Origin of the sequence: Mycobacterium sp. 1245111.1, from assembly GCF_001673405.1 — a bacterium.
Lineage (GTDB): Bacteria > Actinomycetota > Actinomycetes > Mycobacteriales > Mycobacteriaceae > Mycobacterium.
In genome coordinates this window covers 57429-104863 of the sequence record NZ_LZLV01000099.1, presented here as the reverse complement: position 1 = coordinate 104863, position 47435 = coordinate 57429, and the positions used below count along the sequence as shown (strand labels likewise).

At 64.8% G+C, this 47435-nt stretch carries 44 protein-coding genes and 1 tRNA gene (1 of these 45 only partly in view); 31 read left to right on the top strand and 14 right to left on the bottom strand.

The window, feature by feature from the left end:
- Positions 1–80: 80 nt before the first annotated feature.
- Both A5658_RS14830 and A5658_RS14825 read right to left on the bottom strand, forming a co-directional pair.
- Entirely contained in the window at positions 81–719 is a 639-nt protein-coding gene (locus A5658_RS14830; protein ID WP_067336235.1) for a bifunctional 2-polyprenyl-6-hydroxyphenol methylase/3-demethylubiquinol 3-O-methyltransferase UbiG, read from the bottom strand.
- A 10-nt stretch (positions 720–729) separates the two neighbouring features.
- The gene (locus A5658_RS14825) at positions 730–1734 is read right to left on the bottom strand and encodes an Lrp/AsnC family transcriptional regulator (protein ID WP_067336287.1); all 1005 of its coding nucleotides are present in this window, start codon (positions 1732–1734) and stop codon (positions 730–732) included.
- Positions 1735–1864: 130 nt separating this feature from the next.
- Between A5658_RS14825 and A5658_RS28135 the strand changes: the two genes are divergently transcribed.
- From A5658_RS28135 to xerD, 13 genes are all read left to right on the top strand, one after another.
- Positions 1865–2140, top strand: coding sequence for a hypothetical protein (locus A5658_RS28135; protein ID WP_156751474.1), 276 nt, complete (start codon positions 1865–1867; stop codon positions 2138–2140).
- A gap of 36 nt (positions 2141–2176) precedes the next feature.
- Complete coding sequence (locus A5658_RS14820; RefSeq protein ID WP_067336232.1) at positions 2177–3034, top strand: LLM class flavin-dependent oxidoreductase; 858 nt, start codon at positions 2177–2179, stop codon at positions 3032–3034.
- Positions 3035–3097: 63 nt separating this feature from the next.
- Positions 3098–3883: a hypothetical protein gene (locus tag A5658_RS14815; protein WP_082993182.1), complete on the top strand. Its 786-nt coding sequence runs from the start codon at positions 3098–3100 to the stop codon at positions 3881–3883.
- Position 3884: 1 nt separating this feature from the next.
- Positions 3885–4874, top strand: a complete 990-nt coding sequence (locus A5658_RS14810; RefSeq protein WP_067336229.1) for an HAD-IIA family hydrolase — start codon at positions 3885–3887, stop codon at positions 4872–4874.
- A gap of 21 nt (positions 4875–4895) precedes the next feature.
- Positions 4896–5072 (top strand): hypothetical protein, encoded by a 177-nt coding sequence (locus tag A5658_RS28465; protein ID WP_197503130.1) that lies wholly within the window; start codon positions 4896–4898, stop codon positions 5070–5072.
- Between the two features lie 6 nt (positions 5073–5078).
- Positions 5079–5888, top strand: a complete 810-nt coding sequence (locus A5658_RS14805) for a TlyA family RNA methyltransferase (protein WP_067336226.1) — start codon at positions 5079–5081, stop codon at positions 5886–5888.
- Positions 5885–6808 carry an NAD kinase gene (locus A5658_RS14800; protein ID WP_067336223.1) on the top strand — a complete coding sequence of 308 codons (924 nt, stop codon included), beginning with the start codon at positions 5885–5887 and terminating at the stop codon, positions 6806–6808. The genes A5658_RS14805 and A5658_RS14800 overlap by 4 nt, the downstream gene beginning before the upstream one ends.
- Before the next feature lie 3 nt (positions 6809–6811).
- Positions 6812–8584: a DNA repair protein RecN gene (gene recN, locus A5658_RS14795; RefSeq protein ID WP_067336220.1), complete on the top strand. Its 1773-nt coding sequence runs from the start codon at positions 6812–6814 to the stop codon at positions 8582–8584.
- A gap of 105 nt (positions 8585–8689) precedes the next feature.
- Complete coding sequence (gene steA / locus A5658_RS14790) at positions 8690–9883, top strand: putative cytokinetic ring protein SteA (protein WP_067336217.1); 1194 nt, start codon at positions 8690–8692, stop codon at positions 9881–9883.
- A 12-nt stretch (positions 9884–9895) separates the two neighbouring features.
- Complete coding sequence (locus A5658_RS14785; RefSeq protein ID WP_067336215.1) at positions 9896–10846, top strand: copper transporter; 951 nt, start codon at positions 9896–9898, stop codon at positions 10844–10846.
- A 231-nt stretch (positions 10847–11077) separates the two neighbouring features.
- Positions 11078–12838, top strand: coding sequence for a CTP synthase (locus A5658_RS14780; RefSeq protein ID WP_067336213.1), 1761 nt, complete (start codon positions 11078–11080; stop codon positions 12836–12838).
- Positions 12831–13457, top strand: a complete 627-nt coding sequence (locus A5658_RS14775) for an NUDIX hydrolase (protein WP_067336212.1) — start codon at positions 12831–12833, stop codon at positions 13455–13457. Before A5658_RS14780 ends, A5658_RS14775 begins: the two co-directional genes overlap by 8 nt.
- Entirely contained in the window at positions 13454–14401 is a 948-nt protein-coding gene (gene xerD, locus A5658_RS14770; protein ID WP_067336211.1) for a site-specific tyrosine recombinase XerD, read from the top strand. Before A5658_RS14775 ends, xerD begins: the two co-directional genes overlap by 4 nt.
- Here xerD and A5658_RS14765 read toward each other — a convergent pair.
- Positions 14398–15153 carry an O-methyltransferase gene (locus A5658_RS14765; RefSeq protein ID WP_067336209.1) on the bottom strand — a complete coding sequence of 252 codons (756 nt, stop codon included), beginning with the start codon at positions 15151–15153 and terminating at the stop codon, positions 14398–14400. The two genes, xerD and A5658_RS14765, sit on opposite strands and share 4 nt — an antisense overlap.
- Positions 15154–15312: 159 nt before the next feature.
- On the opposite strand from A5658_RS14765, the gene A5658_RS14760 reads away from it, so the two are divergent.
- The 7 genes from A5658_RS14760 to A5658_RS14730 are packed head-to-tail and all read left to right on the top strand — an operon-like array spanning position 15313 to position 21371.
- Positions 15313–16176: a ParA family protein gene (locus tag A5658_RS14760; protein WP_067336204.1), complete on the top strand. Its 864-nt coding sequence runs from the start codon at positions 15313–15315 to the stop codon at positions 16174–16176.
- Positions 16173–16982, top strand: a complete 810-nt coding sequence (locus A5658_RS14755) for a segregation/condensation protein A (RefSeq protein WP_067336199.1) — start codon at positions 16173–16175, stop codon at positions 16980–16982. Before A5658_RS14760 ends, A5658_RS14755 begins: the two co-directional genes overlap by 4 nt.
- Complete coding sequence (gene scpB / locus A5658_RS14750; protein ID WP_067336197.1) at positions 16979–17716, top strand: SMC-Scp complex subunit ScpB; 738 nt, start codon at positions 16979–16981, stop codon at positions 17714–17716. Before A5658_RS14755 ends, scpB begins: the two co-directional genes overlap by 4 nt.
- Complete coding sequence (locus A5658_RS14745) at positions 17716–18468, top strand: pseudouridine synthase (RefSeq protein ID WP_067336195.1); 753 nt, start codon at positions 17716–17718, stop codon at positions 18466–18468. The genes scpB and A5658_RS14745 overlap by 1 nt, the downstream gene beginning before the upstream one ends.
- Positions 18465–19145: a (d)CMP kinase gene (cmk, locus tag A5658_RS14740; RefSeq protein ID WP_067336192.1), complete on the top strand. Its 681-nt coding sequence runs from the start codon at positions 18465–18467 to the stop codon at positions 19143–19145. The genes A5658_RS14745 and cmk overlap by 4 nt, the downstream gene beginning before the upstream one ends.
- Positions 19142–20545 (top strand): ribosome biogenesis GTPase Der, encoded by a 1404-nt coding sequence (gene der, locus A5658_RS14735; protein ID WP_067336189.1) that lies wholly within the window; start codon positions 19142–19144, stop codon positions 20543–20545. The genes cmk and der overlap by 4 nt, the downstream gene beginning before the upstream one ends.
- A 43-nt stretch (positions 20546–20588) precedes the next feature.
- Positions 20589–21371, top strand: a complete 783-nt coding sequence (locus A5658_RS14730) for a sulfite exporter TauE/SafE family protein (RefSeq protein WP_067336187.1) — start codon at positions 20589–20591, stop codon at positions 21369–21371.
- 4 nt (positions 21372–21375) lie between these two features.
- Here A5658_RS14730 and A5658_RS14725 read toward each other — a convergent pair whose 3' ends face one another.
- A complete protein-coding gene (locus tag A5658_RS14725; protein ID WP_067336185.1) occupies positions 21376–22059 on the bottom strand; it encodes a DUF3060 domain-containing protein in 684 nt (227 codons plus the stop codon).
- A gap of 64 nt (positions 22060–22123) precedes the next feature.
- On the opposite strand from A5658_RS14725, the gene A5658_RS14720 reads away from it, so the two are divergent.
- Positions 22124–23140 carry an NADP-dependent oxidoreductase gene (locus A5658_RS14720; protein WP_067336182.1) on the top strand — a complete coding sequence of 339 codons (1017 nt, stop codon included), beginning with the start codon at positions 22124–22126 and terminating at the stop codon, positions 23138–23140.
- Here the strand turns inward: A5658_RS14720 and A5658_RS14715 are convergent.
- Positions 23137–23547 carry a VOC family protein gene (locus A5658_RS14715; protein ID WP_067336277.1) on the bottom strand — a complete coding sequence of 137 codons (411 nt, stop codon included), beginning with the start codon at positions 23545–23547 and terminating at the stop codon, positions 23137–23139. The two genes, A5658_RS14720 and A5658_RS14715, sit on opposite strands and share 4 nt — an antisense overlap.
- A gap of 5 nt (positions 23548–23552) precedes the next feature.
- Complete coding sequence (locus A5658_RS14710) at positions 23553–24026, bottom strand: helix-turn-helix transcriptional regulator (RefSeq protein WP_067336172.1); 474 nt, start codon at positions 24024–24026, stop codon at positions 23553–23555.
- Positions 24027–24088: 62 nt separating this feature from the next.
- Here A5658_RS14710 and A5658_RS14705 point away from each other — a divergent pair.
- Positions 24089–24162 (top strand) — tRNA-Pro (locus A5658_RS14705).
- Here the strand turns inward: A5658_RS14705 and A5658_RS14700 are convergent.
- The 3 genes from A5658_RS14700 to A5658_RS14690 form a co-directional block, all read right to left on the bottom strand.
- Positions 24154–24660: a DUF4352 domain-containing protein gene (locus A5658_RS14700; protein ID WP_067336170.1), complete on the bottom strand. Its 507-nt coding sequence runs from the start codon at positions 24658–24660 to the stop codon at positions 24154–24156. The two genes, A5658_RS14705 and A5658_RS14700, sit on opposite strands and share 9 nt — an antisense overlap.
- 179 nt (positions 24661–24839) lie before the next feature.
- Complete coding sequence (locus A5658_RS14695) at positions 24840–25340, bottom strand: hypothetical protein (protein ID WP_156751473.1); 501 nt, start codon at positions 25338–25340, stop codon at positions 24840–24842.
- A gap of 282 nt (positions 25341–25622) precedes the next feature.
- Positions 25623–26915, bottom strand: coding sequence for a cation:proton antiporter (locus A5658_RS14690; RefSeq protein WP_067336164.1), 1293 nt, complete (start codon positions 26913–26915; stop codon positions 25623–25625).
- Between the two features lie 120 nt (positions 26916–27035).
- Here A5658_RS14690 and A5658_RS14685 point away from each other — a divergent pair, with 120 nt between their 5' ends.
- The 4 genes from A5658_RS14685 to A5658_RS14670 are packed head-to-tail and all read left to right on the top strand — an operon-like array spanning position 27036 to position 36082.
- Positions 27036–28796: a tryptophan 7-halogenase gene (locus tag A5658_RS14685; RefSeq protein WP_156751472.1), complete on the top strand. Its 1761-nt coding sequence runs from the start codon at positions 27036–27038 to the stop codon at positions 28794–28796.
- Positions 28797–28836: 40 nt separating this feature from the next.
- Entirely contained in the window at positions 28837–34395 is a 5559-nt protein-coding gene (locus A5658_RS14680; RefSeq protein ID WP_231997331.1) for a type I polyketide synthase, read from the top strand.
- Positions 34392–35228 carry an ABC transporter ATP-binding protein gene (locus tag A5658_RS14675; protein WP_082993179.1) on the top strand — a complete coding sequence of 279 codons (837 nt, stop codon included), beginning with the start codon at positions 34392–34394 and terminating at the stop codon, positions 35226–35228. Before A5658_RS14680 ends, A5658_RS14675 begins: the two co-directional genes overlap by 4 nt.
- Positions 35228–36082 (top strand): ABC transporter permease, encoded by an 855-nt coding sequence (locus tag A5658_RS14670; RefSeq protein ID WP_082993178.1) that lies wholly within the window; start codon positions 35228–35230, stop codon positions 36080–36082. Before A5658_RS14675 ends, A5658_RS14670 begins: the two co-directional genes overlap by 1 nt.
- Positions 36083–36315: 233 nt before the next feature.
- Here A5658_RS14670 and A5658_RS29385 read toward each other — a convergent pair whose 3' ends face one another.
- Positions 36316–36516, bottom strand: coding sequence for a hypothetical protein (locus tag A5658_RS29385; protein ID WP_369830526.1), 201 nt, complete (start codon positions 36514–36516; stop codon positions 36316–36318).
- Between A5658_RS29385 and A5658_RS14665 the strand changes: the two genes are divergently transcribed.
- Genes A5658_RS14665 through A5658_RS14655 form a run of 3 tightly spaced genes read left to right on the top strand, consistent with a single transcriptional unit; the run spans position 36476 to position 41631 of the window.
- Positions 36476–40456, top strand: a complete 3981-nt coding sequence (locus A5658_RS14665; protein ID WP_369830525.1) for a SpoIIE family protein phosphatase — start codon at positions 36476–36478, stop codon at positions 40454–40456. The genes A5658_RS29385 and A5658_RS14665 overlap by 41 nt on opposite strands.
- Positions 40456–40788: an STAS domain-containing protein gene (locus A5658_RS14660; RefSeq protein ID WP_067336160.1), complete on the top strand. Its 333-nt coding sequence runs from the start codon at positions 40456–40458 to the stop codon at positions 40786–40788. Before A5658_RS14665 ends, A5658_RS14660 begins: the two co-directional genes overlap by 1 nt.
- Positions 40789–40818: 30 nt before the next feature.
- Positions 40819–41631 carry an adenylate/guanylate cyclase domain-containing protein gene (locus A5658_RS14655; RefSeq protein ID WP_067336158.1) on the top strand — a complete coding sequence of 271 codons (813 nt, stop codon included), beginning with the start codon at positions 40819–40821 and terminating at the stop codon, positions 41629–41631.
- A gap of 3 nt (positions 41632–41634) precedes the next feature.
- Here the strand turns inward: A5658_RS14655 and A5658_RS14650 are convergent, their stop codons facing one another.
- The 4 genes from A5658_RS14650 to A5658_RS14635 form a co-directional block, all read right to left on the bottom strand.
- Positions 41635–41877 carry a hypothetical protein gene (locus A5658_RS14650; protein WP_156751471.1) on the bottom strand — a complete coding sequence of 81 codons (243 nt, stop codon included), beginning with the start codon at positions 41875–41877 and terminating at the stop codon, positions 41635–41637.
- 41 nt (positions 41878–41918) lie between these two features.
- Positions 41919–44777: an RND family transporter gene (locus A5658_RS14645; RefSeq protein WP_067336153.1), complete on the bottom strand. Its 2859-nt coding sequence runs from the start codon at positions 44775–44777 to the stop codon at positions 41919–41921.
- Positions 44774–45196 carry an MmpS family transport accessory protein gene (locus A5658_RS14640; RefSeq protein WP_067336268.1) on the bottom strand — a complete coding sequence of 141 codons (423 nt, stop codon included), beginning with the start codon at positions 45194–45196 and terminating at the stop codon, positions 44774–44776. Before A5658_RS14640 ends, A5658_RS14645 begins: the two co-directional genes overlap by 4 nt.
- 195 nt (positions 45197–45391) lie before the next feature.
- Positions 45392–45841: a hypothetical protein gene (locus tag A5658_RS14635; RefSeq protein WP_231997330.1), complete on the bottom strand. Its 450-nt coding sequence runs from the start codon at positions 45839–45841 to the stop codon at positions 45392–45394.
- An 84-nt stretch (positions 45842–45925) separates the two neighbouring features.
- Here A5658_RS14635 and A5658_RS14630 point away from each other — a divergent pair, with 84 nt between their 5' ends.
- Both A5658_RS14630 and A5658_RS14625 read left to right on the top strand, forming a co-directional pair.
- On the top strand, positions 45926–46468 hold the full coding sequence (locus tag A5658_RS14630) for a GNAT family N-acetyltransferase (RefSeq protein ID WP_067336151.1): 543 nt from the start codon (positions 45926–45928) through the stop codon (positions 46466–46468).
- A 31-nt stretch (positions 46469–46499) separates the two neighbouring features.
- On the top strand, positions 46500–47435 hold the 5' portion of the coding sequence (locus tag A5658_RS14625; protein ID WP_067336149.1) for an MFS transporter. 543 nt of this gene lie beyond the right edge of the window; the window shows 936 of its 1479 coding nt (coding positions 1–936); the start codon lies at positions 46500–46502; the stop codon falls past the right edge of the window.

Below are 47435 nucleotides of genomic sequence, written 5' to 3'. Positions count from 1 at the left end.
GTGGAAAAGTAGGACACCGCCGAACACACACAACACACCCGTGCCCCCCAAAACCCTTGGGGGGCACGGGCATTTCTGTCTCACGACCGCAATGCCGGCTTCTCCCAGCGGAGCAAATAACGCCAAAAGATGAGCCGGCGCACGTGTGCGCCAGCAAGGATCGCGGCGGACCGTCCGGCGACTTCACGAGTCGTCAGCTCGGGAGCTAACACGGTAGGCATCGTCGAGTGCGTCGAGTCCTTCGCGAACCAATCGCCGCGACCGACAGAGCGCGCCAACAGAAATGCGGCACCCAGCAGTCGATGACCAAGTGCCGCAACGACTTCGGTTGGGAGTTCGGCGCGCAGATCCTTTCGCGGCAATGCAATGACGGCCAGGACTCCTCCCGGGCGCAGCAACGCGGCAAGCCGCGGTAGCGCAGTGGAGAGATCTACATGGTGCAGTGCCGATATCGAGAAGATCGCGTCGTAGCTGTTCTCAATCAGCGGGTGCGTCATGACGTCGCCCAACATGCATGTCACATTGTGGGGGGTGCGTTGGGCGGCGACCTCGATCATCGCCGACGATCGGTCTATGGCATCGACGTGGTCGATGCGCCCAGCGAGTCGGGCCGCGAATGATCCAGCGCCGCAGCCGACATCGAGCACCCGACGGCTGTGCGGCGGCAGCTGGCGGAGAAGCAGGCGGTGGTAGTACGCGTTGTGGTCCCAGTCGAGCACGGTCGCGACGTTACCGGCCGACCGGTACAGCGGGATGAATCAACCTGCCGTGAGCGACCAGTGAGGCGGCCTGCTTGAGTCGCTGGGTTCGGATGCTCAGGTCATAGCCCTGGATGTGCTCGATGCTGGCAAGCCGCTCGGCCACATATCGGTATAGGTCGTCGACGTCGCGACAAATCACGATCGCCAGGAGGTTGTTGCAACCGCTGATCGCCGATACCGAGGCAATCTCTTTGTGCGCAGCCATCTCCTCGGCGACTGCAGCGAGATGGCGCGGCGCGATCGTGAGCCACAGCATCGCGTTGGCATTGAAACCCAGGCGGTCCGACAGCAAATCGACGTCGAAGGCCAGCGTGGCCGAGGCCTCCAGAGCGGCCATCCGACGTTTCACTCGTGCCGGCGACCAACCGGTATGTTCGGCGAGCCGTGCGTGCGGCGCGCGCCCGTCCGCGGCAAGGGCCTCGAATAGTGGGTGATCGTCCTCGCTGGGCAACGACCCGCCTCCCGACTGATTCAGCATGCCGGGATCGCGCAGGATCGTCGCTGCCTGCCGGGCATTCAGAGTGTGCCCGTACGCGGTCCAATGCGCGCTGGCCGGAGAACCGAGCACCCGCAAAATCAGGTCGACTTCCAGGTCAAGCACCGCGGATGTTCGCGGAAGCCGTTGCAGGATACTGTCTTTCGTATCGCCGAGCGGAGCTCGCACGATGCAGACCAGCTCCGTCCAACCTGACAACACGTTGGCGTGGGTGACCTCTGGGCGTCGGACCAGGGCATCGGCCAGTCGTGGCAGATCGTCCGGCTTCGCACGGACCCGCACCACCCACTGGCATTCGCCGTAGACCTGTGGGTTGACCAGTCCGACTACCCGCACCACACCGCTGCGATGCAGTTTGCGATAACGTCGGGCGACCGCCTGCTCGGGGACGCCGACCACATCGGCGATCCGACGGAAGGACACCCGCGGCGACAACTGCAACGCGTGAAGAATTTTGCCGTCTATCTCGTCGAGCATGATGAAAACCATACGTCTTAGCACCGTCTGCTGTCGTTTAACGAACGGTTTTAGCTACCGAGTGGTCTGAATACCTCACCGAACTCCATCCTTGGGACAGCACAGCGACGACTACTCCGGGGCGGATCGAATGCGATTGACAGACAACACCATTCTGGTGACCAACGGTGGCAGTGGAATAGGCCGCTGTCTAGCTGTGGCCCTACATCATGCGGGCAATCGACCCGAGATGCATGGGCCGGGCGACGCCTTCACGATGACCGTTGACGACTTCGTTACCGAGGTGCTCTGGCTGATATCGGCCGAGCCGGAGGCTGACGAAGTGGTGGTCAGCGCGGCCCAGGGACTACCCGACGCGCAGCGCAACGGCGTCTACTCCGAGCAGTTCGCCGCCGTCAACTTCTGACCCACATCCGTAATAGCAACGCAGACAGGACTTCTCATGAAAATCGGAATTGGACTACCCAACAACGTGGTCGGCGTGCCGGGGCCGTTGGTCGTCGAGTGGGCCCTCCGGGCCGAGCAGCGCGGCTTCGAATCCGTGACCACCATCGACCGGCTCGTCTATCCCAGCCTCGACTCGGTCGTCGCATTGGCACTAGCCGCTGGCGCCACCAACGACCTTGTCCTGGTGACGAATATCTTGCTGGCACCGCTGTATCCGCCGGCGATCCTGGCCAAGCAACTCGCCAGCCTGGCCCTGGGCGCGGGCGACCGTCTGTCGATCGGGATCGCGGTGGGCGCGCGTGACGATGACTACACCGCGGTCGGTGTCGACTTCGACCGACGCGGCAGGTTGCTTGACCAGCAGGTGAGCAGCATGCGTGAAGCTTGGAGTGGCAAGCCGCTGGTCGGCGATAGCCCGATATCACCTCAGCCGGTGGACATTCCACTGCTGTTCGGTGGAAGGTCGAAGGCCACCCTGCGGCGCGCGACGACGGTCGGCGACGGTTGGGTCGCCGGGGCGTTGCGTGACTACAAGGGCCAGGAGGAATTCCTCGACCGGGTCCGCCACGGATGGCGCGAGACCGGCCGCTTAGGCGAACCGACGAACCACGCATCGGTGAACTTTGCGATCGGCGGCAACGACGTCACTGACGCCGGCCGCAAACATCTCGCGCACTACTACGGTTTCAAGCCTGACTACGCCAGGCTCAACGTGACCGACATGATCACCACATCGCAGGACGCGCGCGACACCGTGCGCGCCTACCGTGACCTCGGCTTCGACCGCCTGCTCTTCCACCCGGCCGTCGCGTCCCTCGAACAGGTGGACCGGTTGGCCGACGCCGTGCTGTAGCAGGGACGACAGCACGCAGCCCGTATCCTTTGTCGGGACGTACTGACGAGGTGAAGGGTTCGAGTGGGCGACGACAGGCAAAGCGACAAGGACCGGCGACCGAAGCGATCGCCGCGGCCGCCGGCCGCCACTTCCGGTCCGGGCCGAGCCCGCAGAGCACAACCCAGAAACGGCTCGGATGACGACCACAACGGGCCGCCCATTCCGCGCGAGATCGAGGCCAGGCAACTCGCACCCGAAATCCGTCGGGAACTCAGCACTTTGGACAAGGCCAACGCCGACGCTGTGGCGCGACATTTGGTCGCCGCGGGGGAGTTGCTCGACGAAGATCCCGCAGCTGCGCTCAGCCACGCGCGGGCGGCTCGAGCCCGCTCCGGCCGGATCGCCGCCGTTCGTGAGGCGGTCGGAATCGCGGCATACCAGTGTGGAGACTGGGCCCAGGCGATCGCCGAGCTGCGGGCCGCACGCAGGATGGGCAGCAAGTCCCCGCTGCTCCCGTTGATCGCCGACTGCGAACGGGGTTTGGGCCGGCCGGAGCGGGCGCTCGAGTTGGCCCGCGGCGAAGAGGCCGCCAAGCTGACCGGCGACGAGGCCGACGAGATGCGCATCGTGATCGCCGGCGCCCGCGCCGACCTCGGTCAACTGGAGCAGGCCCTCACCGTGCTGTCCACCCCGCAACTGGACCCGACCCGCGTCGGCACGATCCCGGCCCGGCTGTTCTACGCCTACGCCGAGACGTTGCTGGCCCTCGATCGCAGCCCCGAGGCGTTGGAGTGGTTTTTGCATGCCGCTGAAGCCGATGTCGAGGGGGCCACCGATGCCGAGGAACGAGTGAGCGAGCTTGGCTGACGTGGGAACGCTTGCGCAGGAACATGATTGCCTTCTTCTCGACCTCGACGGAACCGTCTTTCGCGGACACGAGCTGACCGAGGGTGCAGCCGAGGCGCTGGAAAAGACCCCGGGCCGAGCGCTATTCGTCACCAACAACGCGTCACGCAGCGCCGGAGAGGTCGCCGCGCACCTGCGAGCCCTCGGCCTGCAAGCAGCCCACGATGACGTCGTCACCAGCGCGCAAAGCGCGGCCCACGTGCTCGCCGGCCAGCTGGCACCGGGATCCCGAGTACTCGTCGTCGGCACCGAATCGCTGGCCGCCGAGATTGTCGCCGTCGGCCTCGATCCGGTGCGTCTCTACGAAGACAAGCCCGATGCTGTGGTGCAAGGCCATTCACCCGACACCGCATGGGCAAACCTGGCCGAGGCGGCCCTTGCCATCCGGGCCGGCGCGGTGTGGGTCGCCGCCAATATCGACGCCACCTTGCCCACCGAACGCGGCCTGCTTCCCGGTAACGGGTCGATGGTCGCCGCGCTGAAGGCAGCGACCGACGCCGACCCTCAGGTCGCGGGCAAGCCAGCGCCGACATTGATGCTCGATGCGTTGGCGCGCGGCGAGTTTCGCACACCGCTGGTCGTCGGCGATCGGTTGAATACCGACATCGCCGGCGCCAACGCCGCTGAACTCCCCAGCCTGATGGTGCTCACCGGAGTCAACTCCGCGCGCGACGCCGTCTTCGCCGTGCCCGAGCAACGCGCGACGTTCATCGGTCACGACCTGCGCTCGTTGCACCAAGGGGCACACGAGCTCAAAGTCGGCCCTCAGGCGGCCTGGCAGGTCGATACCGACGGCAGCACGCTCACCGTCAGCACCACAAATCACGACGACGGCGACGGCCTGTCGATCGTCCGGGCTGTTGCTCATGCCGTCTGGTCGACGCCGGCCACGACTGTCAAAGCCGGCGACGACACCGCACAGGCGGCGCTGCAACGGTGGTCTTTGACGTAAATCCCGTAGCGTGGAACAGCGATGAGTACCGACCCTGAAGAGATTCGCGCACGGATCGACGCGATCCTCGCCGAGCTGCCGGATCCCAGCGACCCCGAGAAGATGCCTGCCGAGGCCGATCTCGAAGAGCTCGCACGCCAGCTTTCCGAAGCGCACGACATGCTGGTCCAGGCGCTGGAGTCGGCGGAGAAGGCCTGAGGCACCGTGGCGCGGCGTACCCGTGTTGATGCCGAGCTGGTCCGTCGCGGGCTGGCCCGGTCGCGCCAGCAGGCCGCGGAGTTGATCGGCGCCGGCAAGGTCAGCATCGACGGGATGCCCGCCGTCAAGCCGGGCACCGCCGTCGCGGTGACGGCGGCGCTCAAAGTCATCGGCGAGACGGAGCGCGGCTGGGTATCGCGCGGCGCCCACAAACTCATCGGCGCACTGGACGTCTTCGGCATTGACGTCGAGGGCCGGCGCTGCCTGGACGCCGGCGCCTCGACCGGTGGCTTCACCGAAGTCCTATTAGACCGCGGTGCGCGAGAAGTGGTCGCCGTCGACGTCGGCTACGGCCAGCTGGCCTGGTCGCTGCGATCCGACGACCGGGTGGTGATCATCGAGCGGACCAACGCGCGCGAACTCACACCCGAGGCGATCGGCGGCAAGGTCGAGACCGTCGTCGCCGACTTGTCGTTCATTTCGCTGGCCACAGTATTGCCCGCGTTGACTGGATGCGCGTCAACCGACGCGGATATCGTTCCCATGGTGAAGCCGCAGTTCGAAGTGGGCAAAGGTCAAGTGGGAGCCGGCGGTGTCGTCCATAGTCCGGAGTTGCGGGCGGGCGCGGTGCTCAACGTCGCCGCTCGTGCCGGGGAGCTGGGCTGGCGCACCGTCGGAGTCGCCCCCAGCCCGCTGCCTGGCCCGTCGGGCAACGTGGAATATTTCCTATGGTTACGCGCCGAGACCGATCGGGGTTTGTCTACTGATGAGCTGGAATGTGCGGTGCGTGGTGCGGTCGAGGCTGGTCCCCAATGACGGCTGAGCGCACCGTGCTGCTGGTGGTTCACACCGGGCGCGAGGAAGCGACCGAGACCTCCCGCCGCATCGAAAAGGTGTTGAGCGACAACAATATTGGACTTCGAGTCCTGTCGGCCGAAGCCGTCGACCGTGGGCCGGTGCCGCTGGGGCCGAACGACATGCGCGCGCTGGGGGTCGACATCGAGCTCGTCGACGCCGACCCAGACGCCGCCGACGGCTGCGAACTGGTCATCGGGCTAGGCGGTGACGGCACCTTCCTGCGGGCCGCCGAACTCGCCCGCAACGCCAACGTGCCGGTGCTGGGCATCAACCTGGGCCGGATCGGCTTCCTCGCCGAAGCCGAGACCGAGGCCATCGACAGCGTCCTGGAGCATGTGGTTGCGCGCAGCTACCGCCTCGAGGAGCGCCTGACGCTGGACATCACGGTGCGGGTCAAGGGCGAGGTCGTCTCCCGCGGGTGGGCGCTCAACGAAGCCAGCCTGGAGAAAGGCCCGCGACTCGGTGTGCTCGGCGTCGTCCTCGAAGTCGATGGGCGGCCCGTCTCGACGTTCGGATGCGACGGGGTGCTGGTGTCGACGCCGACCGGGTCCACGGCCTACGCCTTCTCCGCGGGCGGGCCGATCCTGTGGCCCGATCTCGAAGCGCTGCTGGTCGTGCCCAACAACGCGCACGCGCTGTTCGCCCGGCCGATGGTCACTAGCCCGGATGCGCACATCGCCGTCGAAATCGAGGCCGACGGCCACGATGCCCTCGTGTTCTGCGATGGTCGCCGCGAAATGCGGGTGCCGGCCGGGGCGCGGTTGGAGGTGCAGCGCTGCGACGCATCGGTGAAATGGGCCAGGCTCGACAGCGCGCCGTTCACCGACCGTCTGGTGCGCAAATTCCGGCTGCCGGTTACCGGCTGGCGCGGACGGTAACCCGTGCTGTCCGAGATTCGGATCGAGTCGCTCGGTGCCATCAGCGTTGCGACAGCCGAATTCGATAGCGGCTTAACGGTTTTGACCGGCGAGACCGGCACCGGCAAGACGATGGTGGTGACGGGGCTGCACCTGCTCGGCGGCGCCCGCGCGGACGCGAACCGGGTGCGCTCCGGCGCCGAACGCGCCGTCGTCGAAGGGCGGTTCACCACCGCGGATCTCGACGACAAGGCGGCCGCGCTGCTCGACGAGATGCTGGACGGCTCAGGTGCCGAACGCGACGAGGACGGCAGCATTATCGCGTTGCGCTCGGTCAGCCGCGACGGACCGTCGCGGGCCTACCTGGGTGGGCGCAGCATCCCGGCGAAATCCCTGGGCGAATTCACCGCCGAACTGCTGACACTGCACGGCCAGAACGATCAGCTGCGGCTGATGCGGCCCGACGAGCAGCGCGGGGCGCTCGATCGGTTCGCCGGCGTCGAGGCCCGACTGGAGAAGTACCGCAAGTTGCGCGACGCGTGGCAGACGGCCCGCCGCGACTTCGTGGACCGCAGCAACCGTGCCCGCGAACTGGCGCAGGAGGCCGATCGGCTGAAGTTCGCGCTCAACGAGATCGACACCGTCGATCCGGCTCCCGGCGAGGATGGTGCTCTGGTCGGTGATATCCGTCGGCTCTCGGAATTGGACGCGCTGCGCGGGGCGGCGTCGAGCGCGCGCATCGCGTTGTCCGGCGCAGGGGATGACGCCACCGCCGATCCGGCCGCCCAGGCAGCTTGTGCGGCCGACCGCCTCGGCCGGGCCAAGGCGGCGCTGGAGTCGACCGATGACACGACGTTGCGGGCGTTGGCAACCCAACTCGACGAGGCGCTCACAGTGGTGGGCGACGCGTCGCGGGAGCTTGGCGGGTATCTGGACGAATTACCCTCGGACGCCAGCACGTTGGACGCCAAGCTGGCCCGGCAAGCCGAACTTCGCACGCTCACCCGGAAGTACGCAGCCGACATCGACGGCGTGCTGCTGTGGGCCCGCGAGGCGCGCGAACGACTTGCCCAGCTCGATGTTTCCGAGGAAGCGTTGGCCGGCCTGCAACGGCGCGTCGACGAACTTGCAGTCGAATTGTCAACCGCCGCAGCCGAACTCAGCAAGGGTCGTAGTCAGGCCGCCAAGCGGCTCGCGAAGGAAGTCACCGCTGAGCTGGCGGGCCTGGCGATGGCCGACGCCGAGTTCACCATCACAGTGTCAACCATGCCGGCCACGGCCGACGACCCCGCGGCACTGACGCTTGCCACCGGCGTGCAGGCCCACGCCGGTGGTGACGGCGTCGACCTCGTCGAGTTCGGCTTCGCCGCGCACCGCGGAATGACGCTGCTCCCACTGGCGAAAAGCGCCTCGGGCGGTGAACTGTCGCGGGTGATGCTGGCCCTGGAGGTCGTGCTGGCGGCGTCGACCACCGGCACCACGATGGTGTTCGACGAGGTCGACGCCGGCGTCGGCGGGCGGGCAGCGGTGCAGATCGGCCGGCGCCTGGCCCGGTTGGCCCGCAACCGGCAGGTCATCGTGGTGACCCACCTGCCCCAAGTGGCGGCCTATGCCGACACCCACCTCATGGTCGACACCAACGGCAAGAACGGCGCCAGCGGAGTTCGTCGCCTCGACGGCGAGGACCGGGTGGGCGAGCTCGCCAGAATGCTGGCCGGACTGGGTGATTCGGACTCCGCGCGCGCCCACGCCCGTGAACTGCTCGAGGCGGCGGACTGTGACCGGATTGCGACCTAAACCCGGCATCATGCCTGTGACAGATGTGACAAGATATAACTTCTGAGGCTTTTGTTACGGCGCGCCTCCCCGCTCCTTCTCGGGTTCCCCGACAGAATCGCCTCCATGAGCGTGACCACCACTTTGTCTTCACTGTTGTCCCGCAACACCGCGCGGCCGGGCGTCGTCGGCACCGCGCGCGTCGACCGCGATATCGACCGGCTACTGCGCCGTGTGTGCCCCGGCGACATCGCGGTGCTCGATGTGCTGGACCTGGACCGGATCACCGCCGACGCGCTCGTCGACGCCGAGATCGCCGCAGTGGTCAACGCTTCCCCCTCCGTGTCGGGCCGCTATCCCAACCTCGGACCCGAGGTGTTGCTGGCCAACGGCGTCACGCTGATCGACGAAACCGGCACCGACGTCTTCAAGAAGGTCAAGGACGGCTCGAAAGTCCGCCTCCACAACGGCGGCGTCTATATCGGGGATCGGCGGTTGATCAAAGGCACCGAGCGCACCGACGAAGAAATCGCCAGCCTGATGCAGGAGGCCAAGAGTGGATTGGTCTCACATCTGGAAGCGTTCGCCGGCAACACCATTGAGTTCATCCGCAGCGAGAGCCCGCTGCTGATCGACGGAATCGGCATTCCCGACGTCGACATCGAATTGCGCCGCCGCCACGTCGTCATCGTCTCCGACGAGGAAGACGCCACCGACGACCTCAAGCGGCTCAAGCCATTCATCAAGGAATATCAGCCCGTCCTGATCGGTGTCGGCACTGGCGCAGATGTGTTGCGCAAGGCCGGGTATCGTCCGCAGTTGATCGTCGGTGACCCCAGTAATCTCAGCACCGAAGTCCTCAAGAGCGGCGCACAGGTCGTCCTGCCGGCCGACGCCGACGGCCACGCGCCGGGCCTGGAACGCATTCAAGATCTCGGCGTCGGCGCCATGACGTTTCCGGCTGCCGGTTCCCCGACGGATCTGGCGCTGCTGCTCGCTGACCACCACGGTGCGGCGCTGCTGGTGACCGCGGGCCACCGGGCCAACATCGAGACGTTCTTCGACCGGACCCGCCAGCAGAGCAACCCCTCGACCTTCCTCACCCGGCTGCGGGTCGGCGAGAAGGTGGTGGATGCCAAAGCCGTTGCCACGCTGTACCACAACCGGATCTCCGGTGGCGCGATCGCGCTGCTGATCCTGACCATGCTGCTGTCGATCATCGCCGCGCTGTGGGTTTCGCGTACCGACACGGTGGTACTGCATTGGGCCTCCCTGTACTGGAATCACTTCGTGGTTTGGCTGCAGCACTGGATCCATTAGGACGGTAGCGACGTGATATCTCTTCGCCAACATGCGATTTCGCTGGCCGCGGTGTTCCTGGCTCTGGCGGTGGGAGTCGTGCTCGGCTCCGGTTTCCTGTCCAACACCATGGTCTCCGGGCTGCGTGACGAAACCCGCAATCTGCACAACGAGATCAACGGGCTCAACGACCAGAAGAGCCAACTCAACGCAAAGCTTGGTTCTGCCAACGCATTCGACACGCAGATGGCCGGCCGGATGGTGCATGACGCACTCAACGGCAAGTCGCTGGTCATCTTTCGCGCTCCCGACGCCAAGGACGAAGACGTCGACGCGGTGGCGAAGATCGTCACCCAGGCCGGGGGAGCGGTGACCGGCACGGTGACGTTGACCCAGGAATTCGTCGACGCCAACTCCGCGGAGAAGCTGCACTCGGTGGTCACCTCGTCGGTGCTTCCCGCCGGCGCGCAGCTGAGTACCAAACTGGTCGACCAAGGATCTCAGGCCGGCGACCTGCTGGGCATCGCGCTGCTCATCAACCGCGATCCCGCCGTCCCGCCCGTCGACGACGCACAACGCGACACCGTGCTGGCGGCACTCCGCGACACCGGTTTCATATCTTTCTCGGAACACGGGAATCAACACGTCGGCGCATCAAATGCGGCCGCGGTCATCACCGGTGGCTCGCTGAACAACGACGCCGGCAACCAGGGCGTCAGCGTGGCCCGTTTCGCTGCGGCGCTCGCCCCGCACGGTTCGGGCGTGATGCTTGCCGGACGTGACGGCTCATCGGACGGGCCCGCCGCAGTCGGAGTGGCCCGCGCCGACGCTTCGGTGACCCCGGTAATCAGCACCGTCGACAACCTCGAGGCCGCCTCCGGCCGCGTGACAGCGGTGTTGGGCGTGGCCGATTTGATCAACGGCGGTCGTACCGGTCAGTACGGCACCGGCCACCGCAGCACCGGCCTCACCGTCGCGCAGTAGTCGCTGACCCGCCGCGAAACAGAATCCTGGGTCGTGATCGCGGATTTTTCACAGCCCTGTGTTCTGCTTCGCGACAGGACGTAACCGCGCGGTAGCAGCGCCACCGGGCGTGTCAGCGACGCGGCGGCGGAGTGTTTGTTAGGGTGAGTTTCCGTGGGTCGGCAGGCCCAAAGCTGGAAAACAGCCCTCACCAGAGGCTAGCCCTGCGCCGTCATCACGGAGGTCGCCACATTGCGAAAGCATCCGCAGACCGCCACCAAGCATCTCTTCGTCAGCGGCGGGGTTGTCTCGTCACTCGGTAAGGGACTGACCGCAAGCAGCCTCGGGCAGTTGCTGACCGCTCGCGGGCTCCAGGTGACCATGCAGAAGCTGGACCCCTACCTCAACGTCGATCCGGGCACCATGAACCCGTTTCAGCACGGCGAGGTATTCGTCACCGAGGACGGCGCCGAGACCGATCTCGACGTCGGCCACTACGAGCGCTTCCTCGACCGCAACCTGTCCGGTTCGGCGAATGTCACTACCGGACAGGTGTATTCGACCGTCATCGCCAAGGAGCGTCGCGGCGAGTATCTGGGCGACACGGTCCAGGTCATTCCGCACATCACCGACGAGATCAAACGTCGCATCCTGGCGATGGCCGAGCCGGGGCCCGATGGCCGCCGCCCCGACGTCGTCATCACCGAAATCGGTGGCACCGTCGGCGATATCGAGTCGCAGCCTTTCCTCGAAGCGGCGCGGCAGGTCCGCCACGACATCGGCCGGGAGAACGCCTTCTTTTTGCACGTATCCCTGATTCCGTATCTGGCCCCGTCCGGCGAGCTGAAGACCAAGCCCACCCAGCACTCGGTGAACGCGCTACGCAGCATCGGTATCACGCCCGACGCCCTGATCCTGCGCTGCGACCGGGACGTGCCCGAGCCGCTGAAGAACAAGATCGCACTGATGTGTGACGTCGACATCGACGGAATCATCTCCACTCCCGACGCGCCATCGATCTACGACATCCCGAAAGTTCTGCACCGCGAGGAGTTGGACGCCTACGTGGTGCGCCGGCTCAACCTGCCTTTCCGCGACGTCGACTGGACCGAGTGGGACGACCTGCTGAGTCGGGTGCATGACCCGCAGGAGACCGTGCGAATTGCGTTGGTGGGCAAGTACATCGACCTTTCGGATGCCTACCTGTCGGTGAGTGAGGCGCTGCGGGCGGCCGGATTCAAACACCGCGCCAAGGTCGAGATCCGCTGGGTTGGCTCCGACGACTGCGAAACCGCAAGCGGGGCGGCGGCGGTGCTCGACGACGTCCACGGCGTGCTGATCCCCGGCGGATTCGGCATCCGCGGCATCGAAGGCAAGATCGGGGCGATCTCACACGCGCGGGCTCGCGGATTGCCGATTTTGGGCCTCTGCCTGGGCATGCAGTGCATCGTGATCGAAGCCGCGCGTTCGGTGGGTCTGACCGGAGCCAACTCGGCGGAGTTCGATCCGGACACCACTGACCCGGTGATATCCACCATGGCCGACCAGAAAGAAATCGTCGCCGGCGAAGCCGATCTCGGCGGCACCATGCGACTGGGCGCCTACCCGGCGGTGCTGGAGCCGGGTTCCATTGTGGCCCAGGCATATCAGGCCACCGAGGTATCCGAGCGGCACCGGCACCGGTACGAAGTCAACAATGCCTACCGCGATCGCATCGCCGAGAGCGGCCTGCAATTCTCCGGGACCTCTCCGGACGGGCACCTGGTCGAGTTCGTCGAGTACCCGCCGGAGATGCACCCGTTTGTGGTCGGCACCCAGGCGCATCCGGAACTCAAGAGCCGGCCGACCCGTCCGCATCCGCTTTTCACCGGCTTCATCGGCGCGGCGATCGAATACAAGGCGGCCGAGCGGCTGTCCCTGGAGATCCCCGAGCACCGGGCCAACGGCAACGGCGAGCAGCACGAAACCGCGGAGTCATCGCTGTCTGAGCCCGAGCCTGTTACCCGTGGGTGAGCACGTCTTCGAGACGACGTCGTCCGAAACACTGCACACCGGAAAGATTTTCGCGTTGCGGGCCGACCGTGTCCGGATGCCGGGCGGCGGCATTGTGACCCGTGAGGTGGTCGAGCATTACGGCGCGGTGGCGATCGTGGCCTTGAACGACGACGGCCGGATACCGCTGGTGTATCAGTATCGCCATCCCTTCGGCCGACGCCTCTGGGAATTGCCCGCCGGACTACTCGACGTCGACGGCGAAGCACCCCATCTGGCCGCCGCCCGCGAGTTGTGCGAGGAGGTCGGCCTGCAGGCGCAGACCTGGCAGACGCTGATCGATCTGGATTCCTCACCAGGTATCAGTGACGAGTCGGTCCGGGTATTCCTGGCCACCGGTTTGTCCGAGGTCGACCAGCCCGAGGCGCACGACGAAGAAGCCGACATGCGGGTGGAGTGGTGCTCGCTCGCCGACGCGGTGCAGCGGGTCTTGAGCGGTGAGATCGTCAATTCCCTTGCAGTGGGCGGCATCTTGGCGGCTCATGCGGTCGCCGAAGGAATCGCGGAGCCTCGACCGGTCGATGCGCCGTGGACCGACCGCTCGACTGCGTTCAACGCGCGTAAGGCGGCCGCGCGGTGACGACGCTGGCGCCGCCGCTGGAGGGACAGCTGCAGGGCTATCTCGATCACCTGACGATCGAGCGCGGTGTCGCCGCCAACACGTTGACTTCCTACCGTCGCGATTTGCGGCGATACTTCGAACACCTGACCGCCCGCGGCGTCGACGACTTGGCCAAAGTCAGCGAGGACGACGTCAGCGAATTCCTGGTGGCATTGCGCCGAGGCGATCCGGCTGCTGGTGTGTCGCCGCTGTCGGCGGTGTCGGCCGCGCGGACGTTGATCGCAGTGCGCGGATTCCACCGCTTCGCCGCGGCGGAGGGCCTGGCCGAATTCGATGTCGCGCAGGCGGTCAAGCCGCCGACGCCAGGACGCCGCTTGCCCAAAAGCCTCAGCCTCGATCAGGTCCTCGCGTTGCTGGCCGGCGCCGGCGGCGACAGCCCGTCCGACGGGCCGCTGACCCTGCGGAATCGCGCGCTGCTCGAATTGCTGTACTCCACCGGCGCGCGAATCTCCGAAGCGGTAGGCCTGGACGTGGACGACGTGGACACTCAGGCCCGGTCGGTGCTGCTGCGCGGCAAGGGCGGCAAGCAGCGACTGGTACCGATCGGACGGCCGGCGGTACAAGCGTTGGAGGCCTACATGGTTCGTGGGCGCTCTGAATTGGCGCGTCGGGGTCGTGGCACCCCGGCGATTTTCCTCAACGCCCGCGGCGGCCGGCTGTCGCGGCAGAGTGCATGGCAGGTGCTGCAGGACGCCGCGGCACGCGCCCACATCACGTCGGGCGTATCACCGCATACGTTGCGGCACTCGTTTGCGACCCATCTCCTCGAGGGCGGGGCCGATGTCCGCGTGGTCCAGGAACTGCTCGGGCACGCGTCGGTGACGACAACGCAGATCTACACGATGGTCACCGTGCACGCGCTCCGCGAAGTGTGGGCCGAAGCCCACCCGCGAGCGCGCTAGCTCCCCAGGTACTGCGACTCCAGTACCAGATCCGAGACCAGGCTCTGGTATTCCACGTGTGCCTTGTGCTCGGTGGTGTTCCACAACGTGCCCTGGTGCTGACGCATGTACTCGCGGTACTTGGGCGCGCCGGGAATCCGAACATTGTCGGCCACCGCGATCGACCCGGTGTGCAGCCAGCCTCGGTCGAGGATGCTTTGCAGATCGACTAGATACGCGTCCTTGTCGTGATCGAGAAACAGGAAATCCAAAGCGCCAGAACCGAATCGGTGCTCACTAGCCAGCGCGTCGAGGGTGTGTCCGCCGTCTCCGATGGTCCCGACGACGCAGGTGACCCGATCGGCAACTCCCGCGTGCGCCCAGATCCGACGGGCGTTCGCCGCGTTGGCTTCGGCAAGTTCGACGGAGTACACCTTGGCATCAGGTGCCGCGCGGGCGATGCGCAGCGCTCCGTAACCGCAATAGGTGCCAAGCTCGAGAGCCAGCTTCGGGTCGGCCCGCCGGACCGCCGCGTCCAGCAGCTCGCCCTTCTCGTCCCCGACGTTGATCAGCATCGACTTCTCGTAGGCGAACCGGTCGATGGTTGCGATGACATCGTCGATGTCGCCGGCGCGAGCGTGGCGCAGCACGTACTCGACCGCGGCGGCTTCGCGCCCGTCACCGATCTGGCCGGTGGTGGTGATGTTGCGAGCGCCGGTAGCCATCCGCCAGAACGACCATCGCAGGAGAGGGACGCGCTGCTTGAGACTCATGGTCGCCACCCTAGCCCGCTGGACGATCGAAGCGGGCGCTCACAAATTCGCAGGTGACGTTGTTGCGGGTCTACCGGCGACAGCGCTCGTAACCGTTACACTTTCGTGCCATGTCCGCCGTTGCCCGATCGCCGCACGAACGGCGTTGGAGCAGCGCTGATGACTGACGACGCCGACATCGGCTCAGAAGTCGGCCTGACCGGCCGCCCCCCGCGGGCGATCCCCGAGCCCAAGCCGCGTTCGTCGCACGGGCCCGCCAAGGTCATCGCGATGTGCAACCAAAAGGGCGGTGTGGGAAAGACCACGTCGACGATCAACCTGGGCGCCGCGCTGGCCGAATACGGCCGCCGGGTGCTTTTGGTGGACCTCGACCCGCAGGGCGCGCTGTCCGCAGGCCTTGGTGTGCCGCACTACGAACTCGAGCACACCATTCACAACGTCCTGATCGAACCGCGGGTGTCGTTGGATCACGTGCTGATGCACACCCGCGTCAAGAACCTGGATCTGGTGCCGAGCAACATCGACCTGTCGGCGGCGGAAATCCAGCTGGTCAACGAGGTGGGCCGCGAGCAGACGCTGTCCCGTGCGCTGCACCCGGTGCTGGACCGCTACGACTACGTCCTGATCGACTGCCAGCCGTCGCTGGGCCTACTGACTGTGAACGGCCTGGCTTGCTCCGACGGCGTCATCATTCCGACCGAGTGCGAGTTCTTCTCGCTCCGCGGCTTGGCGTTGCTGACCGACACCGTCGAGAAGGTGCGCGACCGGCTCAACCCGAAGCTGGAGATCAGCGGCATCCTGATCACCCGCTACGACCCGCGGACCGTCAACTCCCGCGAGGTGATGTCCCGGGTCGTGGAGCGCTTCGGCGACCTGGTGTTCGACACCGTCATCACCCGTACTGTCCGCTTCCCGGAGACCAGCGTCGCCGGCGAACCGATCACGTCGTGGGCACCGAGATCGGGCGGCGCGGCCGCCTATCGCTCGCTGGCCCGCGAGGTGATCGACCGGTTCGGCGCGTGACCGGCGGAGCGACCTGCGAGGCACAACCCCAAAACGGCTTCCAGGTCAAGCTGACCAATTTCGAGGGACCGTTCGACCTCCTGCTGCAGCTGATCTTCGCTCACCGGCTGGATGTGACCGAGGTGGCGCTGCACCAGGTCACCGACGACTTCATCGCCTACACCAAGGCCATCGGCGCCGAACTGGAGCTGGAAGAGACTACGGCGTTCCTGGTCGTCGCCGCGACGCTCCTCGACCTCAAGGCGGCCAGGCTGCTGCCCTCCGGTCAAGTCACCGACGAGGAGGACCTGGCGCTGCTGGAGGTCCGCGACCTGCTGTTCGCCCGGCTGCTGCAATACCGGGCGTTCAAGCACGTCGCGCTGATGTTCGGCGAACTCGAAGCCGCCGCGCTGCGCAGCTATCCGCGCGCGGTCGCGCTGGAGGACCAGTTCGCCGACCTGCTGCCCGAAGTGATGCTCGGCGTGGACGCCCAGACATTCGCAGAGATCGCCGCCAGCGCCTTCACCCCCCGGCCGGTGCCGACGGTCGGCACCGAACACCTTCACGAGGTGCACGTGTCGGTCCCGGAGCAAGCCAAGCGGCTGCTGTGGTTCCTGGAGCAGCGCGGGGTAGGGCAGTGGGCGTCGTTTTCCGACCTCGTCGCCGAATGCGAACCGATCGAGATCGTCGGCCGCTTCCTGGCACTGCTCGAGCTGTATCGCTCCCGGGCGGTAGCATTCGACCAGTCAGAACCGCTTGGTGTGCTCCAGGTTTCGTGGACCGGAGAACAGCCGACCAGCGCAGAATTGCGGGACGAATACCAATGAGCGAACCGTTCGATGCACAAGTGGGCATCGACGTGCCCGAGACCGACCCGGATCTCGACGCATCCGAGACGAACCTGGGCATCGACGTCGCGACCGCCCCGGAGCTCGAAGACAGCGAGCTGGGCGCGGTGCTCGAGGCTCTGCTGCTGGTCGTCGACACCCCCGCGACGGTCGAGGCGCTGGCCGCCGCCACTGAGCAGCCGGCGTTCCGGGTGGCCGCGAAACTGCGGTTGATGGCCGACGACTTCACCGAACGCGACAGCGGCATCGATCTGCGCGAGGCCGGCGGGGGATGGCGGCTGTATACCCGAGCCCGGTTCGCGCCCTATGTGGAACGACTGCTGCTGGACGGTTCCCGCTCGAAGCTCACCCGGGCCGCTCTGGAGACCCTGGCCGTGGTCGCCTATCGGCAACCGGTGACGCGGGCGCGGGTGAGCGCGGTCCGCGGGGTCAACGTCGACGCGGTGATGCGCACGCTGGTGGCGCGCGGGCTGATCACCGAAGCGGGCACCGATGCCGACACCGGCGCGGTCACATTCGCCACCACCGAGCTGTTCCTGGAACGCCTCGGCCTGTCGTCGCTGACGGATCTTCCCGACATCGCCCCGCTGCTTCCCGATGTCGACATGATCGACGACCTCAGCGAATCCCTCGACGAGGAACCACGTTTCGCAAAGCTGGCCGGCGGCCAGGCCACCGGCGATCAGCCGTTGGCATTCGACGTGGACCAGTGATGAGCACCGCCCGCGAACCGGACGGGGTTCGCCTTCAAAAAGTGCTGTCGCAGGCCGGAATTGCATCACGCCGGGTCGCCGAGCGAATGATCACCGATGGCCGCGTCGAGGTCGACGGTCTGGTGGTGACCGAACTTGGCACCCGGGTCGACCCCGATGCCTCGGAAATCCGCGTCGACGGCGCGCGGGTGATCCTCGATGAATCGTTGGTGTATCTGGCGCTGAACAAGCCTCAGGGCATGCACTCGACGATGTCGGACGACCGCGGCCGGCCGTGCATCGGTGACCTGGTGGAGCACCGGGTCCGCGGCAACAAGAAGCTCTTCCATGTGGGTCGGCTGGACGCCGAGACCGAAGGCTTGATCCTGTTGACCAACGACGGCGAGCTCGCGCATCGGCTGATGCACCCGTCCTACGAAATACCGAAGACCTATGTCGCGACCGTGAACGGGGCGGTACCCCGCGGGCTCGGCAAAAAGCTCAGGGCCGGAATCGAATTGGACGACGGGCCGATCGCTGTCGACGATTTCGCGGTGGTGGACGCCGTTCCCGGCAAGACGCTGATCCGGGTCACACTGCACGAGGGCCGCAAGCGGATCGTGCGCCGAATGCTGGCCGCGGCCGGCTTCCCGGTGCAGGCTCTGGTCCGCACCGACATCGGCGCGGTGACGCTGGGCGACCAACGCCCGGGCAGCATTCGGGCGTTGCGCCGCAACGAGATCGGCGAACTCTACAAAGCGGTAGGGCTGTGAGCGTAATCGTCGCCGTCGACGGTCCGGCCGGCACCGGAAAGTCCTCGGTATCAAGAGGATTGGCGCACGCCCTGCACGCCCGCTATCTCGACACCGGCGCGATGTACCGCATCGCCACGCTGGCGGTGCTGCGCGCCGGCGTCGATCCGGCAGACCAGGACGCCGTGCGGTCCGTCGCTGCTTCGGCGAAGATGTCGGTGGGCCACGACCCCGGCGAAGACCGCAGTTACCTTGACGGCGAAGATGTTTCGTCAGAGATCCGCGGCGACGAGGTGACCAAGGCGGTGTCCGCGGTGTCCGCCGTGCCGGCGGTGCGCGCCCGGCTCGTCGACTTGCAGCGCACCCTGGCCGACGGACCGGGCAGCGTCGTGGTCGAAGGACGCGACATCGGCACGGTGGTACTTCCGGACGCCGACCTCAAGGTCTTCCTGACCGCGTCGGCCGAGACGCGGGCGCGCCGTCGCAATGATCAAAATGTCGCCGCCGGCCTGCCCGACGACTACGACAGCGTGCTGGCCGATGTGCGTCGCCGCGACCATCTCGACTCCACGCGCGCGGTATCGCCGCTGCGCGCGGCCCCGGATGCGGTGGTCGTCGACACCAGCGAGATGACGGAAGCCGAAGTGATCGGCCACCTCTTGGACTTGGCCAAGCAGCGAAGTGAGGCCACCCGGTGACCGAAGACGGAACCTGGGTCGACGAAAGCGACTGGGAAGCAGATGAATTCATCGATCCCGTCGACGAGGAGGTCAGCGGCCCACCGCCGGTGGTGGCGGTGGTCGGGCGGCCCAACGTCGGCAAGTCGACGCTGGTCAACCGGATCCTGGGCCGGCGCGAAGCGGTCGTCCAGGACATTCCCGGGGTCACCCGCGACCGCGTCTCCTATGACGCGCTGTGGACCGGTCGCCGATTCGTCGTGCAGGACACCGGAGGATGGGAGCCCGACGCCAAAGGGCTGCAGCAGCTCGTCGCCGAGCAGGCATCGGTGGCGATGCGGACCGCCGACGCCGTCATCCTGGTGGTGGACGCCGTGGTCGGCGCAACCGCCGGAGACGAGGCGGCCGCCCGCATCTTGCGCCGCTCCGGCAAGCCGGTGTTCCTGGCCGCCAACAAAGTCGACAGCGACAAGGGCGAGGCCGACGCCGCCGCATTGTGGTCGCTGGGACTCGGTGAGCCGCATGCGATCAGCGCGATGCACGGTCGTGGCGTGGGCGATCTGCTCGACGCCGTCGTCGGTGCACTGCCGGAGGTCGCGGAGTCGGGCTCAAGTCAGGGCGGCCCACGGCGGGTGGCGTTGGTCGGCAAGCCCAACGTCGGCAAGAGTTCGCTGCTGAACCGGTTGGCCGGCGATGAGCGCTCAGTGGTGCACGACGTCGCCGGCACCACCGTCGACCCGGTCGACTCGCTGATCGAATTGGACGGCAAAATCTGGCGATTCGTCGACACGGCCGGTCTGCGCCGCAAGGTGGGGCAGGCCAGCGGCCACGAGTTCTACGCCTCCGTCCGCACACACGGCGCGATCGACGCGGCCGAGGTGGTGATCGTGCTTGTCGACGGTTCGGAACCGCTGACCGAGCAGGATCTGCGGGTGCTGTCGATGGTCATCGAGGCCGGGCGGGCCTTGGTGCTGGCGTTCAACAAATGGGATCTGGTCGACGAGGACCGCCGTTACCTGCTGGACAAGGAGATCGATCGCGAACTGGTGCAAATCCGGTGGGCGCAGCGGGTGAACATCTCGGCGAAGACCGGTCGCGCCGTGCAGAAGTTGGTACCGGCGCTGGAGACTGCGCTCGCGTCGTGGGATGCCCGCATCAGCACGGGTCGGTTGAACTCCTGGATCAAGGAGGTCGTGGCCGCGACCCCGCCGCCGGTGCGCGGGGGCAAGCAGCCGCGCATCCTGTTCGCGACTCAGGCCGCCTCGCGTCCACCGACCTTCGTGCTGTTCACCAGTGGCTTCTTGGAGGCCGGCTATCGCCGCTTCTTAGAACGACGCTTGCGCGAGACGTTCGGCTTCGAGGGCAGCCCGATTCGGATCAACGTGCGGGTACGCGAGAAGCGGAAACCGAAGTCCCGCTGAGTGTGACGCAATCGACGACGGTGGGCCAGCTACCGTCGTTTCGGTGTCCCTGACTCACGCGATCCTGATCGTCGTCGCCGGCCTGGCCGCGGGCGCGATCAACGCCGTGGTCGGGTCCGGCACCTTGATCACGTTCCCGACGCTGGTCGCGATGGGCTATCCGCCGGTCACGTCGACGATGTCGAATGCCGTCGGTCTGGTCGCGGGCAGCGCGTCGGGAACGTGGGGCTATCGCCGCGAACTGGGCGGCCAGTGGGACCGGCTGCGCTGGCAGATCCCGGCATCGGTCCTTGGCGCCGCTCTCGGGGCCTGGTTGCTGCTGCATCTGCCGGACAAGGTGTTCGCTCACGTGGTGCCCGTGCTGCTGGTCGCGGCGCTGGCTCTGGTGGTGGCCGGGCCGCGGATTCAAACCTGGGCACGGCGGCGGGCCGAGAGTGCCGGCCGCGACGCCGACGACGTATCACCCCGCAAGATGGCGGCATTAGTTGCCAGCACGTTCGCCATCGGTGTCTACGGCGGTTATTTCACTGCGGCACAAGGGATCATGCTTGTCGGCGCCATGGGCGCGCTGCTGCCAGAATCGGTTCAACGCACCAACGCTGCCAAGAACCTGCTGGCGTTACTCGTCAATATCGTTGCGGCACTGGCTTATACACTTGTGGCATTTCACAGGATCAGCTGGCTGGCCGCCGGTCTGATCGCGCTGGGTTCACTGATCGGTGGCTGGCTGGGCGCGCACTACGGTCGGCGGCTGTCGCCGAATGCGCTGCGCGCCACGATCGTCGTCGTCGGACTGATCGGGCTTTACCGGCTTCTGGCGGTCTAGAGCCTCAGCCCTTTTGCACGACGTTGTCGAAACCGGAGTTCCCGACCTTCGGCGAACCACTGTGATAGGTGATGTGGTTGCCGGAGCCGGAGGCTTGGATATTGTCGGCGCTGTCGACCGTGACTTGGTTCTGGATGCCGGATGCACTCACGCTGGCGCAGTGCCCGGTGATCGTGACGTTGTTGGTGATGCCGCTGACGTTGACCGTGCCCCCATTGCAGGCGATGGTGCGCACTTCGTTGATGCCGGAGACAGTGATGTTCTCACCCGCCGGCGCGGTCGTCGCTGAGCTCGGCGGCGACGCTGGCGCCATCGCCGTCGTACTCGGCACGACCCTGGACGGCGTTGGGCTCATCGGTGAAATGCTCGGGGTGGGGAACAAAGTGGTGAGTCCGCCGTGGGTCACCTGGTGGGCGCTGAACAGGAAGATCGCAATCGGCAGCGCGATCATGCCAATGACGAACAGCGCGAGGAAGATCCACAGACCTCGGCCCTGTCGACGTGTTCCGATCGGCGGGCTCTGATACGAGCCGCTGTAAGGCATCACCGGCGGCGGCATCGGCGGACCGGATGGCGGCGCCCACTTCCCGGGTGACGGATTCGCGGTGGCCTCGGAGGCGCGGGCGGCATCGGCCAGCGGCTGCTCCAGTTCCCGGATGCGGGCTTCCGGATCATCCTCGGATTTCATCTGTCGATGCTCGCATACCAAGATCACTCCGGATAGGGCATTCGCATTCGGTAGTTTCTGCATCGTGCCCGATTTAGCCAACCGCCAGATCCTGCTGCGTCGCCGCCCGAGTGGTCTCGTCCAGCCCGAGGACACCGAACTGGTGACCACCCCGGCGCCCGAGCCCGCCGAGGGTGAGGCGCTGGTCCGCACCACGTACATCGGACTGGACGCCGCAGTGCGGACCTGGCTCAACGACCAGCCGGGCTACCTGCCGCCGGTGCAGTTGGGCGAGGTCATTCGCGCCGCCGGCATCGGCGAGGTCGTGTCATCGCGGTGCGACGCGTACCAGGTCGGCGATGTGATCACCACGCTCACCGGCTTCCAGGAATACGTGATCATCCGCGACGACGTGTTCAGTACGCCGATTCCCGGGGAGAGCGATCAACTCGCGATCATGTCGGTCTACGGCCCGACGGGTGCGACGGCGTACATCGGGATGACCGATGTCGGCAAGCCCCAGGCCGGCGACACGGTGGTGGTGTCGGCGGCCGCCGGCGCCACCGGCTCGATCGCGGGGCAGATCGCCAAGATCGCCGGCGCACGAGTGGTGGGCATCGCCGGCGGGCCGGAGAAGTGCCGAGCTGTGGTCGAGGACTTCGGTTTTGACGCGTGCATCGACTACAAGAACGACGACTTGGAGGCGGCGCTCAAACAGCACTGCCCTCAGCGGGTCAACGTGTACTTCGACAACGTCGGCGGCCCCATCCTCGACGCGGTGCTGGGCCGGCTCGCGATGAACGCACGAGTTGTGTTGTGCGGCATCATCTCCAGCTACCTCACCGGCGACCACCCGGGCCCGGCCAACTACGTCAACCTGCTGTCCAAAACCGCGACGATGCAGGGGTTCAACGCGCTCGATCAGTGGGGCCGCTTCGAGGAGGCCTCGGCGGCGCTCCGCAAGTGGGGGCACGAGGGCCGAATCAACGCCCGCCAGACCGTGTTTGAGGGCATCGAATCATGCGTCGACGCCCTCAACGGCTTGTTCACCGGGGCCAATATCGGCAAGATGCTGGTGAAATTGAGCGAGCCGACGACTTAGGCCAGTTCCTGTATGCGGATCATGGTGCCCGCGGGATCACGCACGGCGCAGTCGCGAATTCCGTACGGCTGCTCGGTGGGCTCCTGAACGATGTCGGCGTTGCCGGCCTGTAGCCGTTCGAACGTGTCGTCGAGATCCTTTGTGGCCAAGACGATCATCGCGTAGGTGCCCTTGGCCATCATCTCGGCGATGGTCCGTCGCTCGTCGTCGGTGATGCCCGGGTTGGCCGTCGGCGGGCTCAAAACGATTGACGTGTCAGGCTGATTTGGCGGACCGACCGTGATCCAGCGCATCGCGCCCTTTCCGACGTCAAGGCGGACCTCGAAGCCGAGGGTGTCGCGGTAGAACGCCAGCGATTCGTCGGGATCGTCGTGGGGGAGCATGCTCGAGTGAATGGTGATGTCCATGACGGTCACGCTAGGTGCAGTGAGGTGGCGGGCGCTTCTCGATTCCTGATCGGTTTGGTGGCCTGCTTTTCTATGCATGAGGGCAGGCCCGCGTCGAGGTGTGCCGTCTGATCGCGGTACAGGCTGGGTGGCACGCCGACCAGCTCGGTGAACCGGGTGCTGAAGGTGCCCAGCGATGAGCATCCGACGGCGAAGCAGACCTCGGTCACGCTGACATCGCCGCGCCGCAGCAGCGCCATCGCGCGCTCGATGCGGCGCGTCATCAAGTAGGAGTACGGGGACTCGCCGTAGGCGATCTTGAATTGACGGCTGAGGTGGCCGGCGGACATGTTCGCGTCGCGGGCCAGTGCCTCGACGTCCAGCGGGTTGGCGTACTCGCGGTCGATGCGATCCCGGACCCGGCGCAGACGCGCGAGGTCGCGCAGGTGTTGATCGCCGTTGGATCTGCTGGCCACCCACGCGATCGTGCCACGTCGCATTGGGTTCGGGCGAGCGCCGCACCCTGCTGTAGGCTTTCTCCCTGCTGCCGATTCGGCGGCAACGGGCTGTGGCGCAGTTTGGTAGCGCACTTGACTGGGGGTCAAGTGGTCGCAGGTTCAAATCCTGTCAGCCCGACGAGGAGCCGCCTTGAGGCGGCGATGCGGGCTCCGGCCGCTTCAGTTTGACCGCCACTCCGCCTGAGGATGGCGAATCGTGCAGCACGATCTCGGTCGATCTCGCGTCGGGCACGTCGAACGCCAGCCTGACGCTCACCTGAAGGCCTGGGTCGATGCTGTCGCCGACGTCACCGATCCGCGGCGGGTCCATGAAACGCGCTGAATACATCCGCCCCGTGCTGTCCTTCAACTGCTGAGCGCCCCACACGAAAAACTGCGGATCTTTGCCGACGTTCCTGACCGCCATCGACACGACTAGATACACGCCCTGGGCGCGTGTGTGATCGAAGGTGGGCGAGGTCTCGACGTGGGTGACCACGAACGCAAATTGTCCATCGAAGACTTCTCGCCCTATCCCAGCCGGTGCCGACGTCGTTCGAGACATGTTGCACGATGCGAGCAGTACGGCGACCGCCGCGATGACCACAGCGAGGCTTCTCGCGCTGCCGAATTGCATGCGGCTAAGGGTATTTGGATGTTGTCACGGCATCGTCGCTTGCGGTTTCAGTTCACTTCGCGTTCATCGGCCTGTCGGCCAAGCGACCGACAGCATCCCACCCTCGGAAGGTCAGTGCTCGCCATTCACCGGCTGGTTCGCCGCCGGCCGCGACCGCGGGGTATGAGAGTAACGGTCGCCTACTCGCCGCGGATTCCCGATCGAGTAGGGATTACGTGCTGTCGCCACCAGTGCTTGAATCCGCGTCGTCGCGACCCGTAAACGCGTTCGATTCTTGCCTGTATCAACTCGGCATCGTCGATGAGTTTGCGTACGCGCCCGCGTAACTGAGGTTCGACCGGAACGCCGGCGAAGTCGAGCTGCTCGATCCTGATGATCGCGGTGTCGATCGCAGTTCGGAGTATGTCGACCGGGTAGAAAGGTGCGCATCGCTCGATGTATTCGAGTAACAGCTCGAGATAGGAGACGCGCTGCCATGGTTCCCCGAGCGGTTCAGCGGCGATGGCTTCATTGAGGTATCCGGTGTCGTTGTGGTGGCACAGGTAATTCATCGTCATCCAGTTGCCGGGTTGACTCAGCTTCGCGATCTTTAAGGCCACCAATTCTCGACGCCATTGCTCTTCGACTTCGGGTGGGACACCGTAACTGAGGTATTCGTGTTCGACGTCGTTGCGCGACATGTAGAACCTCGAACCGTCGTGAGCCAGATACAGCTCGCGCGCTCGGGCAAAGGATGGGACACCGGCCATCACAATCGCAGCATCACTTGTCTGCGACGGGCTTGGATGTCGAGCACTAGGACACCGTACCCACGCCGCTCCCCATCACCCGGGCACCGAAGTGATTCCCTCGGCATAGATAAGCCCCCCACATCGCGCAGAGCTAACAGCGCACAGCGCATTGCTCAACACCACGTGCAGATTCGCGACGGTGAGGGCGGGCACGGGGCATCATCCTCTACGTCAGGTCACCGCGGCAGCGGCACTGCCCTCTTGCGCCGGCCGGAGCGCGCTGTCGATCGCGCGATCGCGATGCCGCCCGTAGGCCCACTCGAAAATCGGGCTGGCCATCAGTGTGGTCACCACGGCGACCAACACGAGCATGGTGAATAGCGTCGGGGTGATGATCCCCGCTTGAAGTCCGATATTGAGCAGAATCAACTCGATGAGCCCGCGGGCGTTCATCAGTCCGCCCAGCGCGACCGATTCCCGTAGTGGAACCTTTCTGAGCCGTGCTGCGATCGCGCACGCGATGCCCTTGCCGGCGATCGAGATTGCGAGGATTCCGAGGGTCACCGCCCACAGCCGGGGAGTATTCACCAAGCCGATTTGCGTGTTCAGCCCCGAGTAGACGAAGAACAACGGCAGCAGAAACGTCGTGACGAGTGGCTCGAGGTGCATGGTCAATCGTTCGGCGAAGAAACCGTCCGGCATCGCGACGCCAAGGATGAAAGCACCGAAAATGGCGTAAATACCGATGGTGTCGGTGAACCAGGCGCAGCCCATCAGCAGGATCAACACCGTGCTCAGCACTCCCGGTGAGACCGCGTGCCGTCGCTCGGACATCGTGGCGAGTACGCGAAACGCCCTGCGTCCCAGACTCAGAAGCAGCACCGTGTACAGAATTGCGCCGACAATGGCGACGACGGCCACCACAGCGTTGCCGCGGTGAATGGCCAGCACGGTGGCCAGCATGCACCACGAGAACGCATCGTCGGCCGCGCCGCAGGCCAGGGCCAGCGTGCCCAACGGCGTTCCCGCCAAACCTTTTTCGTAGATGATGCGGGCAAGCATGGGGAAGGCGGTGGTCGCGATCGATGCGCCGAGGAACATCATGGCCATAACGGCGGTGACGCTCGTGTCGAAGTAAATTCCGGCGGACAGCAATGGCGCCGCGATCAGCGCCCCTAAGGTGAGCGGCGCGAGGATGCCCGCTGCCGACACGGCCGCCGCGGTGCCGACGCGATGCTTGATGAGGTTCACGTCGAAGTTGAGACCGATCAGGAACATGTAGAGCACCAGGCCGATTTGGGCTGTCGTATAGAGCACGACGTTCGCCGGTCCCGGAGGAAAAAGGTGCTGCTGGACATCTGGCCAGACCCGACCCAACAGCGAGGGTCCCAGCAAGACGCCGGCGATCATTTCGCCGACGACGGGCGCCTGGCCCAGCCGCTGCACCGCGATGCCGGTCATGCGGCAGGCGATGAGAATGACGGCAAGTTCCAGCAAGTAGTGGACCGCCGTGGCTGAAGGCATGAATGCGTCCTCGGGTTCGCCGGACTCTCGGGATCTCCGGTTGCCAGACCTGTAGGTTAGTGTAGCTTTCTTAAATATTAAGTAACTGTCCTATCCGAGCGGCGGGAGGGACTTGTGGACGTGCACACACAGCTGGCACATCTGAGCCCTGAGGGGCGCGCCTCGCTGGCGCGCAAGATCAAATCCCGGCTGGCCGAGGGCGGCAGCGTTCAGTCGGATCACGATGTGGCGATCGCCGGCGGGGGAGTCGCCGCTCTCACCTTGGCGCTGGAGCTGCGTCGCGCCCGACCAGGAATCCGGGTGGTCGTCATCGAGCCTCGTGAGCACCCTTTACCGGAAGTCACACACACTGTCGGCGAATCGACGGTGGAAATCTCCGCGGAATATTTGCGAGACCGCCTCGAGTTGGCCGACCACCTCAATACCGCGCAGATCCGGAAGATGGGACTGCGCATGTTTTTCAGCCACGGCGAAAACACCGACATCAGCCAGCGCATGGAACTCGGCAGCTCCTCGTTCACCCCGCAGGTCACCTACCAGATCGACCGAGGCCGGCTGGAGAACGAGCTGACCCGTCGCTGCAATTCCGAAGGCGTCGAGATACTCGCAGGGCGGGTCACGTCCGTCGACATGGGCGCCGACGGATGTCCTCACACCCTCCGGGTTCAGCGTGGCACCAAGAAGACGACAACCACGGCACATTGGGTGGTCGACGCCTCGGGCCGTAACCGGGCGCTGTCTCGGCAGCTGGACTTGAAACGGACCAACGAGCACCACTGCAATGCCGTGTGGCTGCGGGTGGCGACCGAGATCGACATCGGCAAGTGGAGTGACGACCCGGCCTGGCAAGCACGCCTGCACGAAGGCGACCGGGCACTGTCGACCAATCATCTGATGGGCGAGGGCTATTGGGTCTGGCTGATCAGGCTCGCGTCCGGCTCGACCAGTGTCGGCATCGTGGCGGATCCAGCATTCCACGCGTTCGACGACTTCAACACCCTGGAGAGGGCTCAGGCGTGGCTGGCTGACCACGAGCCGCAGTGCGCTGCCGTGCTCGGCCAGAGCGAGCACCTGATCAGGGACTTCCGGGTAATGAAGAAGTACAGCCACGGATCGACCAAAGTGTATGACGCGCAAGACCGTTGGTGCCTGACCGGGGATGCGGCTGTATTCCTCGACCCGCTGTACTCCTCGGGACTCGACCTCGTTGCGATCGGCAACGGGCTGATCACCGACATGATCTGCCGCGAACTCGACGGCGAAGACGTGGTCGGGCGCGCCGGCATCAATGACTCGCTGTTTCGGTCGCTGGGCGACATGTGGCTCAACATCTACTGCAACCAGTACAAGCTCATGGGCAAGCCCGCGGTGATGACGGCCAAAGTCATTTGGGACGTCGCGTTTTACTGGGGCTTTCTCGGAATGATGTACAGCAACAACCGTTTCGCCAGTGTCGCCGACGACCCCGGGGTGGTGCCGCACCTCGAAGGCCTCATCGCGCTGAGCAATCGGATGCAACGATTCTTCCGCGAATGGGCAGGCGTCGAAAATGCCCACCACTGTGCGCAATTCGTCGACCTGTATGCGGCTCACAACTTCATGGTGAAGTTGCACACCACGATGATGGGGACATCATCGGACTTCACCATGGAGTTCGAGGCGAACATCGTGCTGCTGCGACAGCTTGCCGGCCAGCTGATCGAGACCATCCTCACCGACAAGTGCTGCCTTTTCACCGATGAGGTCATGCAGCAAGTGCAGGCATGGCAACGCGACACTTTCCTGCGGGAGCTGCGATCCGCGTACCACCAGGGACAAAGTGGCGAACCGCTGAGCGACACATGGATTGTCCGAGACGCTACGCAACTCGAATACACCTGAGCAGACCACTGATCCGTTCACAGTTCGTAAGGTCGATAGCTTGAATACGCGTGCCGAACACAGCGCTCACGAGCCACTGGCTATCGTCGGAATCGGTTGCCACCTCCCGGGCGGCGCGCTGACCCCGGAGCTGTACTGGGAGTTGCTACGCGGCGAGACCGACGCTACCCGGGTAGTTCCCGAAACGCGTTGGCATGCCGCCAAATACTACGACCCGAACCCGAAAAAGGTCGGGAAGATGACGACCCGCCGAGGCGGGTTCCTGAGCGAGATCGACCAATTCGATCCTCAATTCTTCGGCATCTCGCCGCGCGAGGCGAACTTGGTCGACCCACAACAGCGCCTGCTGCTGCGAACCACATGGGAGGCGCTGGAAGACGGCGGTATATCCGCCGACAGTCTGGCCGGCACTGACGTCGGGGTGTTCGTCGGCGGATTCACCCTCGATTACCAGCTTCTGCAAAATCACGGCCGCACCAGTCGATACCGGTTCAAGACACACTCCGCGACCGGAATGATGATGACGATGCTGGCGAACCGCATTTCGTTCGCCTTCGATTTCCGCGGCCCCAGCATGACCGTCGACACCGCCTGTTCGAGCTCGTTGGTCGCAGTTCATCTTGCCGCGCAGGCCATTTGGAATGGCGAATGCGATCTGGCGATAGCCGGCGGCGTGAACGCGATCGTCGGGCCGAACACGGCGATTGCGGAATCGAAGAGCGGATTTCTGGCACCCGACGGCCGGTGCAAGGCCTTCGACGAGGCCGCTGACGGATATGCACGTGGCGAGGGCGGCGCCGTGGTCGTGATCAAACCGACGGCGCACGCCCTACGAGACGGCGACAGCATCTACGCGCAGATCCTGGGCACCGCGGTGTCTCAGGACGGCCATACCGATGGCATCACGGTACCGAGCTCAGACGCGCAAGCAGCGGCCATCACAACAGCCCTGCGGCGGGCTGGCGTTCAGCCTAACGACGTCGGCTACGTCGAGGCCCACGGCACGGGGACCCCGGTCGGCGACCCGATCGAGATCCGGGCACTGGCGAACGCGCTCGCCTCCGAGCGCCAGACCACCGACCCGTTGGTGATCGGATCGGTCAAAACCAACATCGGCCACCTCGAGGCCGGCGCCGGCGTTGCAGGACTGATCAAAGCCGCCCTCGTGGTCAAACACGGCTACATTCCAGCGAACCTGCACTTGCACAACCCGAGCGCGCAAATCCCCTGGGAGCAGCTGTGTATCGAGATTCCGCGGACCGGCCGCCCGTTCCCTGAAACCGCGCGGCGCGTGGCCGGGGTCAACTCCTTTGGCTTCGGCGGCACCAACGCACACGTTGTGCTCGCCGAGCCACCAATCCCTTCGCGAATCGACGTCCCCGACAGGTCCCTGCGACTGCCACTGGCCGTCCTGCCCATCTCGGCCCGCGCCGAGGATGCGCTCGCGGTCACGGCCCGTCAGTTGGCCGAGCACATTGGCGCACATCCCGATCTCACGTTGCTCGACCTCGGTTACACCCTCAGTCAACGTCGTGCACATCTGAACTACCGGCGCACCCTGGTCGCGGACAGCATCAGCGATGCGCGGCAACAACTTCAATCACTCGCTGACGCCGGTCACATCACGGCGACGCGGACCGGTACGAGCGCACCGAAACTCGCATTCGTCTGCACCGGTATGGGCCCGCAGTGGTGGAGGATGTGCCGCGGTCTGCTCGACGAGTATCCGGCATTCGCCGAGAGCATTCGTCGCAGCGATCGTGAGCTGTCCCGCCACACGGGCTGGTCCCTGATCGACGAACTCCGCGCGGACGAAAGCCGTTCCCGCATGGGCCAAACCGACGTCGCTCAACCTGCCAACTTCGCCATTCAGGTAGCGCTGGCCGAGCAGTTGCGCGAGGTCGGAATCATCCCGGACGCGATGATCGGGCACAGCGCCGGCGAAGTGGCGGCCCACTACCTGTCCGGCATCCTCACCTTCGAGCAGGCCGTCCACGTCGTTTATCACCGAAGTCGCTTGCAGCAACGCACTAGCGGGCAGGGCCGCATGCTCGCCGTCGGTCTGAGCGCCGAAGACTTCGTGGACACGATCGACGACGCGGCACGCAACGCCGTGGGATCGACAATCTCGATCGCTGCCGTCAACGGCCCGTCCACCGTCACCGTCGCCGGCGAGGGCGAACTCCTTGGGCAGATCGCGCGCCACCTGGAGGACGCCGGGGTGTTCAACCGGTTTCTCAGCGGGAAAGTGCCGTATCACACCCATTTCATGGACGCCATCAAAGACGAGCTTGTCAACGCGTTCAAGGAATTGCAGCCGGGCCCCGCGACGACTGCGCTCTACTCGACGGTCACAGGGGAGCAGTTGCAGGGTTACGGCGATGCTGCGGGCTATTGGTGGCAAAACACGCGTGCCACAGTTCTATTCGAACCAGCGATCCGTCGCATGCTGCAAGACGGCTACAGCCACTTCGTAGAGCTGGGACCACATCCCGTCCTCGTCTCCTCACTCTTCGAGATCGCCGCGGCGCAGCGTTCCGACGCTGTCGTGCTGGCCGCCCAGCGACGCGACGAGGACGCCGGTCGTGCGCTGATGAACTGCGTCGGCGCGCTGCACTGCCATGGTCACCCGGTGCAGTGGGACACCTTCTACCCTCGGGAATACGCGCGGCTGGTGAAGCTTCCGTCGTACCCATGGCAGTCCAAGCGCTATTGGAACGAGACCCAGGAAGCTGCCGAGGATCTGCACTACAACCCGGTCCACCCGCTACTCGGTCAGCCGGTGAGCGGTATCCACCCGACCTGGGAAGTCGAGCTGAACACCGCCACCCTGCCGTTTCTGGCCGAGCACACGGTGCAGGGAAGTGTTCTGGTCCTTGGCGCGGTCTATGTCGAAATGGCTTTGGCCGCAGCCGAAGCGACCTACGGGTCGACAGAGTACTGCGTCGACCAGCTCCGTCTTCTGCGTGCGGTGATCCTCGACGACACCTGCGACCCCGTGCTGCGGACCACCCTGAACCGCGATACCGGGTGTCTTGAGTTCGCAGCGTTCACCGCGACCACATCCGGTGACGTCAAGTGGATGCTGACCGCAACGGCGGAACTCAACAGGCTCCCCTCACCGGATCCGGTCGCCAAACCGGGCGCGTCGCCGGTAACCACCACCGTCGACGGCGACGAGTTCTACACCCGCTCTCAGGCAGTCGGCTTCAGCTACGGCGAGGCGCTCCAATCGATTGCCGGCATCGTCTGCGGGGATGGTTGGGCGACCGCAGAGATCCTGGCACCCGAATGGATCGCCGGCGACGTCGACAAGTACCGATTCCACCCGGTCCTCATCGACGGCGCATTCCAATCAGTGATTGGCACAACCCTTCTAGACCGCGAGGGCAACGAAGACGCTTATCTTCCCGTCCACATCAGGCGCAGCGCCATCTATCGCTCCCCCCCGCGACGCATGACAGCCCAGATCACCGTGGTGTCAGCGACCAAGGACGGGATCGAAAGCGACATCACGCTTCTCGGCGACGACGGCGAGCTGGTCGCGGTGTTCACCGGCTTCACATTGCAGGCACTGAGCGAGAAGTCGAATCTCTCACCCGAGCAGGTTGACAAAGGACTCTACGAACTCGAGTGGGTCGAGCGCTCTGAGCCGGCCGCCACCGAGGCGATAACGCCGCCCGACAACCTGTCCTGGTTGGTTTTCCTGGACAGCGGCGGTGTCGGGACCGCGCTGGCTGACCAGTTGCGTCGCAGCGGCCATCGTGTCCGCGCGGTGCTCCGCCAAGATGTCACCGCGCTGAGCAAGGTCGGCGGCGGCTACGCATTGAACCCTCGCCAACCCGAGCAGATCGACCGGTTGATCGAAGCCCAACTGGACAGCGACGGAGAGCTTGCCGGCATCGTCAACTGCTGGCCCCTCGACATCCGCGCCAAACCTGACGGCCACCAACCTGATGGTCGCAGCGAGATCGACGAGAGCCTAGGTGTTTTCACGATTCTGCATCTCGTTAAAGCCCTGGCCGACCACGACGCCGCCAAACCACGGCTCTATGTGCTCACCGCCAACGCGCAACCGGTTCTGGGAAGCGAGCTACTCTCCGTCGACCAGGCCGCGGTATGGGGACTTGGGCGCGTCGTGGGACACCAAGAGTTCGTCGACCGCTGGGGCGGATTGATCGACATCGACGCCGCCCACGACGCAACGGATCTGGCCTCGCGCATCTGCGAGCATATCCTCGCCGGCAGTCCCGAGGATCAGATCGCATTAAGAGGCACAACGACATTCGTACCGAGGTTGCGCCCGGCGGCACACCTGGCACCGGCCTTCCCGACGAAGCTCACCCCCGACGCGACCTACGTCGTCACCGGTGGCGCCGGCGCGCTCGGCCGCACCGTGGCCACTTACCTCGCCGAGCGCGGAGCCCGCCATATCACATTGCTGTCGCGCCGCGAGATCCCGCCGCGGGATCAGTGGTCGCTGCTGTCCAAGGAGCACCGGCATTACGAGACGGTCAGAGCAATCCGAAAGATTGAACGCCTGGGTGGGTGCGTGACCACGGCAAGCGTGGACATTACTGACGCAGCCCAGGTCGACGGCTGGCTGCGCGACCATACGCGCAACGGAGGCCGCCCGATTCGGGGACTCGTGCACTCCGCGGGATCAGTCGACGACCGGCTTTTGGTGAACATGACCGAGAGTGACTTCACCTCGGTCATGGCGCCGAAAGTCACGGGCACTCGCGTGCTGCACAACGCGCTGCGCGGTCACGACTTGGAATTCTTCGTCATGTTCGGGTCGGCGGGCTCGGTGATCGCTTCACCCGGACAGGGAAACTACGCCGCTGCAAATGCATTCCTCGACACCTTCGCGCACTTCCGGCGGGCCCAAGGACTGCCCGCACTCACCATCGGGTGGGGTCCGTGGTCGGTGGGCATGGTCGAAGAGCTCAAACTGGAGAAGCTCTACGCACAGCGCGGCATCGACCTCATCACGCCCTCGGCCGGCACCGCGATTCTCGACCGGCTCATCACTCAGGACATGCCGACCGTCGTCGCAATCACCGCCGACTGGGCGCGAGCCCGTCGCGCCGCTCTCGGCGCTAAGCTGCCGCCGATGTTCGCTGAATTGGGTATCACTGAAAGTTCTTCTGAGACAATTGATTCCGATCTCTCAGCGCTGGACTTCCTAGCGAAGCTCCCGACAGCCGAAAGGCACGAGGTGGTTGTCGGCAGCGTGCAGCAGATCGCTGCCGCGGTGTTCGAGATCGCGGCCACCGAGATCGGCGCGGACGATGCGCTCGATGACCTCGGCCTGGACTCTTTGATGGCGATGGACTTCAGGCTGAGGGTCAACGCGACGTTCGCCATCGACCTGCCGTTGCTCGAACTCCTCCGGGGTGTCAGCGTCAATTCGGTGGCGACCCGGATTCTCTCGGAACTGCGATTCGACGACGCCGACCCGGACAGCGCCGCAAGTGCGGCAACCGAGCCGGACGCAACCGACGACGGTGTCGACCGGATGGTCGAGCAATTGTCGGAGGCCGAGCTGCGACAACTGCTGGCCGAACTCGAGAAGCAGGACGAGGCGCTGTCGTGACATTCGCCGTGCAGGTCCGCGGATTGTCCAAGCGGTATGGGCAATTACAGGCCGTGCGGAATGTAGACCTCGATGTCGGATACGGCGAGGTGTTCGCCATCCTCGGGCCCAATGGGGCCGGTAAGTCCACCACGATCGAGATCCTCGAGGGCCATCGCAAACGGGACTCGGGACAGGTCAGCGTGTTGGGAGAAGACCCGGCAACCGCAGGCCGGAGCTGGCGCGCCAAGATCGGCATCGTGCTCCAAGAGGTCAGCGACGCCGGGATGCTGACCGTCACCGAGACGCTGCAGATGTTCGCGAAATGCTATGGCAATGCCCGAGACCCCAGCGAGTTGCTCAAGCTGGTCGGGCTCAGCTCGGTGTCCGGCTCGAAAGTGCGGACGCTGTCCGGCGGACAGCGGCGCCGGCTCGACGTCGCGCTGGGCATCATCAACTCGCCGACGCTGCTGTTCCTCGACGAACCGACGACAGGATTCGATCCCGAAGCGCGGCTGCGGTTTTGGAGCCTCATCGAGCTGCTTGCCCGCACCGGGACGACGATTCTGCTGACCACCCACTACCTGGAGGAAGCGGCGGCGCTGGCCGATCGTGTCGCGGTGATCGCCGGGGGACAGCTGGTCGCTGTCGACTCTCCCCAGAATTTGATCCGATACGTTGATTCGACTGCGACGGTTCGCTGGCGGGTGGCCAGCGCGATCCACACCGAGCACACCGACCGCCCGACCGAATTGATCCGACAGCGTTCCCTGGCCGGGGAGGAGTTGGTCGATCTGACCGTGTCGCGGCCAACGCTCGAAGACGCCTACCTGCAGCTGATCGGAATGCGGTAATGGTCACCGACCGGGCAAGCGGCACGGCGCGGCAGCAGGGGAGCACGCCCGAGCGGCCGACCCTGCCGTCGCCGCTACGCATCGGTCTGTCGCGAGTTGTGCCCGAACTCAAGATGTTCTATCGCCGGCCCGAGCAGATGGTCCTGACTTTCTCACTGCCGGCGGTCATCTGCATCCTGCTGGGTTCCATCTTTTCGACCAAACTCCCCGATACCGAGACCAGCACGGGCGCCGTCATCGCGGCCAGCATGCTGGCTTACGGGATTTTGTCGACCTCATTTATCAACCTGGGCATCAGCATCGCGGGCGACCGTGACACCGGCGCACTGCGGCGCCTTCGCGGAACGCCGACCACCGCGCTCTCGTATTTCGTCGGGAAAATTTTTCTCGTCGCCATCGTCAGCCTCGCCGAGGCTGTCATTCTCGTGGCTGTCGGCCTGCTCTTCTTCGATCTCCGGTTGCCGACAACAATTTTCGGGTGGTTCACGTTCAGCTGGGTGTTCCTTCTCGGCACAGTCAGTTGCTCGTTGCTGGGCATCTTCATCAGCAATCTGGCGAGCAACGCCGTGTCGGCGGCCGTGGTGACCAACGGTCCGGCCGTCGGCCTGCAGTTCGTGTCGGGCACCTACGTGCCGCTCGTCGTCCTGCCCACCTGGATGTTGGCCGTGGGCTCGATCTTTCCGGTCAAGTGGATGGCGCAAGGTTTCCGGTCGGTGTTGCTGCCGTCGAAGATGGCGGCCTTCGAACCGGCCGGAAATTGGGAGCACTGGCATGTCTTCTTGGTGCTGACCGCGTGGACGCTCGGTGGGCTGGCCGCGTGCCTGGTGGTGTTCCGGTGGTCGGACCGAAACTGATGAACTCCGGCCGGCCAGAATCTGGGTGCGTCGACCGCGCGCCGCAGTTCCGGATGGGCCGGATTGAGCAACTGCGTGAGCTGCGTCCCGCCTGGCTTGCATATCGAGGAAAACGGGAACAAGCCATCACCCCATGCGATGGGGGACGGCGATCTGCGCAGTCGCAGGGCAAAAGCTCTTTGGCTGTGTCCGGTGGCCAGAGCTCCACAGATGATTGTCTTGGCAGAGCGACGCTAACAATTCGAGAGGATGTCAGTGGTCTTCCGCGCAGACCAGGAGATCGGACGCGATCTTGCCGCCGTCGATTGGGCCGCGACGCCGTTGGGCCCGGTCGAGGGCTGGCCGCAAAGTCTCCGTACGGCCGTCGATATCTTGCTGGCGTCCCGCTTTTCGATGTGGATGGCGTGGGGCCCGGAGCTGACGTTCTTCTGCAACGCGGCGTACCGCCGTCAGACCCTGGGAAGCAAGTATCCGTGGGCGCTGGGCCGTCCGGCGAACGAGGTGTGGGCCGAGATCTGGGGTGATATCGATTCGCGCGTCGAGCGGGTCATGTCCGCGGGCGAGTCGACGTGGGATGAAGCACTGATGCTGATACTCGAGCGGTCGGGCTACCCGGAGGAGACCTACCACACGTTCTCCTACAGCCCACTGCGCGACGACGACGCCCAGGTAGTCGGCATGCTCTGCGTTGTCAGCGAGGACACCGACCGGGTGATCGGCGAGCGCCGGATGGCAACCTTGCGCGATCTCGGTTCGGACCCGAGCGTGGTCCGCACCGAGAAACAGATGCTGGACTTCGCCGCCGACCAGCTCGCGCGTAATCCCTACGATCTGCCGTTCACCCTCACCTACTTGTTCGGCGACGACGGCGATGCGCAACTGGCGGGGACCAGCGGAATCACACCCGGACACGTCGCGGCGCCGCAGACCCTATCCGTCGATGACAGTCAGGCGCTGTGGCCGGTGGAGAAAGCGGCCCGCGGCGAGGCCGGGGTGGTCGAATTCGACGCCTCGCTCGAGTTGCCGACCGGCGCGTGGCCGAGGCCGCCGGAGACCGCGTTCGTGGTACCGCTGATGCAGCCGGGCGGCAGTCCCTACGGCTTCTTGGTCGCGGCGCTGAACCGGCACCGCCTCTTCGACGACGCCTACCGCAGCTTCGTTGAACTGGTCGCCAGTTATATCGCCGCCGGAATCGGACGGACCCGTAGCTACCAAGCCCAGCAATCGCGCGCCGAGGAACTGGCTGCGCTTGACCAAGCCAAGACCACGTTCTTCTCCAGTATCAGCCACGAATTCCGGACACCGCTCACCCTGATCCTCGGTCCCGTCAATGAATTGCTTGGCCAGCCAACAGGACTCGACGACCGGGCGCGCCAGGAGCTCGAGCTCATCCAACGCAACGGGCTACGCCTGACCAAGCTGGTCAACACGTTGCTGGATTTCTCCCGCATTCAGGCGGGGCGAATGCAGGCGCATTTCGAGCCTACCGACCTGTCCGCCGTCACCGCCGAACTGGCGAGCATCTTCCGATCGGCGATCGACCGGGCAGGCCTGACCTTCACCGTCGACTGTCCTGCGCTCGATCGACCTGTCTACCTCGATCGTGAGATGTGGGAGAAGGTTGTGCTCAACCTGCTGTCCAACGCACTGAAATACACGTTTGACGGTTCGATCACGATTCGGATCGGCCACGACGACACCAGCGCGGTCGTCACCGTCACCGACACCGGAATCGGAATACCGCCGGCAGAGCTGCCACGGCTCTTCGAACGTTTCCACCGCATCGAAACAGCACGCGCCCGGTCCACCGAGGGCAGCGGAATCGGGCTGGCACTGGTCAAAGAGTTGGTCGGCATGCACGGCGGCACCATCGAGGCCGACAGCCGGGAAGGCGAGGGCACGACATTCACCGTGCGACTGCCCTTCGGGGTCGCCCACCTTCCCGGCGACGAATTCGCCTCGGCGCCACCACCACATGCGAACCCGGGCGTCATCGCTGACCCCTACGTCCAAGAAGCATTGCGTTGGCTGCCGTCCGGTACGGGCACGGCTGTACCGCCACAGGCCACCACCACCGGTGTCACCTCCGCCGAGGGAGACGGAAAACGCGCACGAGTACTGATCGCCGACGACAACGCCGACATGCGCGAATACCTGACCAATCTGCTCGGAAATTCCGGCTATCAGGTGGACGAGGTGGTCGACGGCGAAAAAGCACTCAAGGCAATTCGTGCCGAAGTTCCCGACCTCGTCATCAGCGACGTCATGATGCCGGGAATCGATGGCCTGCAACTCGTGGCCGCGCTACGAGCGGAGCCGCGAACCGCCGCCATCCCGGTACTCCTGTTATCCGCACGCGCTGGACAGGAGGCATCGATCGAGGGATTGCAGGCCGGCGCGGACGACTACCTGGTCAAACCCTTTGCCGCCGCCGAACTGCTGGCACGCGTGCGTGCCAATATCGAGTTAGCGCGGCTGCGCAACCACCAATCCCGTTGGCGCACCGCGTTGGTCGACTCGTTGCAAGAAGCGTTTTTTATCTGCGACGCCGACGGCAGGGTCGTCGAAGTCAACGATGCATTCACCGAGATTCTCGGCTATGGCCCCGAGCATCTTCCGTATTCAGCCGTGCCCCCCTGGTGGCCTGACGCCGACACCGACCCCGAAGCTCGTGGTCTCGTCGAATCGGCATTCCGACAGATGCTGGGCTGCGCCCAAGGCGCCTTCACGATTCCGGTCGATCACGCTGACGGCCACCGGGTCTGGGTGGCGACGAGCTTCAGCCATGCCGACGATCCGGACACCGGGCACCAGATCATGGTCGGCACGATGCGAGACGTCACGGCCGAGCACTACATCGTGCAACGTCAAACCGCGCTCGCCGCACTCAATCAGCAACTGGCTCAAGCGGATACGGTCGAGGGCGCCCTGGCCGGAGCCGCCGAGGAGCTGCGGCGGGTGTGGAGGGCGCGCCGCGTACTGGTCGCGACGTTCGACAGCGACGACGATTCCAGCGCCCCGGAGCTGGTGTGCGCGGGTGGGCCGGTCGGGTGGGGCGAACTGTCGCCGCGGACGCAGCAGGTCATCGAGTCACTGCGCGACGCCGAGCTGCTGACCACCGTGGCCGAAGAACCGGGCGCCGCAGGCATCGCACTGCGCCATACACGCGGAGTGTCGGTCTTCTGGGTCGAGCTGGCCGAGCACCGGCCATTCAGCAGCGAGGACCACACCCTTCTCACCGTGCTGGCGGGACGACTCGGTCAGGGCTTGCAGCGCGTCTACGAGGTCGACGAGCAACGTGAAACCGCAGTCGCACTGCAGCACGCGATGCTCGGCCCGGCGAGTCTGCCCGGCGGGTTCGCGGTGCGATACCTGCCCGCAAGCCGGCCGTTGCAAGTCGGCGGCGACTGGTATGACGTCGTCAATCTCGACGCGGGCCGCGTCGCACTGATCGTCGGCGACTGTGTTGGTCACGGGCTGGAAGCCGCCACCGTGATGGGTCAGCTGCGCAGCGCCTGCAGGGCGCTGCTACTGGAGAAGTCCAGCCCGAGCGCCGTGCTCGCCGGGCTCGACAGGTTCGCGGCCCGCCTGCCCGGCGCCGACTGCACCACCGTGCTCTGCGCGGTGCTCACACACTCGACCGGCGAACTGGTGTATTCGAGCGCCGGGCATCCGCCGGCGATCGTCGTGCATCCCGACGGCACCGTCCAGCTGCTGGATCGCGGTCAGGGATTGCCGTTGACGATTCGGCCGGACCAAATCCGACCCGAGGTCAGTGTCACCCTGTCGCCGCGTTCAACGTTGCTGCTGTACACCGATGGTTTGGTCGAGCGCCGCGGTGACTCGATTGACGATGGGATGGCCCGCGCGGCAAACCTCGTGGATGGTTGCCGCTCACGTGAACTCGACGAACTCGCCGACGAACTGATGTCGCGCCTCGAACCGTCCGGTGGTTATCCCGACGACGTCGCCGTCTTGCTGTATCGCCAGCCGGCGCCGCTGGCGATGGACTTCATCGCGGATGCCAAGCAGCTGGCTCCGAGCCGCAACGCATTGCGAAGCTGGCTGCGCGAAGCGGGTGTCGACGAAGAACAGATCCAAGACATGCTCGTCGCCACCGGCGAGGCCGTCGCCAACGCAATCGAACATGGCCACCGCGACCGCCCCGATGGCACCATCTCGCTGCGGGCGACCGCGGTCGTCGACGGCCTCCACGTCAGCGTGATCGACACGGGGGTTTGGAAGATGCCGCGTGACGTGCCCAGTGCATTTCGAGGTCGAGGCATCTCGTTGATGCGATGTTTGGTACAGGACGTGAGTATTCATTCCAGCGATGCGGGTACTACCGTTCATATGTACGCAAGGATCACGTAATGATGACCCCGCTCACCATTAACACCGACCGTGGCGTCGACGGGACGCCGCTGGTGACGGCGGCGGGCGAGATAGACATCAGCAACATTCACGTGTTCACCGAAGCGCTGACGAGCGCCAGCGAAGGCAACGGCAAGCCGATTACCGTCGACATGAGCGCCGTCAAATATCTGGACAGCGCGGGGGTCAACGTGCTTTTCAAGCACGCCGACGAAATCGAGCGTCTGCATCTCATCGTCCACCCACTATTAGTGCGGGTTCTTACGATCACCGGCTTGAGCGAAATCGCGACGATCGAATCTGGACCGGCCGGCGACGGCGGCAACAACTAGCGCTCCGAGGCCCACGGTCATAATCGACGCGTGAACACGGTCGTGTTGACGAGCGCGATCGCTGTGGTCGAGCTCGGCGGGCTCATCGCTCTCGGGGTGCTGCTCGCTGTCTCGCAGCGTCAGCTCAAGCAAACACGAACCGAGTTGGAGCGCAGCCGCCAGGTTCGTACCGACAGGCGACGACGGCGGCCTGGGCTGGCCCCATTCGCGATCAGGACCGCATGGCGAACAGCCGACTCCCTGATTACCAAAGGCATTGGCGCCACAGTCCGTAACTCAATCGAAGACCTGGCCGGCTGGGCGCAGGTGGAACGCCCCGACCTGGCCCGCCTGACCGCGGATGGAGACGTCGTGATCGTCTTCTCCGACATCGAGGACTCGACGGCGCTTAACGAAGGGCTGGGCGATCGGGACTGGGTGAAACTCCTGGAGCGTCACAACCGGCTCATCGAGAAACTCGTCGCCGAGTATGGCGGACACGTGATCAAGACTCAGGGCGACGGTTTCATGATCGCGTTCGCCGACCCCGAACAGGCGGTGCGGTGCGGGATCGCCGTGCAGCGCGCGCTGCTCAGGAATGCCGACCAGTGGAACGGGATCCGCGTGCGCATCGGCATCCATATCGGCCCCTCGGTCAGACGCGGCGACGACTTGTTCGGGCGCAGTGTCGCGATGGCCGCCAGGATCGCGGGCCAGGCCGGTGGCGGCGAAATCCTGGTCAGCGATGCCGTGCGCGAGGCGGTCGACGGCATCGCTGGTATCGAACTAGGCGCGCCTCGCGAGACCGAACTCAAGGGCCTGCAGGGGACTCACCAGCTATACGCGGTCAAAATTCCCGACTGACCATTACGGCCTTATTTCCACCCGGTCGTTCGGATTGAAATACCGCTCGGTCCCGTCGGTGAATTTCACCGTGCACAGTTCCGGCAGGAATCCGCCTTCATACGGGGCCAACTCGGACACCACGCGAGTCTTGACCCGCTTCCACGCATCGTCGCCCTCGCCGTACTCGCGGAGTTGATATCCCGGTAACCGGTTGGTGAGATCGACTGCCCGCATTTGGAGCACCCGGCTTGATGGCGTCGGCATGTTTCCAATTCTGCCGAGGAATTCTTACAAGCAGATGACGTCTAGGTTCGCGCGGGCAGTGGGTCCGACGGCCGGCGGCGTACGAGTGTGGGCCACCAGAACCACGGTCCCAAGATGGCGAGTATCGACGGTACGACGAACGACCGCACGATCAGCGTGTCGAGGAGCAAGCCGATGCACACCGTCGAGCCCATCTGACCGATCGTTCGCAGATCGCTGGTCAACATGGCCAGCATGGTGAACGCGAAAACCAGACCCGCAGAGGTCACCACACCTCCGGTGCTGCCCAGAGCCCGGATCAGTCCGGTGTGCAGTCCGCCGTGCAGCTCCTCCTTGACCCTGTTGATCAGCAACAGGTTGTAGTCCGAGCCCACCGCCACCAAGATGATGAACGTCAACGGCAGGATCAACCAGTGCAGGGGCAGCCCAATCAAGTGCTGCCACAGCAGGATCGACAGCCCGAACGCACCCGCGTAGGAGAACGCCACAGTGGCCGGAATGACGAAGGCCGCCACCAGACTTCGCGTGATGAACATCATGATCAAAAAGATCAGTACGAAGGCGGCGATCGCGGCGATCAGTAGGTCGGACGTCGCGTATTGCTTGATGTCTTTGTCATTGGAGCCGGATCCGCCGATATAGACCCGGGCACCGGCCAGCGAGGTCTCTTTCAAAATCGTCTTGATCGCATCAGGGAACATTTCGACGTGCTCGACACCCTCGGGTCCCATCGCGTCACCTTCATGGGTGACGATGAAGCGGGCCGCCTTGCCATCCGGCGACATCATCAACTTCATGCCGGTTTTGACGTCTTCGTTGTCGAAGCCCTCGTGCGGAATGTAGAAGAAGTCGTCACTGCGTGACTGGTCCCAGTCGTTGCCGACGTTGATCGAGTCGTCGAACGTCTGCTGGGTCGACAGCGACTGCAGATCCGCCGACCCGTAACTGTTGACCAATTTTGCCTTCAGGGCTTCGGTGTCATCGGCGGTGGCTTTCAACTGCTCGATGATTTTCGGGAAGGTCTTGTCGACCTCGGCCAATGAGATCCTGGCGTATTTGATGTCCTCGGCCAGATGGTCGATGTCGTCGACCGTGGCGAACACCGATCTGAATGTCCAGCAGATGGGAATGTCGAAACAGTGCTTCTCCCAAAAGAAATAACTCTTGATCGGGCGGAAGAAGTCATCCAGATTCGAGATGTTGTCGTTCATCTCGTTGCTGATCGCTTCAAGGTCCTCGACGGTGAGTACGGTTTTGTGCAGCTCGTCGGAGACCTTCTGGAAGAAGGTGATCTCCTTCCGTAGCACCGCGACCGAGTCGTCTTGAATCTTGGCCTGCGCGTCGGTGTTGTTGTTCTGTTCGATGTTGAACGGCAGCTGCGCGCCGTTGCCACTGCCCTGAGTGGTGAACAGATAGGGGATCGACGCGTGCTCCAGCGCGCGACCCAAAGGCCTTGTCATGCCTTGCACCATCGCCACACCGTTGAGTCGAATCAGCGCGCGCGCAACCCGGTCCAGCGAGATGAAATCCGCCGAATTCCGCATGTCGTGGTCGGTCTCGATCATCAGCATCTCGGAGAACAGCTTGCTCTTCGGGAAATGTCGATCGGCGGCCTGAAATCCCAAGTTGGCGGGCGCAGCGTGCGGCTGATACTGGCGATCGTCGTAGTTCTGCCGATAGCTCGGGACGAAGATCGCACCGAGCATCACGATCGCTGAGCTGGCAACCAGGATCGGCACCGGCCAGCGGACCACGCTGGCACCGATTCGCCGATACACGTGCGCCTTGACCGCCTGGCGCGGTTCGAACATCCCGAACAGGCTGCCGACGGTCAACACCGCCGGGCCCAGCGTCATTGCCGCGGCGATCGTAAACAGCATCGTGACCGCTACGGCGGGGCCCATCGTGTGGAAGTAGTTGAGGCGCGCGAAGGTCAAGCAGAAGCAGGCGCCGGCGATCGTCAGACCCGAACCGACGACGATGGGCAAGACACCCTTGTAGGCGATATAGAAGGCGTCTTCGCGGCTGTAACCCTTGTTCCGTTCTTCGTGGTAGCGGCCCATCAGGAAGATGCCGTAGTCCGTCCCCGCTCCCAGGGTCAGCGCGATGACGATGTTCACCGCGAACGAAGACAACTCGAGCCATCCGTGATGTCCCAGGAATGAGACGAGCCCCTTGGCGAAAAGCATTTCGATGAGGACGCCGAGCAACACCGGTAGCACCGTCGGGGGAGAGCGATAGACGATGATCAGCATGACCAGGATGAGGAGGATGGTCACGATCGTGACGTTGTTCAGGCTGGCGTTGGCAATGCTCAGTGTGTCCGATGCAAGTGGCGCAGCGCCGCTCACGAAAACCTTGAGTCCAGGAGGGGGGGTGTTGTTGTCCTTGTCGCCGTGGTTGACGATGTCGCGGACGGCGTTGACGGAATCGTTGGCTTCGATAGTCCCGATGTCGCCGGACAGCCTTAGCAGCACGTAAGTGCACTTACCGTCGACGCTCTGCGCCCCGGCGGCGGTAAACGACTTACCCCACAGGTCCATCACGTACTGCACGTGCTTGGAGTCGTGCGCGAGGCGCTTCATCAACTTGTCGTAGTAGGCGTGGTCCTGGTCGCCCAGTGTTCGGTTCTGCGCCTCGAGTACGACCATGCTCAAGTTCGTCGAATTGGACTCGTGAAACTTTTCGCCGATATGCAGCAGCGCGCGCTGCGACGGCGCGTAATGCGGGACCATCGGTCCGGCGAGTTCCTCGGCGACGTCCTCTACCTTGGGCGTGAAGGCAGTCATGGTGACCGCGCTAAAGCCCCAGAAGAAGATGATCGGTATCGCGAATCTGCGGACCATGCGGGGGAGGAACGGCCGTTTGACGCGGGGTTGATCGAGGCGATGCTCGCTCATGCGGACTTCACCCTGCACTGGACGTCGGCGTCCGGGTGATTGTCCGAAGCCTCCGGCACACCGGACGCCGGCGGCGGCGGCACACCATTCACCAGCATGCGGCAACGGAGTGGACCGCCGTGCACGTGCACTGAAATGCTGCCGGAAGCCACTGTCAGCGTTGTGGTTTCGTCGTGAGTCCAGGGCTGAGTCGTGAATGTGACATCAACCGGATGCGGATGTCCTTCGATGTCGACGTAGACAATCTTGCCGGTTCTCCCGACCGGGCCATACACCTGATAGGTAAGCCGTTTGACGTTGAATTGCTCCGGTGCCTGCGGACCGTTGACCGTGATGACGGGCTCCGGTTCGGAGAACTGGTGCACCTTGTACATGCACAGCATGCCGACGCTCACGGCGACGACGGCGACCAGCGGCATCCAGATGCGCGACAGCACACTTCGCGCGTTTGGGCGTGGGCTCACCTGATCAGCCTTTCGAAACGCATCGTCAGTTGGTGTATCAATCAGATTGATATGCGGCCGCCATGACGTTACCAGTACAGAACGCGAACGACTACTACGTGCGGAACGTTATCACCACCCCATACGCTCGGCAGCGCAGACGTTCGGGCCTCAGGCCAGGACTTGCGCGGTTTTCAGCCGGCCCTTGAGCCGCTTCGCGCGCAGCAGCTGAATGGCCAGGTTCGTCGAGGTAAACATGGGGATCACGCCGATGAACGTCCGCTCGGACGGGGTGGCTCCCTGCAGGTACTCGAGACACCCCAGCACGTAGAAGATCGACAGCGCGAACAGCGTGAAGGGGATGGCGAACGCCATCGGGTTGCCGCGGATGGCGACGATGCGCTGGGCGTACTCGAACTCCTCGGGCGTCATGGATTCGCGTTTGCGCAGTTTCTTGATGACTCGCGGCGCTGCCCCGATTTCCTCGCTGAACGGCAGCTTCGGTTCGCTCTCCAACCGCCGTACGTAGATGGTTGCGATCGTCAGCAGTAACAACGTCACCGCCAGTGCGATCAACGCGAGCAGACCCCAGAAATACGTACTCACACCTAACGTGCTCACATCCCACTCCCTTTTTTCTGCCGTTCGAACCTAACACCGCGAGCGGGACCCGGCCCATCCGCCGAGACTGCAAGACTGACTCCCATGCAAGCCATCGGCACCCGTGTGCGCGAAGCCAGGCCGCAGGATGCTGCCGTGTGCTTGAAGATCTACCGCCCCTACGTCGAGAACAGCGCAGTGAGTTGGGAACTCGAAGTTCCCACCGTCGAGGAGATGGCAAATCGGATCGTCACGGTCAACGAAACTCACGCCTGGCTGATGCTTGAAAGAGACGGCCAGACAATCGGATTCGCCAATGGGCATGCACTATGGAGCCTTCCCTCCTACCGGTGGTCGACGCAGACCGGCCTCTACATCGACAGCGGCCACCAACGTCGCGGAGGCGGCCGAACGCTCTACACGCAACTTCTGAACCGGCTGGGGGAGCGGGGCTACCGGCGAGCGTTTGCCGGAATCACGCAGCCCAACGAGGCCAGCAACGCGTTCCACCGGTCCATGGGATTCCAGGATGCAGGTTTGTACCGGCGCGTTGAATGGAAACTCGGACGCTGGCACGACGTCGCATGGATGCAGTGCGATCTACCGGGCGCCGCTGACGCCGCCGAGCCGCCCGGGTCGATCACGTGAGCGTCCCGGGATCTGACGAGAACGGAGAAACATGAGCCATAGCGCCCAAACCGGGACCATCACGACCCGCGTTCCCGCACGTCTGGATCGGCTGCCGTGGTCGCGGTTTCACTGGCGCGTCGTCGTCGGACTCGGCGGGGTGTGGATTCTGGACGGCCTCGAGGTCACGATGGTCGGCAACGTGTCGTCTCGACTCACCGAGCACGGCAGCGGGATCGCGCTCACGCCCGCCGACATCGGCACTGCCGCGGCGTTCTACATCGCCGGAGCGTGCTTGGGCGCGTTGTTCTTTGGCCACCTGACCGACCGATTCGGACGACGCAACCTGTTCATCCTGACCCTCGCGGTCTACCTGGCCGCGACCGTTGCGACGGCATTCGCCTTCGCGCCGTGGTACTTCTTCGTCACCCGATTCTTTACCGGCGCCGGCATCGGCGGCGAGTACGCCGCGATCAATTCGGCGATCGACGAGTTGATTCCCGCACGGGTGCGCGGCCGCGTGGACTTGGTGATCAACGGGACGTACTGGCTGGGATCGGCGGCCGGGGCGGGCGGCGCGCTACTCCTGCTGGACACCTCGAACTTCCCCGCCAATATCGGATGGCGTCTTGCGTTCGGGATCGGTGCGATCTTCGGAATCTTCGTGCTTCTCGTCCGCCGCAATGTTCCGGAAAGCCCGCGCTGGCTGTTCATCCATGGACATAACACAGAAGCCGAGCAGGTCGTCGGCGAGATCGAAGCCGACGTCGAGCGCCACACGGGACGGCCACTTCCGGCGCCCGAGGGCGAGCCGCTGAAAGTCCGGCAACGCGAGACGATTTCGTTTGTCGAGATCGCCAAGGTCGCCTTCAAGCTCTACCCGCGACGAGCCGTCCTCGGGCTGGCATTGTTCGTCGGGCAGGCATTCCTCTACAACGGCGTGACATTCAATCTCGGCACGTTGCTGAGCGGTTTCTACGGAGTGGAC

What these genes read in the sequence shown, in the direction of transcription:
- A5658_RS14825 (WP_067336287.1), bottom strand. Translation starts at nt 1,734, where the DNA reads ATGCTCGACGAGATAGACGGCAAAATTCTTCACGCGTTGCAGTTGTCG.
- A5658_RS28135 (WP_156751474.1), top strand. Translation starts at nt 1,865, where the DNA reads ATGCGATTGACAGACAACACCATTCTGGTGACCAACGGTGGCAGTGGA.
- A5658_RS14820 (WP_067336232.1), top strand. Translation starts at nt 2,177, where the DNA reads ATGAAAATCGGAATTGGACTACCCAACAACGTGGTCGGCGTGCCGGGG.
- A5658_RS28465 (WP_197503130.1), top strand. Translation starts at nt 4,896, where the DNA reads ATGAGTACCGACCCTGAAGAGATTCGCGCACGGATCGACGCGATCCTC.
- A5658_RS14800 (WP_067336223.1), top strand. Translation starts at nt 5,885, where the DNA reads ATGACGGCTGAGCGCACCGTGCTGCTGGTGGTTCACACCGGGCGCGAG.
- steA (WP_067336217.1), top strand. Translation starts at nt 8,690, where the DNA reads ATGAGCGTGACCACCACTTTGTCTTCACTGTTGTCCCGCAACACCGCG.
- A5658_RS14765 (WP_067336209.1), bottom strand. Translation starts at nt 15,153, where the DNA reads ATGAGTCTCAAGCAGCGCGTCCCTCTCCTGCGATGGTCGTTCTGGCGG.
- A5658_RS14760 (WP_067336204.1), top strand. Translation starts at nt 15,313, where the DNA reads ATGACTGACGACGCCGACATCGGCTCAGAAGTCGGCCTGACCGGCCGC.
- scpB (WP_067336197.1), top strand. Translation starts at nt 16,979, where the DNA reads ATGAGCGAACCGTTCGATGCACAAGTGGGCATCGACGTGCCCGAGACC.
- A5658_RS14745 (WP_067336195.1), top strand. Translation starts at nt 17,716, where the DNA reads ATGAGCACCGCCCGCGAACCGGACGGGGTTCGCCTTCAAAAAGTGCTG.
- A5658_RS14725 (WP_067336185.1), bottom strand. Translation starts at nt 22,059, where the DNA reads ATGAAATCCGAGGATGATCCGGAAGCCCGCATCCGGGAACTGGAGCAG.
- A5658_RS14715 (WP_067336277.1), bottom strand. Translation starts at nt 23,547, where the DNA reads ATGGACATCACCATTCACTCGAGCATGCTCCCCCACGACGATCCCGAC.
- A5658_RS14710 (WP_067336172.1), bottom strand. Translation starts at nt 24,026, where the DNA reads ATGCGACGTGGCACGATCGCGTGGGTGGCCAGCAGATCCAACGGCGAT.
- A5658_RS14700 (WP_067336170.1), bottom strand. Translation starts at nt 24,660, where the DNA reads ATGCAATTCGGCAGCGCGAGAAGCCTCGCTGTGGTCATCGCGGCGGTC.
- A5658_RS14695 (WP_156751473.1), bottom strand. Translation starts at nt 25,340, where the DNA reads ATGTCGCGCAACGACGTCGAACACGAATACCTCAGTTACGGTGTCCCA.
- A5658_RS14690 (WP_067336164.1), bottom strand. Translation starts at nt 26,915, where the DNA reads ATGCCTTCAGCCACGGCGGTCCACTACTTGCTGGAACTTGCCGTCATT.
- A5658_RS14670 (WP_082993178.1), top strand. Translation starts at nt 35,228, where the DNA reads ATGGTCACCGACCGGGCAAGCGGCACGGCGCGGCAGCAGGGGAGCACG.
- A5658_RS14665 (WP_369830525.1), top strand. Translation starts at nt 36,476, where the DNA reads ATGTGGATGGCGTGGGGCCCGGAGCTGACGTTCTTCTGCAACGCGGCG.
- A5658_RS14660 (WP_067336160.1), top strand. Translation starts at nt 40,456, where the DNA reads ATGATGACCCCGCTCACCATTAACACCGACCGTGGCGTCGACGGGACG.
- A5658_RS14650 (WP_156751471.1), bottom strand. Translation starts at nt 41,877, where the DNA reads ATGCCGACGCCATCAAGCCGGGTGCTCCAAATGCGGGCAGTCGATCTC.
- A5658_RS14645 (WP_067336153.1), bottom strand. Translation starts at nt 44,777, where the DNA reads ATGAGCGAGCATCGCCTCGATCAACCCCGCGTCAAACGGCCGTTCCTC.
- A5658_RS14640 (WP_067336268.1), bottom strand. Translation starts at nt 45,196, where the DNA reads ATGCCGCTGGTCGCCGTCGTCGCCGTGAGCGTCGGCATGCTGTGCATG.
- A5658_RS14630 (WP_067336151.1), top strand. Translation starts at nt 45,926, where the DNA reads ATGCAAGCCATCGGCACCCGTGTGCGCGAAGCCAGGCCGCAGGATGCT.